General features: G+C 33.6%; 56 protein-coding genes, 1 tRNA gene and 1 pseudogene (2 of these 58 running past the window's edge). 27 read left to right on the top strand and 31 right to left on the bottom strand.

The window, feature by feature from the left end:
- Both OZP06_RS12250 and OZP06_RS12245 read left to right on the top strand, forming a co-directional pair.
- Nucleotides 1–214 carry the 3' end of a lipid-A-disaccharide synthase N-terminal domain-containing protein gene (locus OZP06_RS12250; protein ID WP_269222094.1) on the top strand. Its footprint begins 419 nt before the window's first position, so the window shows 214 of its 633 coding nt (coding positions 420–633); its start codon lies beyond the left edge, outside the window; it ends in the stop codon at nt 212–214.
- Entirely contained in the window at nt 195–1,829 is a 1,635-nt protein-coding gene (locus OZP06_RS12245) for a glycosyltransferase family 39 protein (RefSeq protein WP_281323767.1), read from the top strand. The genes OZP06_RS12250 and OZP06_RS12245 overlap by 20 nt, the downstream gene beginning before the upstream one ends.
- A 1-nt stretch (nt 1,830) precedes the next feature.
- Here OZP06_RS12245 and OZP06_RS12240 read toward each other — a convergent pair whose 3' ends face one another.
- From OZP06_RS12240 to OZP06_RS12225, 4 genes are all read right to left on the bottom strand, one after another.
- Entirely contained in the window at nt 1,831–2,061 is a 231-nt protein-coding gene (locus OZP06_RS12240; protein ID WP_116795862.1) for a hypothetical protein, read from the bottom strand.
- Between the two features lie 112 nt (nt 2,062–2,173).
- The gene (locus tag OZP06_RS12235; protein WP_269222159.1) at nt 2,174–3,079 is read right to left on the bottom strand and encodes an IS1595 family transposase; all 906 of its coding nucleotides are present in this window, start codon (nt 3,077–3,079) and stop codon (nt 2,174–2,176) included.
- Nucleotides 3,080–3,142: 63 nt separating this feature from the next.
- Nucleotides 3,143–4,051: a prohibitin family protein gene (locus tag OZP06_RS12230; RefSeq protein ID WP_269222091.1), complete on the bottom strand. Its 909-nt coding sequence runs from the start codon at nt 4,049–4,051 to the stop codon at nt 3,143–3,145.
- 70 nt (nt 4,052–4,121) lie between these two features.
- Nucleotides 4,122–5,504: an MATE family efflux transporter gene (locus OZP06_RS12225; protein ID WP_281323766.1), complete on the bottom strand. Its 1,383-nt coding sequence runs from the start codon at nt 5,502–5,504 to the stop codon at nt 4,122–4,124.
- A gap of 222 nt (nt 5,505–5,726) precedes the next feature.
- Here OZP06_RS12225 and OZP06_RS12220 point away from each other — a divergent pair, with 222 nt between their 5' ends.
- The 3 genes from OZP06_RS12220 (at nt 5,727) to OZP06_RS12210 (ending at nt 8,083) form a co-directional block, all read left to right on the top strand.
- A complete protein-coding gene (locus tag OZP06_RS12220; RefSeq protein ID WP_269222090.1) occupies nt 5,727–6,236 on the top strand; it encodes a hypothetical protein in 510 nt (169 codons plus the stop codon).
- Nucleotides 6,237–6,518: 282 nt separating this feature from the next.
- Nucleotides 6,519–7,355 carry a hypothetical protein gene (locus tag OZP06_RS12215; protein ID WP_269222089.1) on the top strand — a complete coding sequence of 279 codons (837 nt, stop codon included), beginning with the start codon at nt 6,519–6,521 and terminating at the stop codon, nt 7,353–7,355.
- A gap of 11 nt (nt 7,356–7,366) precedes the next feature.
- A complete protein-coding gene (locus tag OZP06_RS12210; protein ID WP_269222088.1) occupies nt 7,367–8,083 on the top strand; it encodes a 3-ketoacyl-ACP reductase in 717 nt (238 codons plus the stop codon).
- A gap of 141 nt (nt 8,084–8,224) precedes the next feature.
- Here OZP06_RS12210 and mtaB read toward each other — a convergent pair whose 3' ends face one another.
- Complete coding sequence (gene mtaB, locus OZP06_RS12205; protein ID WP_269222087.1) at nt 8,225–9,553, bottom strand: tRNA (N(6)-L-threonylcarbamoyladenosine(37)-C(2))-methylthiotransferase MtaB; 1,329 nt, start codon at nt 9,551–9,553, stop codon at nt 8,225–8,227.
- A 521-nt stretch (nt 9,554–10,074) separates the two neighbouring features.
- On the opposite strand from mtaB, the gene OZP06_RS12200 reads away from it, so the two are divergent.
- Entirely contained in the window at nt 10,075–10,596 is a 522-nt protein-coding gene (locus OZP06_RS12200; RefSeq protein ID WP_269222086.1) for a hypothetical protein, read from the top strand.
- Nucleotides 10,597–10,746: 150 nt separating this feature from the next.
- Here the strand turns inward: OZP06_RS12200 and OZP06_RS12195 are convergent, their stop codons facing one another.
- The 10 genes from OZP06_RS12195 to OZP06_RS12150 all read right to left on the bottom strand — a co-directional run bounded on the left by OZP06_RS12195 (nt 10,747) and on the right by OZP06_RS12150 (nt 19,649).
- Nucleotides 10,747–11,286, bottom strand: coding sequence for a GNAT family N-acetyltransferase (locus OZP06_RS12195; protein WP_269222085.1), 540 nt, complete (start codon nt 11,284–11,286; stop codon nt 10,747–10,749).
- Complete coding sequence (locus OZP06_RS12190; protein ID WP_269222084.1) at nt 11,283–12,098, bottom strand: Cof-type HAD-IIB family hydrolase; 816 nt, start codon at nt 12,096–12,098, stop codon at nt 11,283–11,285. The genes OZP06_RS12195 and OZP06_RS12190 overlap by 4 nt, the downstream gene beginning before the upstream one ends.
- 84 nt (nt 12,099–12,182) lie before the next feature.
- A complete protein-coding gene (locus OZP06_RS12185) occupies nt 12,183–12,401 on the bottom strand; it encodes a DUF2007 domain-containing protein (protein ID WP_269222083.1) in 219 nt (72 codons plus the stop codon).
- 102 nt (nt 12,402–12,503) lie between these two features.
- The gene (locus OZP06_RS12180; protein WP_269222082.1) at nt 12,504–13,220 is read right to left on the bottom strand and encodes a DEAD/DEAH box helicase; all 717 of its coding nucleotides are present in this window, start codon (nt 13,218–13,220) and stop codon (nt 12,504–12,506) included.
- Nucleotides 13,221–13,336: 116 nt separating this feature from the next.
- Nucleotides 13,337–14,500, bottom strand: a complete 1,164-nt coding sequence (locus OZP06_RS12175; RefSeq protein WP_281323765.1) for a sigma-54 dependent transcriptional regulator — start codon at nt 14,498–14,500, stop codon at nt 13,337–13,339.
- A 134-nt stretch (nt 14,501–14,634) separates the two neighbouring features.
- Nucleotides 14,635–15,951, bottom strand: coding sequence for an ABC transporter permease (locus tag OZP06_RS12170; RefSeq protein ID WP_269222081.1), 1,317 nt, complete (start codon nt 15,949–15,951; stop codon nt 14,635–14,637).
- 87 nt (nt 15,952–16,038) lie between these two features.
- A complete protein-coding gene (locus OZP06_RS12165) occupies nt 16,039–16,968 on the bottom strand; it encodes an ATP-binding cassette domain-containing protein (protein ID WP_269222080.1) in 930 nt (309 codons plus the stop codon).
- A gap of 121 nt (nt 16,969–17,089) precedes the next feature.
- Nucleotides 17,090–18,202, bottom strand: coding sequence for a molecular chaperone DnaJ (gene dnaJ / locus OZP06_RS12160; protein WP_281237692.1), 1,113 nt, complete (start codon nt 18,200–18,202; stop codon nt 17,090–17,092).
- 99 nt (nt 18,203–18,301) lie between these two features.
- On the bottom strand, nt 18,302–18,844 hold the full coding sequence (locus OZP06_RS12155; RefSeq protein WP_269222079.1) for a nucleotide exchange factor GrpE: 543 nt from the start codon (nt 18,842–18,844) through the stop codon (nt 18,302–18,304).
- Nucleotides 18,845–19,196: 352 nt separating this feature from the next.
- A complete protein-coding gene (locus OZP06_RS12150) occupies nt 19,197–19,649 on the bottom strand; it encodes a DUF4442 domain-containing protein (protein WP_269222078.1) in 453 nt (150 codons plus the stop codon).
- 463 nt (nt 19,650–20,112) lie between these two features.
- Between OZP06_RS12150 and OZP06_RS12145 the strand changes: the two genes are divergently transcribed.
- The 5 genes from OZP06_RS12145 to OZP06_RS12125 all read left to right on the top strand — a co-directional run bounded on the left by OZP06_RS12145 (nt 20,113) and on the right by OZP06_RS12125 (nt 24,532).
- The gene (locus OZP06_RS12145) at nt 20,113–20,568 is read left to right on the top strand and encodes a DUF4870 domain-containing protein (RefSeq protein WP_269222077.1); all 456 of its coding nucleotides are present in this window, start codon (nt 20,113–20,115) and stop codon (nt 20,566–20,568) included.
- Between the two features lie 251 nt (nt 20,569–20,819).
- Entirely contained in the window at nt 20,820–21,152 is a 333-nt protein-coding gene (locus tag OZP06_RS12140; RefSeq protein ID WP_269222076.1) for a PadR family transcriptional regulator, read from the top strand.
- A 2-nt stretch (nt 21,153–21,154) separates the two neighbouring features.
- Complete coding sequence (locus OZP06_RS12135; protein WP_281323764.1) at nt 21,155–22,879, top strand: PspC domain-containing protein; 1,725 nt, start codon at nt 21,155–21,157, stop codon at nt 22,877–22,879.
- A 2-nt stretch (nt 22,880–22,881) separates the two neighbouring features.
- The gene (locus OZP06_RS12130) at nt 22,882–23,613 is read left to right on the top strand and encodes a head GIN domain-containing protein (RefSeq protein ID WP_269222075.1); all 732 of its coding nucleotides are present in this window, start codon (nt 22,882–22,884) and stop codon (nt 23,611–23,613) included.
- 85 nt (nt 23,614–23,698) lie between these two features.
- A complete protein-coding gene (locus tag OZP06_RS12125; RefSeq protein ID WP_269222074.1) occupies nt 23,699–24,532 on the top strand; it encodes a DUF2807 domain-containing protein in 834 nt (277 codons plus the stop codon).
- Nucleotides 24,533–24,612: 80 nt separating this feature from the next.
- Here the strand turns inward: OZP06_RS12125 and trxB are convergent, their stop codons facing one another.
- Nucleotides 24,613–25,560 carry a thioredoxin-disulfide reductase gene (gene trxB / locus OZP06_RS12120; RefSeq protein ID WP_269222073.1) on the bottom strand — a complete coding sequence of 316 codons (948 nt, stop codon included), beginning with the start codon at nt 25,558–25,560 and terminating at the stop codon, nt 24,613–24,615.
- Between the two features lie 151 nt (nt 25,561–25,711).
- On the opposite strand from trxB, the gene OZP06_RS12115 reads away from it, so the two are divergent.
- The 5 genes from OZP06_RS12115 (at nt 25,712) to scpA (ending at nt 30,547) form a co-directional block, all read left to right on the top strand.
- Nucleotides 25,712–25,786 (top strand) — tRNA-Pro (locus OZP06_RS12115).
- A 103-nt stretch (nt 25,787–25,889) separates the two neighbouring features.
- Nucleotides 25,890–26,498 (top strand): uridine kinase, encoded by a 609-nt coding sequence (gene udk / locus OZP06_RS12110; protein ID WP_269222072.1) that lies wholly within the window; start codon nt 25,890–25,892, stop codon nt 26,496–26,498.
- A gap of 114 nt (nt 26,499–26,612) precedes the next feature.
- Entirely contained in the window at nt 26,613–26,936 is a 324-nt protein-coding gene (locus tag OZP06_RS12105) for a septum formation initiator family protein (RefSeq protein ID WP_269222071.1), read from the top strand.
- Between the two features lie 34 nt (nt 26,937–26,970).
- Complete coding sequence (locus OZP06_RS12100; RefSeq protein WP_281323763.1) at nt 26,971–28,335, top strand: methylmalonyl-CoA mutase subunit beta; 1,365 nt, start codon at nt 26,971–26,973, stop codon at nt 28,333–28,335.
- An 82-nt stretch (nt 28,336–28,417) separates the two neighbouring features.
- Complete coding sequence (gene scpA, locus OZP06_RS12095) at nt 28,418–30,547, top strand: methylmalonyl-CoA mutase (protein WP_281237700.1); 2,130 nt, start codon at nt 28,418–28,420, stop codon at nt 30,545–30,547.
- A 71-nt stretch (nt 30,548–30,618) separates the two neighbouring features.
- Here the strand turns inward: scpA and OZP06_RS12090 are convergent, their stop codons facing one another.
- The 5 genes and pseudogenes from OZP06_RS12090 to dapF form a co-directional block, all read right to left on the bottom strand.
- Nucleotides 30,619–31,254 carry a peptidoglycan-binding protein LysM gene (locus OZP06_RS12090; protein WP_269222070.1) on the bottom strand — a complete coding sequence of 212 codons (636 nt, stop codon included), beginning with the start codon at nt 31,252–31,254 and terminating at the stop codon, nt 30,619–30,621.
- 575 nt (nt 31,255–31,829) lie between these two features.
- Nucleotides 31,830–32,870 (bottom strand): endolytic transglycosylase MltG, encoded by a 1,041-nt coding sequence (gene mltG, locus OZP06_RS12085; protein ID WP_281323762.1) that lies wholly within the window; start codon nt 32,868–32,870, stop codon nt 31,830–31,832.
- 17 nt (nt 32,871–32,887) lie between these two features.
- Nucleotides 32,888–33,442, bottom strand: coding sequence for a GNAT family protein (locus OZP06_RS12080; protein ID WP_269222069.1), 555 nt, complete (start codon nt 33,440–33,442; stop codon nt 32,888–32,890).
- Between the two features lie 21 nt (nt 33,443–33,463).
- Nucleotides 33,464–33,817 (bottom strand): annotated as a pseudogene (locus OZP06_RS12075) (four helix bundle protein).
- 76 nt (nt 33,818–33,893) lie between these two features.
- Complete coding sequence (gene dapF / locus OZP06_RS12070) at nt 33,894–34,676, bottom strand: diaminopimelate epimerase (RefSeq protein ID WP_281323761.1); 783 nt, start codon at nt 34,674–34,676, stop codon at nt 33,894–33,896.
- Between the two features lie 139 nt (nt 34,677–34,815).
- On the opposite strand from dapF, the gene OZP06_RS12065 reads away from it, so the two are divergent.
- Together OZP06_RS12065 and OZP06_RS12060 are read left to right on the top strand one after the other, a co-directional pair.
- Nucleotides 34,816–36,216, top strand: a complete 1,401-nt coding sequence (locus OZP06_RS12065; protein ID WP_269222068.1) for a trypsin-like peptidase domain-containing protein — start codon at nt 34,816–34,818, stop codon at nt 36,214–36,216.
- A gap of 155 nt (nt 36,217–36,371) precedes the next feature.
- On the top strand, nt 36,372–37,820 hold the full coding sequence (locus tag OZP06_RS12060; protein ID WP_269222067.1) for a glyceraldehyde-3-phosphate dehydrogenase: 1,449 nt from the start codon (nt 36,372–36,374) through the stop codon (nt 37,818–37,820).
- A 121-nt stretch (nt 37,821–37,941) separates the two neighbouring features.
- Here the strand turns inward: OZP06_RS12060 and OZP06_RS12055 are convergent, their stop codons facing one another.
- Together OZP06_RS12055 and OZP06_RS12050 are read right to left on the bottom strand one after the other, a co-directional pair.
- Entirely contained in the window at nt 37,942–38,088 is a 147-nt protein-coding gene (locus OZP06_RS12055) for a hypothetical protein (protein ID WP_269222066.1), read from the bottom strand.
- Between the two features lie 92 nt (nt 38,089–38,180).
- Nucleotides 38,181–38,639 carry an Lrp/AsnC family transcriptional regulator gene (locus OZP06_RS12050; RefSeq protein WP_269222065.1) on the bottom strand — a complete coding sequence of 153 codons (459 nt, stop codon included), beginning with the start codon at nt 38,637–38,639 and terminating at the stop codon, nt 38,181–38,183.
- Nucleotides 38,640–38,851: 212 nt separating this feature from the next.
- Here OZP06_RS12050 and ald point away from each other — a divergent pair, with 212 nt between their 5' ends.
- On the top strand, nt 38,852–39,976 hold the full coding sequence (ald, locus tag OZP06_RS12045) for an alanine dehydrogenase (RefSeq protein ID WP_269222064.1): 1,125 nt from the start codon (nt 38,852–38,854) through the stop codon (nt 39,974–39,976).
- Nucleotides 39,977–40,131: 155 nt separating this feature from the next.
- On the opposite strand, the gene OZP06_RS12040 is transcribed toward ald, so the two are convergent.
- The 4 genes from OZP06_RS12040 to OZP06_RS12025 all read right to left on the bottom strand — a co-directional run bounded on the left by OZP06_RS12040 (nt 40,132) and on the right by OZP06_RS12025 (nt 44,750).
- On the bottom strand, nt 40,132–40,734 hold the full coding sequence (locus OZP06_RS12040; protein ID WP_269222063.1) for a Uma2 family endonuclease: 603 nt from the start codon (nt 40,732–40,734) through the stop codon (nt 40,132–40,134).
- 158 nt (nt 40,735–40,892) lie between these two features.
- Complete coding sequence (locus OZP06_RS12035; RefSeq protein WP_269222062.1) at nt 40,893–42,305, bottom strand: amino acid permease; 1,413 nt, start codon at nt 42,303–42,305, stop codon at nt 40,893–40,895.
- Nucleotides 42,306–42,483: 178 nt separating this feature from the next.
- Nucleotides 42,484–43,896, bottom strand: a complete 1,413-nt coding sequence (locus OZP06_RS12030) for a peptidoglycan endopeptidase (RefSeq protein WP_281323760.1) — start codon at nt 43,894–43,896, stop codon at nt 42,484–42,486.
- A 221-nt stretch (nt 43,897–44,117) separates the two neighbouring features.
- On the bottom strand, nt 44,118–44,750 hold the full coding sequence (locus OZP06_RS12025) for a hemolysin III family protein (RefSeq protein ID WP_269222059.1): 633 nt from the start codon (nt 44,748–44,750) through the stop codon (nt 44,118–44,120).
- A gap of 408 nt (nt 44,751–45,158) precedes the next feature.
- Here OZP06_RS12025 and OZP06_RS12020 point away from each other — a divergent pair, with 408 nt between their 5' ends.
- Together OZP06_RS12020 and OZP06_RS12015 are read left to right on the top strand one after the other, a co-directional pair.
- Nucleotides 45,159–45,656, top strand: coding sequence for a hypothetical protein (locus OZP06_RS12020; protein ID WP_269222058.1), 498 nt, complete (start codon nt 45,159–45,161; stop codon nt 45,654–45,656).
- Between the two features lie 342 nt (nt 45,657–45,998).
- The gene (locus OZP06_RS12015) at nt 45,999–46,361 is read left to right on the top strand and encodes a hypothetical protein (protein WP_269222057.1); all 363 of its coding nucleotides are present in this window, start codon (nt 45,999–46,001) and stop codon (nt 46,359–46,361) included.
- A gap of 679 nt (nt 46,362–47,040) precedes the next feature.
- Here OZP06_RS12015 and OZP06_RS12010 read toward each other — a convergent pair.
- On the bottom strand, nt 47,041–48,573 hold the full coding sequence (locus OZP06_RS12010; protein ID WP_269222054.1) for an IS1182 family transposase: 1,533 nt from the start codon (nt 48,571–48,573) through the stop codon (nt 47,041–47,043).
- A gap of 123 nt (nt 48,574–48,696) precedes the next feature.
- On the opposite strand from OZP06_RS12010, the gene OZP06_RS12005 reads away from it, so the two are divergent.
- Nucleotides 48,697–49,227: a hypothetical protein gene (locus OZP06_RS12005; protein ID WP_269222056.1), complete on the top strand. Its 531-nt coding sequence runs from the start codon at nt 48,697–48,699 to the stop codon at nt 49,225–49,227.
- 94 nt (nt 49,228–49,321) lie between these two features.
- On the opposite strand, the gene ltrA is transcribed toward OZP06_RS12005, so the two are convergent.
- Complete coding sequence (ltrA, locus tag OZP06_RS12000; RefSeq protein WP_269222055.1) at nt 49,322–50,542, bottom strand: group II intron reverse transcriptase/maturase; 1,221 nt, start codon at nt 50,540–50,542, stop codon at nt 49,322–49,324.
- A 1,409-nt stretch (nt 50,543–51,951) separates the two neighbouring features.
- Between ltrA and OZP06_RS11995 the strand changes: the two genes are divergently transcribed.
- Together OZP06_RS11995 and OZP06_RS11990 are read left to right on the top strand one after the other, a co-directional pair.
- Nucleotides 51,952–52,482 (top strand): hypothetical protein, encoded by a 531-nt coding sequence (locus OZP06_RS11995; RefSeq protein ID WP_064714013.1) that lies wholly within the window; start codon nt 51,952–51,954, stop codon nt 52,480–52,482.
- Nucleotides 52,483–52,484: 2 nt separating this feature from the next.
- The gene (locus OZP06_RS11990) at nt 52,485–52,631 is read left to right on the top strand and encodes a hypothetical protein (protein WP_157490498.1); all 147 of its coding nucleotides are present in this window, start codon (nt 52,485–52,487) and stop codon (nt 52,629–52,631) included.
- Nucleotides 52,632–52,860: 229 nt separating this feature from the next.
- Here the strand turns inward: OZP06_RS11990 and OZP06_RS11985 are convergent, their stop codons facing one another.
- Entirely contained in the window at nt 52,861–54,393 is a 1,533-nt protein-coding gene (locus OZP06_RS11985) for an IS1182 family transposase (protein ID WP_269222054.1), read from the bottom strand.
- Between the two features lie 1,084 nt (nt 54,394–55,477).
- Here OZP06_RS11985 and OZP06_RS11980 point away from each other — a divergent pair.
- From OZP06_RS11980 to OZP06_RS11970, 3 genes are all read left to right on the top strand, one after another.
- Nucleotides 55,478–55,624: a hypothetical protein gene (locus tag OZP06_RS11980; protein WP_269222053.1), complete on the top strand. Its 147-nt coding sequence runs from the start codon at nt 55,478–55,480 to the stop codon at nt 55,622–55,624.
- A gap of 183 nt (nt 55,625–55,807) precedes the next feature.
- Nucleotides 55,808–56,371 (top strand): Crp/Fnr family transcriptional regulator, encoded by a 564-nt coding sequence (locus OZP06_RS11975; RefSeq protein WP_269222052.1) that lies wholly within the window; start codon nt 55,808–55,810, stop codon nt 56,369–56,371.
- A gap of 77 nt (nt 56,372–56,448) precedes the next feature.
- Nucleotides 56,449–56,955 carry a hypothetical protein gene (locus OZP06_RS11970; protein WP_281237715.1) on the top strand — a complete coding sequence of 169 codons (507 nt, stop codon included), beginning with the start codon at nt 56,449–56,451 and terminating at the stop codon, nt 56,953–56,955.
- 363 nt (nt 56,956–57,318) lie between these two features.
- Here the strand turns inward: OZP06_RS11970 and OZP06_RS11965 are convergent, their stop codons facing one another.
- Nucleotides 57,319–57,671 carry the 3' portion of an NAD(P)-binding domain-containing protein gene (locus OZP06_RS11965; RefSeq protein WP_269222050.1) on the bottom strand. Its footprint extends 259 nt past the window's final position, so 353 of the gene's 612 nt are visible here — the last part of the coding sequence; its start codon lies off the right edge, out of view; it ends in the stop codon at nt 57,319–57,321.

The following is a 57,671-nucleotide window of genomic DNA, read 5'->3' as shown; positions in this document are numbered from 1 at the left end:
GCGTTTTGTATACCAATGGATTTATTCTGAAAAAAAGAAAGATTCTGTTTTGCCTTTAGGATTCTGGATTATTAGTTTGAGTGGATCACTTATCATATTTATTTATGCCATAATCAGAAAAGATCCCGTATTATTAGCTGGTCATGCTTTGGGCTTAGTCATTTATACTAGAAATATAATAATTATAAAAAAAGATGTCAAAATTAATTCATAATTATACTTTTTGGCTTTTCATAGTGGCCTGTCTAATGCTTTTTTCACATTTAGATGTTATAGAAGTTAATATCATGGAAGCCAGAAATTTCATTACTGCAAGAGAAATGGCAACCAATCATCATTGGATACTGACGACAATTAATGATATGCCACGATATGAAAAACCACCATTACCAACATGGTTAACAGCCATTTCTGGAATTATTTTTGGTTTTGATTGTCTTTTCGGCATGCGTTTACCTGTTGTATTCATTACCTTATTATTGGTTTTTGGCACTTTTAAACTTTCCGAAAAATTAGGTTTATCAAAAAAACAAAGCTTTCATAACGGACTTATCCTTATAACCTCTTTTTATATTTATTTTGCTGGAAGAGACAACCAATGGGATATGTACACTCATAGTTTTATGATGATTTGTATTTTGTTTTTATGGGAAGTATTGAATGAACAAAAGAAACTACTTTTCAATGCAATCATGGCCGGATTATTTTTCGGTTTATCTTTTTTAAGCAAAGGACCTATTTCAGTTTATGCTTTATTATTGCCTTTCTTAATTGCTTATGGATTTACATATAAATTTCAATTAAAGAACAAAAAACTATATTTAATACTTGTAGTGGTTTTAGGTATAATTATCGGTTTATCATGGCCACTATACGTAAAATGGGCTGATCCAGCAACCTATTTAAAAGTCACCAAAATAGAAAGCAGCCGATGGGGAAATTACAATACTAGACCATTTTATTACTATTGGAGCTTTTTTACTCAAAGTGGTATTTGGACAGTACCAGCATTTATTGCCTTACTCTATCCGTACTTAAAAAACAAAGTAAGTAATTTAAAAGCCTATCAATTTACGTTGATTTGGACATTAGCTTCTGTAGTATTATTGTCAATAGTACCCGAAAAAAAATCAAGATACTTGTTGCCAGTTTTAATTCCGATGGCTTTAAACACTGGATTCTATATTGAATACTTGATAAATAATTTTAAAAATATTAGTTTAAAAAAAGAAAAAGGAATTATTTATTTTGCTTTTGGCCTTATTGGAATCATTTGTATTGTTATTCCAGTTGGTATTTTTATTAAAGTAAAAAATGATATCGCAGGATTCGAAATTTGGTTCCTTGGATTAACTCTATCATTGTTTGGTATTGGATATGTTCTTTTTACAAACCTTAGAAACAAAAACTTTGCAAAAGTGTTTTATGCCGTAATTGCGGTTCAAGTTACAGTAGTGGTATTCGGAATACCTTTTACAAAACTCATTTTAAAGAATCCTGATTATGCTAGTGCAAAAGCAATTAGAGATTCGGAAAAAAGTTTGGCTGTTAAAACGTATGAATTAAATTCATTTACTCCTGAAATAATTTGGGATTATGGATACAGCATGCCCATTCTTTTAAATAATGAAACCAACAAACTAAATTTACCTTTAGAAAATAAATTTGGCTTATTGGTTACAGATATTGACAGTATCAATTCAATTAAAGAATTGAAAAACTATACTTTGAATAAAGTTTCAAATATTGATTTGAATCATATTCCAAAAGATTCTAAAAAACACAACATTCGATTGACTAGAACTTATTATATCGTTTCAAAGAAATAAATTATTCTTTCTCGTATCGTTCCATTTCACGATCATAAAATTCATTGGCTAAAACGATAAGACCTTCCATTTCAGCATTCAATTCGGCTTCGTCTAGGTCTTCTGCTTCTTCCATAAATTCAACTTCATCATCTTTTAGGTTGATGATAAATCTTGGATAATCCAAGTGAATGATGAAGATGTCATCTGGAAAATCGGTATTGTCCCCCAGTAAAAATTTTGGTAATTCCATGTTTAAAAATTTAGATATTAGAAAATAGAGAATAGAATTAAGAAAAACAGAATACTTTTAAAAGTCTATTCTCTATAAGTCATTTTAATTTATTTTGATTGTCCGTTTTTAGTCATAACCCTGTAATACTTGCTATTACTAGCCTATCGAATAATTGTTCCTCAAAATATCTTCTATTAAGCTTGTAGACGAACTCATTTAGGTACAGTTGAAGATATTTGCCTTTAATTTTATGATAATTTCCTAGAAAATTCCTTTTAGCATTACTAATTGCAATATGCACCCACTTTAAAGTTTCCGTAGTTGTTTCTTTATTCGATTTTTCAGTAATATGAATTTCCACGTAATCTGCAATATCTATATATGATGTGCTTTTGTCTGTAAAAAGAATACTTTTTTCCGAAATGGATTCCTGAATTGTTTGATTTATCAGTTCTGATGTGTGATCAGTCAAAACTTTTGCTTTAAAATACCTGCATTGATTTGATTTTTTACCAGTTTCAATATCTTCTAAAACAGTCGACTCAGCCATAATTGCAACGTTAGATTTACCAACAGCACCACGTCCACGAATTCCTTTTTCTTGTTCTATTTCGGTAGATTCAATTGTAAAATATCCTTCATCAAATTCAATCATCCCTTCCAAAGTATAACGCGCATCTCTATTGCCCATTGCTTTTCGCAACTTATGAACCATAGACCAAACCGGTTCGTATCGCTTCAATCCCAATTGTTTTTGAATTTCTTTACTTGAAAAACCTTTTTTAGTTGCCGTTAATAAGAACATGGTTTTGTACCAAATCAAAAATGACAAATTAGAGCTTTGCATTATCGTACCACTTCGTAATGATATTCTACTTCTACATTTTTTACACTCATAACTCCATCTGCTTTTTATCCAAAAATGTTCTTTGCATCCGCATTTACATTGAACTCCGATTTTATCTCTTTCCTCTTTAAAATGAAGTCTACAAGATTCTTCACTCCCGAAATTTGCTGTAAAACTGAATAAATTCATCGCTTTTTTTTATCAAATATAACACTTTTTATTAATTATGAGTGATTACGGACAATCAATAATTTATTTATCCGACAAAATAACCGGTGCGCTTCCTTTTCCATTCATAAAAATAATTTTAGTGTTTGGAGACGCAGCCAATTCTTTTTGGGCTTTAATTTGTTCGTATTGCAATTGTTTGTCTGTTAATCCCAAAGAGATTATTCGTTGATAATCGGCAATACCTTGTGCTTCCACACGTTTACGTTCGGCTTCTTGTTTCTCTTTTTGAAGTACGAAGGTCATTTTTTGAGCATCTTGTTCGGCATTGATTTTACTTTCTATCGATTTTTTAACCGAAATAGGAAGATCAATATTTCGAATTAATAATTGTTCCAAAACCAAACCTCTCGTTTTAAAATCTGCTTCAATATTTTTGAAAATACGATCTTGAAATTCGTTTCTTTTTGTCGAATACAAAGCTACTGCATCATAAAAAACTGCGTTGTCTCTAATACGGGTTCTCGTAATTGGTCGCACAATTTTATCTGTGTAATCAACTCCAATATTTTTATAAATCTTTGGAGCATCTATTGGTACTACACGATACAAAACGGTCAAATCAATAACTACTTCCAGTCCATCATTAGACAAAACCCGAATAGCATCATCGCCTTCTTGCGCACCCTCACCATGAACGGCAGACATAGTATAGTTTTGTGTTTGAATATCAAACTCTGTGATATCCAAAAGTGGATTTATAACATGCAAACCACTTTCTAATACTCCTGATTCAACACTTCCGTAAAGCGACTTTACCCCTACTTTACCAGCGTCAATTTGTTTAAACATAGAAGAAAAAACACCCAAGGCGATAAGAATAAAACCTACAACTCTTAATATGCCAGCGAATTTAGAAAACGGATTTGCATTATGGCTTAAAGTAAATCCAAGAATTAATAAAATTATTCCAAGAATAATAAATAGTATCATTTTTTAGTTTTTTAATTGGTACAGTGATTATACGTTAAAACCAATTATAAGTTACATTCTTACAAGTACTTTATTTTTCAGAATTTTCCAAGACCAACTTTTTAGTCAATCGAGCAAACCGAATGTACAAAAACAAAGCAGCCGCTGTTAAACCAGCCAAAAGTCCAATCCAAACTCCAACAGCTTTTAATTCTGTATATTTTCCTAAATAAAAAGAAATTGGAAAACCAATAACCCAATAAGCAACAAAAGTAATGTACATTGGAATTTTAACATCTTGAAGACCTCTCAAAGCTCCCAAAACCACAACTTGAATTCCATCTGAAATTTGAAAAATAGCAGCAATTAGTAATAATTTTGAGGTAATTAAAATTATTTCATGATTATCTATCGCTTGTGTTGAATCAGACATATTTAAAAAGAAGTGTGGCAAATAATTATGAAAAACAACAAAAATAAAAGCAAAAAACGATTCCAATATTATAGCCAATAAAAAAATAGAACGCGCTACAATAATTAAATTTTTAAAATCACCGGCACCTTTAGAATGACTCACACGAATCATTGCTGTAACACTCAATCCCATTGCTACCATAAAGGTTGAAGAAGCAAGTATTAACGCTATTTGATTGGCCGCTTGACTATTTTTTCCTAATGTTCCAGAAAGCCAAATAGCTGCTGTAAACAATGTCACCTCAAACAACATTTGCATAGCTGAAGGAAAACCAAGTCCAATAATCTTTTTTACAATTGACTTTTTTATTTCTTTAAAAGTAAAATTTTTAAAAAACTTTTTCATCACTGTATTGTGCTTCATTAGATAATGCATAAAAACCACCATCATAATTCTTGAGATAACAGTTCCAAGGGCAGCACCCGTAACTCCTAATTTTGGGAAAATCCAGAAACCATAAATCAATACATAATTAAAAAAAACATGTACAACGTTAGCCAGAATAATAGAATACATCGAGTATTTTGTCAAAGATAAACCATCGGCAAATTGTTTATACCCTTGATACATCACCACAGGAATTAAAGAAAAAGCAACCCAATCAATATATGGTGCTGCAAGTGCAACAACTGCGGGAGGTTGATCCATAAAATACATTAATTGTTTGGACAAAACCGTTACTATAAACAAAGAAATACCAAGAATTGTGCATAATAATAAACCATGATGAAAAGTAGTTCTAATTTTTTTTTCGTTTTGCTCAGCATCAGCCTCAGCTGTCAATGGTGTTATAGCAGTAGAAAAACCAATTCCTATTGACATCGCCAAAAAAATAAAACTATTCCCTAATGAAACGGCAGCCAACTCGGTTGAACCCAAATTCCCAACCATATAATTATCTACAATTCCTATCATTGTATGGCCTAGCATACCTAGAATTACAGGATAAGCTAATTTAATATTATAGGAGAATTCTTGAGTATATCGGGAAAGGTTCATTTTGTATTTATTAAGTCGGCAAAGATAAATAGAAGCTTTTAATTGTATCGATACTATTAAAAATATAACGCCCTTTTTTTAGATTTTTTTTACGTAAAAGAAGTAATTCTATAAATGTCCTTTATAATTCTATAACATATCAATCATACCCGAACGGTACATTTGCACTGTTGCTCTGATACAAATAAACAGAACAATGAAAAATTAAACAAAATTTCAATTATGAAAACTACAATGAAAATTAAAGTGTTATTTGTATTCGCAATAGCATTATTATTTGCAAACAATTCTCAAGCCCAAGAAACAAACAACTTCGATAAAGGATTCCGATTAGGAATTGGTCTTAACGGAGGTCTTCCAACAAACAACGATTTTTATAACTGGTCATTGGGTGGTGATGTTCGCCTACAATATGACTTAACTCCAAAAGCATCTCTAACGCTTACAACGGGTTTTACGAACTTATTTATTGATCAAAATGTCAAAGATTTAGGCTTCATTCCTGCCAAAATTGGATTCAAAGCTTTCATTTGGGAAGACCAATTTTACGTTTTAGGTGAAGTAGGTGGAGGTTTTGCCGTAACCAACGGTTATGATCAAAACACTTATATTTGGTCACCTGGAATTGGATATGCCAATAAAAATATTGACGTAAGTTTACGTTATGAAGGCTATACTGACTATGATACCAATCAAATAGCATTGCGTGTGGCCTATGGCTTCAAATTATAAAAATAAAATAACATCGAAAAAATGTCCTGAATTTCAGGGCATTTTTTTTGTTTTAATGTTTCAAAATAGAGCTTCCCCTTTTCCTTTCCCAACAAAATAGATTACTTTTGAAGGAGCTTAATCCAGCTGTTCGTTACAACCTTTTTCAAGAACTGCTTTTTTCTATGTCCTAGAAGTAGCTTCCTCTGGTCGCTCTGCTAGAACAAGAAAAAATAGCTGTTCTTTTCAAAAGGATTTCCACTACCATCTGGGCTAGGGCTGTCATTTTCAAAACAACTTTTCATGGAAAAATTTACAATAGAAATTCTATTTCACATCATCGGAATTGGTTCTGCTTCCGGGCTCATCTACAAAGACAATACGCTTTTTATCATTGGCGACAACAGCGGATTTTTATACGAATACAGTATCAAATCCAAAAACTTACAACGTCATGAGATTATAGAAAATGCTACAGAAAATATCACAAAAAGTGAAAAACCCGATTTCGAGGCCATCACTCATTTTGGTGACAACCTCTATGTTTTTGGTTCTGGATCTACCGAAAAAAGAAATAAAATGGTTCAAATCAATACGCTGGAGAAAGAAATTTCGACCAATGATCTCACCGATTTATATGGCGTGATGCAAAGTTTTGGCGAAATAAAACCTGAGGATTTCAATATTGAAGGTGCTATTTACACTGGAGAAGAATGGTTTTTATTCAATCGTGGCAACGGAAAATCAGCCAAAAATGTACTATTTACTGTCGAAGGCAAAAACTTGGTCAACGAGTTCAATATGCTTTCCAACAATTACAAACTACCCAAAATAAAAGGAGTCCGAAGCAGTTTCACCGATGCAGTAGTACTAGACAATAAAATTTACTTTTTATCAACTGCCGAAAACACAAATTCTACTTACAACGATGGAGAAATTCTGGGGAGTTTTATTGGCTGTATTGACACCAAAACCATGAAAATCGATTTTACTAAAAAAATTAGTGACACCCACAAATTTGAAGGGCTAACCGTTTATCAAAATTCCGCCGATACAATCGAATTTTTACTTTGTGAAGATAACGATACAGAAGCATTAGAAACTACTATTTATAAATTGACATTAGACAAAAAACATTAAAACATACTATAATGAACGACTTAAAAAACAAAAATGCATTAATTACAGGAGCTGGAAAAGGAATTGGTAGAGCAATAGCCGTTGCTTTGGCACAAGAAGGTGTAAATGTAATTTTATTGGCACGAACACAATCAGACATTGATGAAGTAGCCAAAGAAGTAAAGGCGCTAGGAGTAAAATCACTTGCTCTTACCGCTGATGTTGCCGATATCAACTCTGTAAATTCTGCCGTAGAAAAAGCCTTAGCCGAATTCAAATCGATTGATATTTTAATCAACAACGCCGGAATTGCCGCTTTTGGTAATTTTTTGGAATTGGAACCAGCAGCTTGGGAACGCATCATTCAAGTAAACTTAATGGGAACCTATTATGTGACTCGTGCCGTTTTACCAAATATGATTGAAAAACAAACAGGTGACATTATCAATATTTCTTCAACTGCGGGATTAAACGGAAATGCACTTACTAGTGCTTATAGTGCTTCTAAGTTTGCCGTTTTAGGATTGACAGACTCGCTAATGCAGGAAGTTCGCAAACACAACATACGAGTTACAGCATTAACTCCAAGTACCGTAGCAACTGATTTAGCAAAAGAATTAAACCTCACAGATGGTAATCCGGAAAAAGTAATGCAACCCGAAGACATAGCGGAGTTAATCATTGCCCAGCTCAAATTAAACCGACGCGTGTTTATTAAAAACAGCAGTATTTGGTCAACAAATCCTTAAATAATTTCAGACCTATAAGCCATCTTAGTTTTTTAACCATTAAGAGATTAAGAAAAATAAGCATAGAGCTTACTAAATCTTAATCTCTTAATGGTTTTATTTTAGCATTTTATTAAATGCCTTTATGTTTAATAATTGATTTTAAACCTCTACATTCAAAAATTCCATTCGAACGCTTCCGTCTTCATCAATTTTTGTCAAATAAATATCGTGCAAAGTGTTTACTAATTCAGGATTCCAAGGTGTTTTTACTTTCACATAATTCTCTGTAAAACCGTGAATGTATCCTTCTTTATTTTCACTTTCAAAAAGCACGGTTCTATTGGTTCCCAACTGACTTTCATAAAATGCACGACGCTTTTTAACCGATAATCCGCGTAACATTTTACTGCGTTTGGCCCTAACATTGCCAGGAACAACACCTTCCATGGTTACTGCTTCGGTGTTATCACGCTCGGAATACGTAAAAACGTGCAAATACGAAATATCCATTTCATTCAGAAAATGGTAGGTTTCCAAGAAATGCTCGTCGGTTTCACCCGGAAATCCCACAATTACATCTACACCTATACAAGCGTGTGGCATGACTTCCCGAATTTTGTTCACTCTTTCGGTATAGACTTCGCGCAAATAGCGACGTTTCATCAATTTCAAAATGTCATTACTTCCGGATTGCAGCGGAATATGAAAATGTGGTACAAAAGTTCTGCTTTTCGATACAAACTCTATTGTTTCATTCTTCAATAAATTTGGCTCAATCGATGAAATACGCAATCTTTCGATCCCTTCCACTTGATCCAAAGCCTGAACCAATTCCAGAAAAGTATGTTCGTGTTTTTTATTCCCGAATTCCCCTTTTCCATAATCACCGATATTTACTCCGGTAAGAACAATCTCTTTAATATTTTGTTTCGAAATTTCGGAAGCGTTTTTCAATACATTTTCCAATTCATCGCTTCTGGAAATTCCACGAGCCAAAGGAATCGTACAATAAGTACATTTATAATCACAACCATCCTGAACTTTCAAGAAGGCACGTGTTCTATCTCCAATGGAATAACTGCCTACATAAAAATCGGCTTCGGCAATCTCGCAGGAATGCACTTCTCCAAAATCATTCTTCGATAAATCATTGATATAATCGGCTAGTTTAAATTTTTCGGTAGCTCCAAGAACTAGATCTACTCCATCAACATCTGCCAATTCTTCTGGTTTTAACTGAGCATAACACCCTACTGCTGCAACAAATGCCTTATCATTCAATTTCATCGCTTTGCGTACGACTTGCTTGAATTGTTTATCTGCATTTTCTGTAACCGAACAGGTATTAATCACGTACATATCGGCCACTTCCTCAAAATCAACACGATCAAAACCTTCATCTTGCAAATTACGAGCTATCGTTGATGTTTCCGAAAAATTCAGTTTGCAACCAAGCGTGTAAAAAGCAACTTTTTTTCTATTTTCCATATTTTAACTTAAACTAATGAAATCGTTGTCAAAAAATTTAAGGTTGCAAATTTACGAACAAAAATCTATACTATAAAGCCGATGATTATTTATATTTAACGCATTTTCAGCAACTGAGTAAAATTGAGTGCATTTTTATTTTCTTTACATAAAAAACGATTAACTCTAATTGAAAAAATTTTTTTTAGAGGGTTTTGTTCTTATTTAATTAAGTATTAATTTCACAACTCCAAAAACAATTAACGATACTTAGCTTTAGTATATACCAAATAAAACTACCCTTTATCATTATGAAAAATTAAAAGATAATTATTCCAAAAATATTTCAATAAGAACGAAATATTAAATGATTTTATCTGTTTAATAAAATAGCGTTAATTCCGTCACAACAGAATTCGCTATGGGTTTCTTATTTACAAGAGATCAAACTTTTAAAAAAACTATTTTAAAAACTATAAATGGGATTACCGAAAACCATAAAGAGTAGGTCAATTAAATAATATAATAACAAATAAAAAAAAATGAAAACATTCTGCCTCACAATCTCCCTACTATTTATTACACTTTGCTCACAAGCACAAAATGCACCAACAATACCAACTAAAAATCCTTTCCCAACGATTGTTACATTAACTAATTGGGCTAGCTATAATTCTCAAGAAAAATTCAATCTAGACATCAGAAGTCTTGGTTTTAAATTTGAAGAAAAATCAGTTGAGGCTGCTTCTACTTCATTCACTTATATCAGAAAAGTTTCGGTAGACAACATCAATTATACGGATAGAATTGTATATCGAATTGCAAATGATAATTCTGCAAGCATTATTTCATTGGTAACTGCTTCTACCGATTTGGTTTCTCTTTACACGCCACAATTAGCAGGATATAAAACTGGTAAATGTGACAATGAAATGTCAAAAGACAAAAAAACGACTTGTACTTGTTATGATAATGGCAAATTTACCATTGATGTATGTGACGAAAGAGTAAAATTGACCATGGGTGACGGAAATAATTATTTCATTTCGGTGGCAATAAAATAATATTTAAAATTTTCATTAAAAAAATGCGTCTCTTTCCAAATAAAGAGACGCATTTTTTTTAGGAAACAAAAGTAGAAACTACGAATTCGGATTTCGCATTTCATATTAAGTTACTATTTGTTTTTTATTGGAATATGGTATCGCCATTCTTCATTCAAATTTACGGTTTGGAATCATGGCGATTTCATACCAAACTTCTTCTTCTCCATCATATTCAAAGGAATTCACATAATGCATTCCAAGTTTTTCGAGAATATGTCTAGAATTTACATTTCCAGCATCTGCATAAGCATACAGCTTTTCTACTTTCATTTCATTAAATGCAAAATCAACAAATGCCAATCCTGCTTCAGTAGCATATCCTTTTCCCCAATGCTTTTGAATAAAACGATACCCAATCTCATAAAAGTTTTGATGCTTATTTATGGTCTGTTTTATTAATTTAATTCCGGACCAACCTAAAAACTCATCCGTATCTTTTAGAATAACTGCCCAACGTCCTATTCCGTTGTCTGCATATTGCTGTCTAATATTCTCAATATAAGCACGACTTTCATCTATATGTTTAACTGGTTTATTCCCAAGAAAACGATGTACTTCGGGATTTGAATCCAATTCGAACATTCCTACCTCATCGGTTAGTTGCAGTTCTCTTAAAATAAGCCTTTTGGTTTCTATAAAGGTTTTCATTGCTTCAAAATATATCGCTTAATCACCTCGGCAACACCATGATTATTATTAGATGCCACTATAACATCTGCTTTGTGCCTCAATTCTGGAGTTACATTATCAACCCAAACCCCCAAACCTGCATATTCAATCATAGTTAAATCGTTACCAGCATTTCCAACAGCAATAATTTCAGTTTGATGAATGTTTAATTTTTCAGCTAATTTTTTCAAACTATACGCTTTGTCAATTCCGTGTTGTGCTACTTCTAGAAAAAATGGTTTTGACATGGATACACTCAAATGTGGCATAGCCAGTTTCAAATCGGCTTCAACCGTTTTGAGATACGATGGCTCTTCTAATAAAATACATTTAACTGCATTAGTTTGTACTGTTTCCTTAAAACTAACCACTTTATTATGTGGCAAACCTGTAATGTGTTTTTCAACATCAATGTATTCCGAATCGGTTTCACTTACAATGGCATCATTAATATAAGTGATGATATGTGTTTTACTTTTCAAACTGTAATCATACAATTCGTGAATTTGTTCTTTCGTCAAGGTTTGTTCAAAAAGAATTTTATCTTCCTTCAGATCGGTAATTACGGCACCATTATAAGAAAGCATAAATGAATTATAGAAATCCATTTTTAATTCTTTGGCATAAGAAGTCATCGCCGAAGTTGGTCGGCCAGAAGCCAAAACCACATAAACCCCCATCTCTTGGGCTTTAAAAATCATTGCTGCATTTTCTTCGGATATAGTGTGGTCGTCTGTCAACAACGTGTCATCCATATCCAAAACGATCATTTTGTATTGTGCTTCTTTCATTATAAAAATATTACATTATAAAAAAACCTTGACACTAAACAAGCGGCAAGGTTTTTCAAAAAAATTAAAATCAATTTACTTTAACTAGATACTTAACCTAAATTCCTCTATAACTGGATTAGCTTTTGCAAAATCAGTTTCTTGAATAAACACTTCAACTGCTGAGTCTAAGTTTGGAAAACCAGACATTCTAGCCGATTGAATGTTATTTTTAATTTCAGTTTCCACTCCCGCAGCCTCAATTTTCTCTTGTAAAGCCAGAGCCAAAATTTCACTTCCCGAAAATACTTTCATTAATCCCATGATTCTTTTATTTTTTAAATTATTTTTATCTCAAACCATTAAACTAAAAAGCGTTTAAATCTTGTCTGTTTTCTGAATTCTGCTTCTCAATTTCCCTCAACTCTATTCTTCCTCATCACCATCAATTTCTTCCTCTTCTTCTTCAAAATCATCAATATCATCGTTGTCTATTTCTTCATCAAGGTCTTCCTCATCTTCGTCATATTCTTCATCAAAATCAAACACATACGGTTCTAATAGCATTTTGTCAGCCAAAATTTCAATTCTTTCGGTCATTTGATCCGTAAAAATAATGCGCTGTGTTTTGGCAATACTGTTTGAAATTCGCATGATTTTTGTTTCGTGACGTAATTTCAAAATAGGATCTGCGTCATCAAGAATAAACATTCTCAATCGGTTTACATTATACCCTGCTGTGGTAAACATATCGCTTAATTTATTGGGAGTCCCAATGAGGACATCTATTCCGGTTGAAATATAATTTTTATCATATTCCATATCTCCTTTATCGTGAACACCGTAAACTCTAAGATTGGTAAATCTTCCGAATTTTTCAAAAAGTTCTTCCATTTCAAGTACTTTGGCTTTGTCTTCAACAATAATCAAAGCTCTAGGTGATTCTTCCCCTTCACAAACCAGTTGCTGGATCACATTTATTACAATAGTTGTAGATTTCCCAGAACCAGGAGCAGAAATAATAATTGCATCAGAACCACTTTTAATAGTCGAAAAAGTTTCTTTTTGCATGGCATTAGCCTCTGTTAATCCACAATCTATAAGGGCTTCTTGTAATACTTGATTTATTTTTTTTAGTTTCATCTTATTTAAATTGAAAAAATAAAAAGGAATAAAGTAATTTACAAACCAATTCACTTTTAAAAATTCCTGCTCTTTTTATTCTTTATATTTTTATTTTTTTTAGCTTTTTCTCTTTATTATTTACTGGCAAAGACTCGTACATCATTTTCAGAAATTTCATTTCCACCAAGTATTATCAATCGTTCAATCACATTTCTTAATTCTCGAATATTTCCAGTCCAATCATATTCTTGTAATAAAACGATAGCTTTTTTAGAAAAATTTTTGACAGTATTCCCGTGTTCCTCAGCAATTTTGCTAGCAAAGTGTTCAATCAATGCAGGAATATCAGTTCGTCTATCATTCAACGATGGCACATTAATCAAAATAACCGCTAATCTATGATATAAATCTTCACGGAAACGACCTTCGGCTATTTCTATTTTTAAATTTTTGTTGGTTGCTGCAATAACACGAACATCTATTTTAATATCGGAATCAGCACCAACTCTGGTAATTACATTTTCTTGTAACGCTCGCAATACTTTGGCTTGTGCAGACAAACTCATATCGCCAATTTCATCTAAAAAAATAGTCCCTTTATTCGCTATTTCGAATTTCCCGGCACGATCTTTAACTGCTGATGTAAAAGCACCTTTGACATGTCCAAAAAGTTCACTCTCAATTAATTCACTTGGAATAGCAGCACAATTCACTTCGATCATAGGAGCACCAGATCGATCACTTTTTTCATGTAATTGATGAGCAACTAATTCTTTACCCGTACCATTAGGCCCAGTAATTAAAACTCTTGCATCCGTTTTTGCTACTTTATCAATCATCACTTTTACTAGATTGATAGCATCGCTTTCGCCAATTATTTGATATTTTTTATTTACTTTTTTCTTTAAAATTTTATTCTCAACTACTAATTTTTTTCTGTCTAATGCATTCCGAACCGTGTTTAATAATCTATTCAAATCAGGTGGTTTCGAAATATAATCGAATGCACCCATTCTCATTGTGTTGATAGCGGTCTCCATATCTCCATGTCCTGAAATCATTACAATAGGAATTTCGGTATCAAACTTTTTTACAGCTTCAAGTAATTCAACACCATCCATTCTTGGCATTTTTATATCGCATAACACTAAATCATAGTCGTTTTCTTTGATTTTTTCAAGTCCTATAACGCCATCCACAGCTTCGTCAACTTCATACGATTCATTTTCTTCTCTAAGTATTTTAATCAATACTCTTCTTATTGAATCTTCATCCTCGATAATTAGAATTTTACTCATATTTTAATATTAATAATCTGAGAATCTAAGTTAGTAAGATTCTATGATTTTTTTAAGTATTTTAGAAATTAAGTTATTAATTATCATTTATTTACAAAACCCAACAACCCATTTTCCAATAATCTAAGAAGCTACTAATATTTGAGCCACTTATATAACTCTTTCCAACTAGGTTTTTTTCCGTACATCAAAATTCCAACTCTGTAAATTTTAGCAGCAAACCAAACTACACCAAAAAAGCTGGCAAACAACAAAGATACGGAAATTGCAATTTGCCACCACGGCACTCCAAAAGGAATACGCATAAGCATTACAATAGGAGAAGTAAGTGGAATCATTGAGAATACTACTGCAATTGTTCCATGAGGATCGTTAATTACAGTAAAAAATCCAATATAAACACTCAACATCAAAGGCATTATAATTGGCAAAAGAAATTGTTGCGAATCTGTTTGATTGTCTACTGCTGCACCAATAGCTGCATAAAAAGAACTATAAAGGAAATATCCTCCTATAAAATAAACCACAAAACCAAATAAAATACTGGCTATAGGCAAATTCCATAATTCTTTGATATACATTTGAGCAGTCCCCGAAAATTCTTGTTGAGCAACTTGCATCATCTCTGGAGACACTCTGGAAGTAGGTCCAATATTTACACCAAAAAAGGCAGAGGCTGCAAACATTAAAGACAAACCAATAACAGTCCAAATCAAAAATTGCAATAAACCAGCCAAAGACGTGCCAATAATTTTGCCCATCATTAATTGAAATGGTTTTACAGAGGATATGATAATCTCAACGATACGATTTGTTTTTTCTTCTATTACAGAACGCATGACCATATTACCATAAATAATAATAAACATCATGATCAGGTAACCAAAAGCTCCTCCTATTGCAATTTTTATTTCGTTAAGTCCCCTGATACTTTCTTCTCCAGAAGCTTTAGAAAGATGTAAAACTACTTCAGCTTTAGCATTTTTTATAGCCAAAGTATCTAAGTGTGCCAATTCTAGATTATCTTTCGTTAACTTATCGGCAATAATCCCTTGTGTTTTTTCGATAAAAATAATACTGGGACTATCATTAGATATCAATTCAATTTTATTTTCTAAACTTTTATTGGTTGCCGCTTTTGGGACATATAGTAAAGCTTCAAAATTTTCTTTAACAATACTATCTTTTAGAAACTGAAGATCAATTTTAGACAAGTCCAAGTATTTGTATTCACTACCTTTATTATTCTGAGTCAAAAATTCATTGACAAACAAACCAGACTCATCATGAATGGCAATACGTTTCGTTTCGGCTTTCATCGAACTTAAATAAGCAACAAAACCCGCAATAGCAACAAATAGCAACGGACTTAAGAAAGTCATGACAATAAATGACTTGTTTCGAACTTTGGCAATAAATTCTCTTTTTATGATTAATGAAATAATACTCATTTATATAGATAATTGGATTTTAAATTATTCGATTGTTAAATTGTTAGAAAAGTGGATTATTTAGATTTAATCCAAAATTTTAATTCTCTAAGCATTTTCTTTTGTTACTGTTTGAATAAAAATATCGTTCACGCTTGGAATTTTCTCTACAAAATGCATCACCTGACCACGTTGCGACAAAACATTCAGCAATTCATTTGGCGTGGCATTTCCTAATTGGATTTCTAGTTTTATTTCGTCATTTAAAGATTTAAAATTAGCCTGTCCTACCTTAAATTTTTGAGTAAGATCAAACATCAAACCTTCTACATTATCCGATAAAATACCAACTTCAAAACTATTGGTCTTAAATTGTCTTTTAACATCAATCAGCTTCCCTTCAATTAACTTATTCGATTTGTGAATTAATGCAATATGATCACATAATTCTTCAACACTTTCCATTCTATGCGTGGAAAAAATAATAGTTGCTCCCTCCTCTTTTAATGCCAAAATTTCATCTTTAATAACATTGGCATTAACAGGATCAAAACCAGAAAAAGGTTCATCAAAAATCAATAATTTAGGTTTATGCAACACACAAACCACAAATTGAATTTTTTGCGCCATTCCTTTAGACAATTCTTGGATTCTCTTATTCCACCAACCTTGAATTCCTAAACGATCAAACCAATATTCGAGTTGTTTTTTGGCTTCAGCTTTAGACAAACCTTTCATTTGTGCCAAATACAAACATTGTTCCCCCACTTTCATTGTACTATATAAGCCTCTTTCTTCTGGAAGGTAGCCAATATATTGTATGTGTTTGGGTTGAAGTTTTTCACCATCTAGAATGATTTCGCCTTTATCTGGCATTGTAATCTGATTGATGATTCGAATTAGTGAAGTTTTTCCTGCTCCATTTGGACCAAGAAGCCCATAAATACTCCCTTTTGGAACGGTCAATGACACTTCGTTAAGCGCTACATAGTCACCATATTGCTTTACGACTTTATTTACTTCAAGTATGTTACTCATGCTGATTTTTTAATTGGCGTAAAAGTAAATAATTTCAAAACGAAATTCTCTTAATTAACCAATAAAAAACCCATCCTTATCGAATAAAGGATGGGTTTGTATTTTTTGTTTTTAAAAAAGGTTAAGAAAACATATCTTTTACTTTTTCAAAAAATGATTTGTCTGATTTTTCAGGATTTGGAGTAAAATTATCATCCGTTAATGCTTTTTCAAAAAACTGTTTTTGTTCTTTGTTTAAGGTTTTTGGAGTCCATACATTTACATGAACTAATAAATCTCCACTACCATAACCATTGATACTTGGAATCCCTTTTCCTTTTAATCGAAGAATTTTACCCGATTGAATGCCTTCTTCCAGTTTGATTCTGACTTTTCCATTTACGGCATCAATATCTTTTGAAATTCCAAGAACGGCTTCTGCAAAACTGATGTAAAGATCATAATGAAGATTTTCGCCTTCGCGTTTCAAGTTTTCGTGTTCGATCTCCTCGATAACAACTATTAAATCACCTGGAACACTATTTCCTGGAGCGTCATTTCCTTTACCGGAAACTTTCAATTGCATACCATCAACCACACCTGCAGGGATTTTTATAGAAACAGTTTCGTCTTCTACAACCATTCCTTGAGAGTCTGCGTTGTTTGGTTTTCTGTCCAAAATTTGACCAGAACCTCCACAAGTAGGACAAGTTGAGGCAGATTGCATTCTACCCAAAATCGTATTGGTAACACGCATTACTTGACCTTGACCATTACAAGTCGAACAAGTTTTATAAGAAACTCCTTGAGCTTGAACTTTGCGTTTTACTTTTACTTTTTTCTCAACACCATTGGCAATTTCTTCCAAAGTCAATTTTACTTTGATACGTAAATTACTTCCTTTCACGCGACGAGGACCTCCGCCTCCGCCTCCGCCAAAGCCTCCGAAACCACCACCAAAAATATCTCCAAATTGACTAAAGATATCGTCCATATTCATTCCGCCATGACCGCCACCAAATCCTCCAGAACCATCAAATGCCTGATGACCGTATTGATCGTATTTTGCTTTTTTGGCAGGATCACTTAATATTTCATAAGCTTCAGCAGCCAACTTGAATTTTTCTTCTGCCTCTTTGTCGCCAGGATTCTTGTCAGGATGATATTTTAATGCATTTTTTCGGTATGCCTTTTTAATTTCGGCAGCATCTGCACTTTTTGAAATGCCTAATATTTCGTAAAAATCTTTTTTCATAATAATTTAAAGTAAATTCCAAATTTTAATCCCAAAATAGTCTGGGAGTCAAACCCAATTGTCACACCAATACGGATTTATGATTTGTAATTTGATTTTTTAGTTGCCAATTACCACTTTTGGAAAACGAATAATTTTATCCCCAAGTTTATATCCTTTTTCAAGAACATCCACAATTTTACCTTTTAAGGCATCAGACGCCGCAGGAATTTGAGTGATCGCTTCAGCAAAATCAGCATCAAATGCATCACCAGCCTTAACATCAACTACTTCTAAACCTTTACCTACCAAAGTACTTTTGAGTTTTTCATGAATTAACTCTACTCCTTTTGTCAACAACTCATCGTCTGACTTATTGATTTCTACAATAGCTCTGTCAAAATCGTCTAGCACAGGAAGCATCGCTAATAACACTTCTTGATTGGCTGTTTTAAACAATTCAATTCTTTCTTTTGTAGTACGTCTTTTGTAGTTTTCAAATTCTGCAAATAATCTCAAAAATTTATCTTTTTCTTTTGCTAAATCTTGTGTTAACTGCTCTTCAACACTTAATTCTTCAATAATAATTTGCTCTCCATTTGCATTATTTTCTAATGTCACATCATCTATTTCTTGATCGAATTCTGTATTTTCTGTAGTCATATTGCTTTTATTTTTAAAAAAATTCTTAAACATAGTTTTATTCATTAAATTCGATTGCAAAAGTACTGCCAAAACTTATAAATTGTCAAATTGTCATCTTTTTTTAGGAATAAAAGTTTATAAAAAATTACAAACTGTTATTTTGACTAAAAAATTTAATATAATTTTAAGACTATTACGTTGTAGTTTGTTTATTTTTGACTCAGATTTATATTAAATCCCCTAACGATACAACTCTACAGAATTTGAAATTAAGGTTGTCTTCTATATAATTATTAATTCAGCAATGCCTTATATTAAAAAAAGCTTCGTTTTTCTATCGAAGCTTTTTTTTTGTTTTTATTTTATCCAATTATTTTAATCGCACACTCCATTCAAAATCCATTTCAGAAACTTGGATTCCTTCTTCATTAGTTCCGATTGATTTCATCCAAAACGTTTGGCCTTCGCCATTGGCAATTGTTTTTTGAATTGCTTCTTCTATCAAATGCCCGTCTTGGCAGATAAACGTAATTCTACCCGTTGCTTTTTTAGAAAAATTAGATTTATTATTGGCAACCAACATGGATATTTTCTTGCCACTTTTCTGGATTTTATCAATCACCATTGCTCCTGTTGACAACTCTGCCGCCATAGCTTGAACGGCAAAATACATAGAATTAAAAGGATTCTGATTGATCCAACGGTGTTTTACAGAAACGACACATTTATTATTGTCAATGTGTTTCACTCGAACTCCACATATAAAAGCCGAAGGCAATTTGAAAAGCACAAATCGATTCAATTTAGATACCGTTAATTCCATATTTTATTATTTTTTTTGCTAAAATACAAAAAATACTATGCGTACATATAAAAATTCAATAATTAAAGCAAATATCCATTTCTGATTCTTAAAAGCCTACTAATAAAAGTAATCAAACTAAACCCAAACAATTTCATTTATACAATAGAACCAGTATAACCGATAAATAACAAAAGGAAAAGGCTGAGTTCAAAATTCCTGGACTTTGCCATTATAAACGCGATAAAAAACACTATAAACCATTCAATACGTTTGATATAAAAATTTCAGTATAATAACCAATTGCTATAAACGCATTGCTTTTAGAGGTATTTTCATTCAAACATAGTTGTTTTTGTTAATATTTTGTTAATATATACTACTATGCGATACAAGATACCCTCCTTAAGACATATATTTGCATAAGAAATTACTAGGTAAGTCATTTATTCAATCATCAATCAAAAAATCAAAAAAATCAAAAATGGAAACTTCAACCGAAAGAAACGCAGCAGCACTTACACACTTAAGTACTTTTAGCCAATATTTAATTCCGTTTGGAAACTATATTTTTCCAATCATTATTTGGACTTCAAAAAAAGACCAATCACAATTTATCGATCACAATGGCAAGCAAGCATTAAATTTTCAATTAAGTCTATTAATTTACTCGTTGATTTTGGCAATGATTGCTATTCCAATCTTTTTATATACTGTTTTAAAAAATGTGTCTTTCAATGATTTAGTAAACAACAATGACATTATTTTTGAAAATTTTGATTATGGCAATAGCATCGGAATTTTGACAGTTGGAGTTTTGGCTCTTTTTGGATTTGCCTGCATAAAAATAGCCGAATTCTTTTTGGTGATTTATGCTGCTGTCAAAGCATCAAATGGAGAAGAATACAATTATCCATTGACCATTCCTTTTATAAAGTAAATTACAATTCATAAAAGTTCTTATACATTCTAAATATCTCGTTTTATTGGAATCGCGTGAGGGATAGCAATAAGCTACCGAAGTAGCATGGATAGCCCGACCCTGTTGAGAAAAGGGGCTGAATGAGCGGCGCAATAAGCAAGCCCCTTTTCTCGACGGGGTCACGCCCAAATCATCATTATATTAATCAATCATCAATCAAAAAATGAACAGTTTCATCAACAAATCAACTCAACTCAAATTAAGAAATTATGAACATTGAAAACACAAAAGCCCAGATGCGTAAAGGTGTTCTTGAGTTTTGTATCTTATCGGTTTTAAAAGAAAAAGATGCTTATACCTCAGAAATATTAGATACTTTAAAAAACGCAAAACTATTGGTCGTAGAGGGAACCATTTACCCGCTTTTGACACGACTAAAAAACGACGGATTACTCAATTATCGTTGGGAAGAATCCACATCGGGACCACCTAGAAAATACTACGGACTAACCGAAATAGGACAAACATTTTTAAAAGAACTAGATGGCACTTGGACAGAATTGTCGGATGCTGTAAACTTAATAACCAACCAAAAACTATAGTCATGAACAAAACTGTAAATATAAATCTAGGTGGAATGTTCTTCCATATTGACGAAGATGCATACCAAAAATTAACTCGATATTTTGACGCTATAAAACGTTCACTATCAAAATCATCTGGACAAGAAGAGATTATCAAGGATATTGAAATGAGAGTTTCAGAATTATTGACTGAGAAACAAAAAACAGAAAAACACGTAGTTACACTTAGAGAAGTTGACGAAGTGATCACTGTAATGGGACAACCTGAAGATTACATCATAGAAGAAGAAGCGGGAACAAATTCTAGTTTTAACAATTATGCTACTCCAAGCGGAACCAAAAAATTATACCGTGACAAAGAAAACGGAATGGTTGGTGGTGTATTGGCTGGATTAGGACATTATTTTGGAATTGATAAAGTTTGGTTGCGCATATTCCTTTTAATACTAATTTTTGCATGGGGAACTGGAGTATTAGCCTATATCATTCTTTGGATTGTAATGCCAGAAGCGGTTACTACATCAGAAAAATTGGAGATGACTGGTGAACCTGTTACAATTTCGAATATCGAAAAAAAAGTTCGTGAAGAATTTGAAAACGTTTCAGAAAAGATAAAAAATGCTGATTATGACAAATTTGGTAATCAAGTAAAAACAGGTGCCGAGAAATTGGGAAATAGCTTTAGTGATTTTATCATGACCGTTTTTAAAATTTTTGCTAAATTTTTGGGAGTGATTTTAATAATGTCGGGGTTAGCTGTACTTGTAATGTTACTTGTAGGAGTATTTACATTGGGAACTAGTGTTTCTATGAATTTTCCTTGGCAAAGTTTTATAGAAGCGGGGAACTTTACGGATTATCCTGTTTGGGTTTTTGGTTTAATTATGTTCTTTGCAGTTGGAATTCCGTTCTTTTTCATGACATTATTAGGTTTCAAATTGTTGGCTCCCAATATGAAATCCGTTGGAAATATTGTTAAATACACCCTATTAGCACTTTGGTTAATTGCAGTTTCATTAGCAATATCTATTGGAATCAAACAAGCAACGGCATTTGCGGTAAATGGAAGATCGGTTCAAAAAGAAACCATTAATTTAAAACCAGCTGATACGCTTTTGATCAAATTCAAGCACAATGATTATTTTGCGAAAGATGTAGATGATAGAGATGAATTTTTAATTACTCAAGATTCCTTGAAAAATGACATCATTTATTCGAATGATGTAAGCATTAAAATCGAGAAGTCGGATGAAAAATATGCTTATATAAAAATTGAGAAAGAAGCTAAAGGAAAATCATTGTCTGAAGCTAAAAACAGAGCCAGCGCCATTAAGTATGGTTATAAAATCGTAGGTAATCAATTGATCTTAGACAATTATTTGATTACCGATTTGAAAAACAAATTTAGAGATCAGGAAGTTGAAATTACTTTGTATTTACCAGAAGGAGTACTTTTTAAAACCGACTCAAGCGTTGAAAATTACGATAGATCGGATGATGAGTTTTTTAACTTACATTATAGCTCAGATGATTATGTTTATAAAGTTGGAAACATAAAAGCAAAATGTTTGAATTGTCCAGCCGATGAAAATGAATACAATGATGTTGACACTAATGACAATGAAACTAATGTCACTATTAATGAAGATGGTGTAACGGTCGAAAGTGATTCGACTGTAAAAACTAATAAAAAATTCAAAGAATTGAAAATCAACAAAGATGGTATAATTATTAAAACAGAATAGTCATGATAAAAGTCATCACATTAATCACTCAGTTTCTAATTGTAACGTTAGTGGCTTTATTTTTCGGATCTTGTACTAATTTGAATTCTATTACAGGAAGTGGAAACATAACCAAGGAAAAAAGAACTGTTGAAGGTAATTTTAAAAGCGTTGAAGTAAACAATGCTATAGATCTTGTTATTGAACAATCGGACAAAACAGAGATAATTGTTGAAGCAGATGATAATTTACATAACGAAATTATCACAAAAGTAGAGAATGGTGTTTTGATCATTACGTGTAAATACAGTAACTTTATTAATATTAAATCAAAAAAAGTAATTGTAAAAATGCCCGTAATAGAAGGCCTAGAAGCCACATCTGCAGCGACAATAAACAGCAATAACACTTTGAAAGGTGACAATTTAAGCATTTCTTCTTCAAGCGCTTCCTCTATTAATGTAAGTGCCGAATATGAAGCGATTCAAATTGAAGCTAGTAGTGGAAGTTCTCAAACTATCAATGGAAAAGCAATCCGTTTAGAAAGTCATGCATCAAGTGGAGGGACTATAGATGCCAGTAAACTACTTGCTAATGAAGTGGTAGCTGACGTATCGAGTGGTGGTTCAATTCAAACGCACCCAATAATCAGTTTGAAAGCAGAGGCTTCTAGTGGAGGAAGCATTAACTATGAAGGTACTCCAAAATCGATTCAAAAAGAAGAACATTCTGGAGGAAGTATTCATCAAGATTAAACCATTTAAATACTAAATATTTCAAAAATCATCCATCAAAAGTGGGTGATTTTTTTATATTTGCATCCAACCCAAATTTAACATAATGAAATTTCAACACTTACTTGTATTTTTACTACTGGCAACAAATATTACTTTTGGTCAAAACAAGGAACGCATAAAAGGCTCTAAAATAGTTGTCGAAAAACCGAAAGAAATTGGTGAATTTACAGCACTTGAAATTGAAGATAACTTGACTGTATTCTTGGAAAAAGGTTCTAAAAATGAAATAAAAATAGAAGCTGACGATAATTTGCATGAAAATATTTCTTTTGATTTAAAAGAAAAAACACTTCGAATTTATACTCCTAAAGAATCCAGTAGTTTCAAAAAATTGATAGTACGCATAAAATATACAAATGATTTAAAGTCTGTTGTTGCCAAAAACATTGCTATTGTAAATGCTATTGAAGCCATACAACTGGAAAACATTACCTTTACTTCATTGGATTTTGCCAAACTGTATTTGAATGTGAATTCAAAAAATTTCGGATTAATTGCAGATGACAAATCAAAAATTGAATTGAATTTAAAATCTGAAAAAGCAAAAGTGCAACTAAGCAAAAACGCTCAAATAAAAGCATTAATTTCTACTGTAGATTTAGCGTTTGATATGTATCAAAAAGCAACTTCAATTATAGAAGGAGATGCAGTAAATACCATTATAAGACTAGACAACAACAGCATATTCAATGGTTTTAATTTTACTATAAAAAATGCAGATACCACTACCGAAAGCAATTCCATTTGCAACATTATGACAGACACTACATTAGTTGTAGATGCAAATGATAATTCTAAAATTAACTTATTGGGAACTCCAAAAATCGAAATACGTAAATTTCTAGGTGAAGCGCAATTAACTAAAAAATTAAAATAAAATCATATCTGTTATTTTTTTCCAACAAAAAAAGTCCCAAATTAAAAATTGGGACTTTTTTTATATATAAAATACAGAATTTATTCTTTAGAAGCCAAATATCTTTCGGCATCGAGTGCTGCCATACAGCCTGTACCCGCAGCTGTAATCGCCTGACGATAAACATGATCTGCAGCGTCGCCCGCAACAAATACTCCACCTACAGTTGTTTTGGAAGTTCCTGGAGTATTCACAATATAGCCCGTTTCGTCTAACGTTATAAATTCTTTGAAAATTTCAGTATTGGGTTGATGACCAATTGCTACAAAGAATCCAGTTGCTGGAATATCAAAGACTTCACCTGTAGTTTTGTTTTTGGCTTTTACACCTGTTACCACTTGCTCATCACCTAAAACATCAACGGTATCATGATTCATTAAAATGGTAATGTTTTCGGTTTTACGAACACGTTCTTCCATAATTTTAGAAGCTCTAAATTTTTCGCTTCTTACCAACATGGTAACTTTTTTGCAGAGTTTAGACAAATAATGTGCTTCTTCGCAAGCAGAGTCTCCTGCTCCAACTATAACTACTTCTTGATTTCTATAAAAGAATCCGTCACAAACTGCACAAGCTGAAACACCACCACCCATTTTTAAATAATGTTGTTCCGATGGAATATTTAAATATTTTGCTGAAGCTCCTGTAGAAATAATAACTGTTTCACAATGCAATTCAATTTTATCATTGATCCAAACTTTGTGAATATCTCCTGAGAAATCAACCTTTGTAGCCCAACCATCACGGATGTCTGCACCAAAACGTTGGGCTTGACTTTGTAACTGAATCATCATTTCTGGGCCAGTAACTCCATCAACATAACCTGGGAAATTTTCGACTTCATTTGTAGTTGTCAACTGACCACCTGGTTGCATTCCTTGATATAAAACTGGATTCATATTGGCTCTCGCTGCATATATAGCCGCAGTATAACCAGCTGGGCCAGAACCTATAATAAGACATTTTATTTTTTCAATTGTATCTGACATGATATTTTATTTTTTGTTGTACAAATGTACTCTTTATTATAAAAATTTCACACTCTAATAAATCCTAAAAAGTGATATCGAAATAAATTTTATTTATTTTACAAAATCGCTTTGAAAAGCAGAAATAAACACTATATTTGCACTCGAATTACGGGGTGTAGCGTAGCTCGGTTATCGCGCCTGCTTTGGGAGCAGGAGGCCGCAGGTTCGAATCCTGCCACCCCGACAAAAAGCCGAACAGCAATGTTCGGCTTTTTTTGTGGAATAAACCGTTTAATACCATCATAAAAAAAACTATTTTTACAACTTCAACAAAACACTTATATTTTATGCTTATCATAGGAATTGCAGGAGGAACAGGATGCGGAAAAACAACCGTGGTACATCAAATCATGAACGAATTACCCGAAGCAGAAGTTGGTATTATTGCTCAAGACTCCTATTATAAAGAAACTCACGATCTGAGTTACGAAGATCGTTCCAACATCAATTTTGACCATCCAAGAGCCATTGATTTTGAATTATTAGTAGAACATCTTAAAGAATTAAAGGCAGGCAATACTGTAAATCAACCCGTCTATTCTTTTGTACAACACAACAGAACCGATGATGTTGTCATCACGCATCCCAGAAAAGTAATGATTGTAGAAGGCATCTTAATCCTAACAAATCCAGAATTAAGAAAACTTTTCGACATCAAAATATACGTTCATGCCGATTCAGATGAACGTTTAATTCGCCGTTTAAAAAGAGACATTGCTGAACGTGGCAGAGATATGAATGAAGTTTTAAACCGTTATCAACATACGTTGAAACCAATGCATGAACAATTCATAGAACCCACTAAAGCTTTTGCAGATATTATAATCCCAAACGACAAATTCAATACAGTTGCTATAGATGTAGTTCGTGCCGTAATTAACCAACGTATTTTATAATTTTGTTGTAATTTTATATCCTGTTAACAAGCGCTTTTTTTTCAATAACATAGAATAGAAGAGATGCTCCATAAATTGACTTCTCCCATTTAATTGGATTAAAAAATATTCCCAATGAAGAACCCATTCAAAGACAAAACATGGTTTAAATTTTTAAGTAACAAATACGTATGGGTTTCTTTGTCGTTTTTTACATGGATGGTATTTTTAGATAATTATTCTTATTTTGAACATCGTTTTTTAAACAAACAGATAGATGAACTAGAGGATAATGCTACCTATTACCAAGGTGAAATAAAAAAAGACGAAGAACACATCAAACAACTTAAAAATCCCATGCAAGTTGAAAAATATGCCCGTGAAAAATACTATATGAAAAAAGATAGTGAAGATATTTATATCGTTGAATTTAACAGTGATTCTCTTAAAAAGAAATAATACAACCACATTTTAAATTTAATTAAAAATAAAGATGGCCAAGAATTTATTCGATGATTTCAGCCCTGTTTCAGCCAAACTCTGGAAGCAAAAAATTCAATTTGAACTCAAAGGAGCCGATTATAATGAAACCCTAATTTGGAATTCACCAGAAGATATCAAAGTAAAACCTTTTTATGATAAAGAAGATTTTACTAAAAAAAATAACGTTTCAACAAAAGCGAGTCAATTCAAAATTTGTCAAAATATTTTTGTTTATGATTTGGAGAAATCTATCGAAAAAGGGTTAGATTCAATCCATCGTGGTGCCGAAAGTTTACGTTTTACTATTCCAGAAGAAAATGTGAACATTACAAAACTATTGGACAAACTTCCTTTAGAAAATATTTCAATATACTTTCATTTTACTTTTATCTCAATCGATTTCGTAAAAAAGATAGACGCTATTGCTAAAGAAAAAAAAGCAACCATATATTGCCTTTTAGACCCAATAGGACAATTGGCCAAAGATGGAAATTGGTATAAAACCCAAGAAAAAAACAATTTCGAGACAATTGAAAAACTTTTAATAGAAACCAATTCACTTTCTATAATCAGCATAAATAGCAGTTTGTATCAAAATGCAGGCGCTAATATGGTACAACAAATTGCCTATAGTATGGCGCATGCCAATGAATATTTCAACAGAGTTTCTACTATAAATCACCCAATTGTTTTCCAAATTTCCGTAGGCGGGAATTACTTTTTTGAAATTGCAAAATTAAGAGCTTTCCGAATCCTTTTCACCCATATAGCTAAAGAATACAATCATAATTTTGATTGTCATCTATTAGTGACTCCAACAAAACGCAACAAAACTATTTACGATTATAATGTAAATATGTTGCGTACCACAACCGAATGTATGAGTGCCATCCTTGGCGGAGCTGATGCAATTGCCAATTTACCTTATGATGCGTTGTATCATAAAGACAATGAATTTGGAGATCGAATAGCTCGAAATCAATTACTGATTCTAAAAGAAGAAAGTTATTTTGACAAAGTTGACAATCCTGCTGATGGCAGTTATTACATTGAAAACCTTACCAATCAATTAGCCGAAAAAGCATTATTATTATTCAAAGACATAGAGGCTAATGGTGGTTTTTTAAATCAATTGAACGATGGTTTAATTAAGAGAAAAATCCAAGAAAGTGCTGATTCCGAACAGGCATTATTTGATTCTGGAAAAGAAACATTGTTGGGAACCAATAAATACCCCAACAAGAATGACAAAATGAAGGATGAATTAGAATTATTCCCTTTTGTAAAAATAAAACCCCGAAAAACATTGATTACTCCAATAATCGAAAAGCGATTGGCAGAAAAACTAGAAAAAGAACGACTTTTGGAAGAGTAATCAGATTGTAGAATTCAGTCTTCACTAAACAATAAAAATCAATTTGGTAATAAGACAACGAAATTGATTAAAGGCTAAAAAAATGAAAAGAAAAGATTTACAACATATAAAGCTTAAAGTAGATTTACAGTCTGCAGACTACAGTTTGCAAACTAAGAACTTCCTAACTGCTGAGGGAATTGAATTACACCAAAACTACACTGAGAAAGATATTGAAGCGATCGAGCATCTTGAATTTGGAGCGGGTTTTGCGCCTAATTTACGTGGTCCATATGCCACTATGTATGTGCGCAGGCCCTGGACAATTCGACAGTATGCCGGTTTCTCTACTGCCGAAGAAAGCAATGCTTTTTACAGACGAAACCTTGCTGCAGGCCAAAAAGGACTTTCCATCGCTTTTGATTTACCCACGCACAGAGGCTACGATTCTGATCATGAACGTGTAGTTGGCGATGTTGGAAAAGCGGGAGTAGCAATCGATTCTGTTGAAGATATGAAAGTCTTATTTGATCAAATTCCGCTTGACGAAATGTCGGTTTCAATGACCATGAACGGCGCTGTTTTACCGATTATGGCTTTTTATATAGTGGCTGCCGAAGAACAAGGTGTAAAACCAGAACAACTTTCGGGAACGATACAAAATGACATCTTGAAAGAGTTTATGGTGCGTAATACCTATATATACCCTCCAACGCCGTCGATGAAAATAATCGCCGATATATTTGAATTTACCAGCAATAAAATGCCGAAATTCAACTCCATATCTATCTCAGGCTACCACATGCAAGAAGCAGGTGCAACCGCCGATATCGAATTGGCTTACACACTGGCCGATGGACTAGAATACATTCGAACAGGACTGGCAACCGGTATGAAAATAGATGATTTTGCTCCTCGCCTATCTTTTTTCTGGGCTATCGGAATGAATCATTTTATGGAAATTGCCAAAATGAGGGCCGCAAGAATGATTTGGGCAAAATTGGTAAAACAATTTGATCCAAAAGACGATAAATCATTGGCCCTGAGAACGCATTGCCAAACTTCGGGTTGGAGCTTAACAGAACAAGATCCTTTCAACAATGTGGCGCGCACTTGTATCGAAGCAACTGCCGCCGCCTTTGGAGGAACACAATCCTTACATACTAATGCTCTTGACGAAGCAATTGCTTTACCTACCGATTTTTCTGCCCGAATTGCACGAAATACCCAAATCTATTTACAAGAAGAGACCAAAATCACCAAAACAGTAGACCCTTGGGCTGGTAGTTATTATGTAGAATCTTTAACCAAAGAAATTGCCGAAAAAGCATGGAAACTCATTGAAGAAGTAGAAGAATTAGGTGGAATGACAAAAGCCATTGAAACCGGAATTCCAAAAATTAGGATTGAGGAAGCAGCTGCCCGCAAACAAGCCCGAATTGATAGTAGCCAAGATATAATTGTTGGAGTCAACAAATACCGTCTTGAAAAAGAAGACCCACTGCAAATTCTAGATGTAGACAACCAAATGGTTCGCCAACAACAACTCGAACAACTTGAACGTATTAAAGCAACTAGAAATACAGACAAAGTAAAAGAATCACTTCAAAAATTAACACTTTGTGCTCAAACAGGCGAAGGAAATTTACTGGAATTTGCCGTTGAAGCTGCAAGAAATCGCTGTACGTTGGGTGAAATTAGTGATGCTTTGGAAACAGTTTTTGGTAGGTATAAAGCACAAATTAAATCTTTTAGCGGCGTGTACAGTAAAGAAATAAAAGACGACAAGAGTTTTGAAAAAGCAAAACAACTGGCTGACACCTTTGCCAAACAAGAAGGTCGTCGTCCAAGAATCATGATTGCCAAGATGGGACAAGATGGTCACGATCGCGGAGCCAAAGTGGTAGCAACAGGATATGCAGATGTAGGTTTTGATGTGGATATTGGCCCACTTTTTCAAACACCTGCGGAAGCTGCCAAACAAGCAGTAGAAAATGATGTCCACATACTTGGTGTTTCTTCTCTCGCTGCAGGCCATAAAACATTGGTTCCACAAGTAATTGAAGAACTAAAAAAATACGGAAGAGAAGATATTATGGTTATCGTAGGTGGTGTTATTCCTACGCAGGACTACCAGTTTTTATTTGACGCTGGAGCGGTAGCCGTTTTTGGTCCCGGAACCAAAATAAGCGAAGCTGCCATAAAAATACTGGAAATTTTAATAGAAGACTAAACAAACAAAAGCGTCCAATTGAAGGAATCAAATGGACGCTTTTTCATTTACCTTTTTAGAATATACAAAGACTATAATACTCTAGCACTACTATCAGGAACGATAAAAGAAGTATCATAACCTCCAAAACGTTTCAAATAACTCCTCAAAGAAGTACCATAAGCATCTTTAAAATAACGCTTGCCTTCATAGCGGAAGTACTTTTTAACAGATCCAACACCAGCAAGGTGTGCAGCTGCCAAAATACCTGATTCAGTAATATGAGTACCGTTTAACACAGTCCCTTCATACTTCTCAATTACTTTTCTCAATTCCCATTTGTTTTTGGATAAAAGAGCAATAAAAGCTTTTTCTTGCATTTTTGGACTATTTAGGAAAGCATTACTATTGTGAACACCAATAGATTTTAAAGTTTCAATACCAAATTGGTATTTTCCTAAATAACCAAGAGAATTAATTTTTTTGTATTTTCCTTGTGACTCTTTGAAGCCGATTGCTTCTTTATAACCAATAAAAAAGTTTCCAGTATAGGGAATCTCAGAATTGGTATAATCGTTCACATTTAATGATGGTAGTAAGTAGGATGTATCATCTGTTTCATCTATTAAAAACCATGGGGTAGTTTCTAATTTGGAGGGTTTAAAACCAGAGCTTAAAAAAGCTACTACAACAATCAAACTTGTGTAAAAATACCATTTTTTTATCATAATTTAGTTTTCTTCAAAACGCTGTCCCGTTAAGAAATTTCTATGCGCAAAGATACGACTTAAAAAATAAAGCTGAAAATCAAGACTTTAAACTTATCAACTTTTCAAAATTAACATTCGTAAGTAACTAGTATTACGGGGTTTCTAGTTTTTTAAAAAAATACCAGAAAATAAAAAAACGACAAAAATCAGTCCATATTTCATAATCTTTATCTTACTTAAAAAATGCAAAAACGTCTTGAAAAAGCAAAATAACACTGCAATGATTACAAAATCTCTGAAAATACGATATCGTTTGATATAAAATTCAATGAATAAATAAGTGAGTAGTTTTTTTAGAGAGCATATCCCTTAGTCCCGATAGCTATCGGGAGGGCTGTCCATTATATTCCCGATTAACAAAAACTACGGCAAAAAATCCTTGTTTTTCTAAATCGGTAGATGCCATTTCCATCCCTTATGCAAACACATTTTCAGAACAATCTTTTTGTATAAATTCAATAAAAAAAGGCTTCAAAATTGTCCTTAAAACAATTTCGAAGCCTTTTTTAAATACTTTTTATGGCTATAAAAACCTAACGTTGTACCCCTTGACTATTAATCCAATCGGAATATTTTTTGGCATTTACATTATGTTCTGGCAAAGTAGCAGCAAATTCATGGTATCCAAAACGATCAACACTAGCGCAAAAATAAATGTAATTGTTTTTTTCTGGATTTAAAACTGCTTCTAGGGCCGTGATATCAGGCATTGCTATTGGCCCTGGCGGTAAACCAATATTCACATAGGTATTATAAGGATGCTTCATAATTAAATCATTATAAAAAACCCTCTTAATCACTTGATTAAAATCATTCGATTTCTTTTTCATCGCAAAAATAACGGTTGGATCAGCTTGCAAAGGCATTTCAAGTCTCATTCGATTCAGATAAACTCCTGCAATTCTAGGCCTTTCATCTTTTTTTACGGATTCTTTATGCACTATAGAAGCCAAAATTGTTGCTTGTATTGGCGTTAGACCTTGTGCAGCAGCTTTAGCCGTTCTTTCTTTATTCCAAAACTTATGATATTCTTTAATCATTTTATCTCTAAACTTCTCTGCCGAAGTATTCCAATAAATATCATAGGTATTTGGGATAAACATTACCAGAACATTCTCTTCGGTAAATCCATTTTCTTTCAAAAAGACAGTATCCTTAAACGTATTCAATAACGCTAAACTATCAGGCTCAATTTGAGAACCCACACGACCAGCAAAATTTTCTAAACGCTCTTGATTGTTAAAAGCCAAACTTACTGCATCATTAATCCGCATCGTTTTAACCAAATCATAGCTATTCATTCCTTTTTTGAACAAAAAACGTCCTGGTTTTACGTTTTCTGGATAACTTGTTTTTCCGGCTACCATTTCAAAACGTCCCATATCTTCAACATAAGGAGCAATTATTTTTTTTACATCCTCATAATTGGATCCTGTTGGTACATAAACGTACAACTCTTTCTCTGCAAATTTTGTGTTACCACTAAAAATTTGATACATCAAAACAAATCCGTAAATAATTAATACTGAAATTAATGCTACAGATACTAATGATACTATTTTTTTTAGATTCAAAATATAAAAATTTAAAATTACTGCGCCAGTTCGCTGTCGCTCGCATGATTATTAATTAATTGAAAAATAGCTTCGTCTTTGTAAACTCCATTGACAAAAGTCCAATCTTTTTTTACACCTATTTTTTGGAAACCAAATTTAGTAAAAAGAGCGATACTAGCGGTGTTTTCGGTTCCGATATTTGCATATAATTGATGTAAATTAAGATTGTAAAAAGCATACTGAATCAATAAGTCCAATGCTTCGGATCCAATGTTCTTATTTCTGTTCTCTTTTCCTTGAATTACAATCCCCACACCAGCTCTATTGTTCTTTGGATCAAAATCAAATAAATCAATTAATCCTATAGCTGGAAAATCTTCATCTTGACAAATAGCCAATCGCAATTGCTTGGCTTCATAAATATCCTGATGGGCATTTTCTAAATATTGCTTCACCAAAAAACGACTGTAGGGTGTATGCGTATTACTCACTTCCCAAATACTTTGGTCATTTTCGATGGCATAAATAAACTCCAAATCATTGGGTTCAAGTGCTCTTATGTATATGTTATCACCTTTTAATGTCCTCATATTAGAATTACGAATTTGAAATTATGAATTACGAATTGATTTTTGAATAGAACCTATTATTTTTAAAATCTCTTCTACATCCTTTAATAAATCATCTGACTGTTCTATTGTTAAATAATCCGAATCTCTCAAAAGTCTTATCCAATATTTTGACTCTCTAGCCTCTTTATAAGCAATTGTTAATTTCGCAAAAAAATCAGCTTTTGATTGACCTCCTATTGCTTCTTCAATATTAGCTCCAACAGAAGTTCCACTTCTTAACAACTGTTTCGACTAAACAAATTCTTTTTTCTCTTGACTTAAGTATCTATAAACTTTAACAATCCTCAAAGCGAAATCATAACTTTTATTTTGAACTACATTGTCTGACTTCATTAATATAAATAATTTTGGATTTGAAATGACAAATTATGAATTACAAATTTCGTAATTCATAATTGATAATTCGTAATTAGATCTCTATAGTTCCTTTAAACACAAATTCAGCAGGACCTTTCAAGAAAACATTTGCAAAACCATTTGGAGTTTTATCAAAAGAAACAACCAATTTTCCGCCTTCAACATTTACATTAATAGCTGTAGCGTTGGTTTGTCCAGTTGCATTCATTGCGATAGCGACTGCTGTAGCTCCTGTTCCGCAAGCCAAAGTTTCGTCCTCCACTCCTCTTTCATAGGTCCGAAGTCTAAAAGTGGTATTGTCTATTTTTTTTACAAAATTGATATTACTTCCCGCTGTTCCATACAATTCACCATAGCGGATAGCCGAACCATTTTCTTTTACATTGTAGTGTTCCAAATCTTCCACCATTTGCACATGATGTGGAGAACCCGTATTCAAAAAAGAATAATCCTTCTTAATATCGATTTCCGGAACATCAATCATTTGCAAAGAAACCAATCCATTTTCTTCAAAAGATGCGTGATGCAAACCATCCGTTGCAATGAAAGTAGTCTCATTTTCAATCACATTCAAGTCTTTAGCAAAAGCTACCAAACAACGACCTCCATTACCACACATTGAACTTTGATTCCCATCAGAGTTATAATACACCATTTTAAAATCAGTATTTGTATCATTTTCTAGTAAAATAAGTCCGTCTCCACCAATACCGAAACGTCTGTCACAAAGATGTTCAATCAATTGTGTATTTTCTTTAGGAAAAAAACCAGAACGATTGTCAACCATAACAAAATCATTTCCAGCCCCTTGATATTTATAAAATTCTAATTGCATTTTTATTTTCATTTTAGTGATACAAAAATACAAACTATTAATGAATTGTTAATCATTGTTAAAGAGCGTTAAAGCATATTGCGCGAAAAAAAAAATCCTCTAAATTCGTAATCAAATAACTAATAAAAACTTTATTGCTATGAAACAAATTTCAAATTTATTCTTGGTTTCCTTGTTGAGTGGCGCAACTACACTTGGTGCCTACAAATTATTATTTGACAACAATGGCTATTTTTCGTCCAACAAAAACGGAATTACAACACTTGCCCCTGAATCTTATGCAAGACAAACTAGTTTGGGTGCAGAAAATATCGATTTTACGGTTGCAGCAGACAAAACCATTCATACTGTAGTACACGTAAAAAACGTATCGGTACGAACCATTTCCAATCCTATAATGGAATATTTTTATGGATACGGAGGACAGCAACAACAAGAACAAGTAGGAACTGGATCTGGTGTTATAATATCAGAAGATGGTTATATTGTTACCAATAATCATGTCGTAAAAGACGCTACTGATATCGAAATAACATTAAACAACAAAAAATCATATAAAGCAAAACTCATAGGAACCGATTCTAAAATGGATATTGCTTTGTTAAAAATCGATGCCGATGAAAAATTACCGTATTCCACATTTGCTAATTCCGATTCGGTTAAAGTAGGCGAATGGGTACTCGCTGTAGGGAATCCATACAACTTGACATCGACTGTTACAGCTGGAATTGTGTCGGCCAAAGCTAGAAATCTGGATACTAAAGGAATTCAATCCTTTATACAAACTGACGCTGCCGTAAACCCTGGAAACAGTGGAGGAGCTCTTGTAAATATTCGAGGCGAATTAATTGGAATCAATACGATGATTTCGTCAATGACAGGTTCTTATGTTGGATATTCTTTTGCTGTTCCTTCTAATAATGCCCGCAAAATAATTGAAGACATTATGGAGTTTGGAAATGTACAAAGGGGTATTCTAGGTGTTGAAGGAGGTGAATTAAATGGTACTGCATCCAAAGAATTGGGTGTTTCTCAAACACAAGGCTTTTACATTAATAAAGTAAGTAAAAACTCTGGGGCTGAGAAAGCCAAATTACAAAAAGGAGATATTATCATCAAATTAGACAATCAAGATATTGCCACATTTGCGGACCTTTCGGGTTATGTAAATACCAAAAGACCAAACGATAAAGTTCAAGTAACTATAATTCGAGACGGAAAAAATTTAGTTGTTCCAGTCGTTTTAAGCAAAACTGAAAATTTCAATAGTGAATTCAAAGGAATCGAAATAGAAAACATTGATGTTGCGGACAAAAAGAAATTCAAAATAGATTATGGTGTAAAAATCAAATCAATAAACAATGAAAATTTGGCACAATACAGCGATGAATTAACTGGAAATATCATCTTAAGCATTGATAACGTCAAAGCAACAAACGTGGAAGCAGTTTCTAAACTTTTGAATAATAAAGACGAAAAACAAAGTACCCGTATCGAAATGATAAACAAAAATGGTGAAGTCATTCGAATCATTATCTAAAATGTTAAATCTATAAATCCAAAGTCGGCTTGCAATTGTGAGCCGACTTTTTTTATTCTAAAAAAAACGTAAAAAAAGTTACGAAATCGATTGAAATAAGTACTTTTGCACCAAATTTAAAAAAATTGCACTAATTCACATTTCAAATTTTCAAGATGAATAACATGGATTTATACGAAAAAGAGGTTTCGTTTCAAGCCGAAAGAAGACGTTCAGGAGTAGAGTTAATCAAAACAATTAGTGATTTATGGTATGATAAATCAATCGAATTGGTTTTGTTTCGCAACCAATTAATTGATCGAAACGTAAGCGAAATCATCAACTTGCATGAATATGCAGGTAAATTTGTAGGCAAACCCATTTCAGTTTCAGACTCAGTCGAAATTGCCAATGTTATTCTTTCATTAGACTTACCTCCTTCAAAATTAGACATCGGTAAACTTACCTATGAATACCGTTTAGAAGACGAAAAATATCCAGATGCCAGACATTTTGTCTTAGACAAATTGAAAGAAGCTAAATTTTCAGAAGAAATACAACCCAAAGATGTAGTATTATATGGCTTTGGTCGTATCGGACGTTTATTAGCTAGAGAATTAATGTCAAAAATGGGCAAAGGGGAACAAATGCGTTTAAGAGCCATAGTTACCAGAGACAAGAATGACGCTACTAGTTTAGAGAAAAGAGCTTCTTTGTTACGATACGATTCCATTCACGGCGACTTTCAAGGATCTGTTATTGCAGATGCAAAAAACAATGCTCTAATTATAAATGGAACAACCGTTCATATCATTACAGCCAACACTCCCGAAGAAATTGACTATACCAAATACGGAATTGACAATGCACTAGTGATCGACAACACAGGCGCTTTCACTACCAAAGAAGCTTTGAGTCGCCATTTAATCTCAAAAGGTGTAGACAAAGTTTTGCTAACCGCACCTGGTAAAGGTGTACCAAATATTGTTCATGGTGTCAATCAGAATGACTATAATCCAGACGAAATCGACATTTTCTCCGCCGCTTCTTGCACAACCAACGCGATTACTCCAATCCTAAAAGCGATTGAAGATACTTTGGGAGTAGTAAAAGGTCACTTAGAAACGATTCATGCCTACACAAACGATCAAAATTTGGTCGATAACATGCACAATAAATACCGCCGTGGCAGAGCGGCAGCTCTCAATATGGTTATTACAGAGACTGGTGCGGGTACTGCAGTTGCCAAAGCATTACCATCATTAGAAGGAAAATTAACTTCAAATGCCATCCGTGTTCCAGTACCAAATGGTTCTTTGGTGGTATTAAATCTTGAAGTTAAAAAAGAAACATCAGTAGAAGCCATCAATAGCATTATGAAAAAATATGCCCTTGAAGGTGAACTGGTAGAACAAATCAAATATTCTTTGAATAACGAATTGGTTTCCTCTGACATCGTAGGAACTTCGGCACCATCGATTTATGACAGCAATGCCACCATCGTTTCCAAAGACGGCAAAAACATAGTCCTTTATATATGGTATGATAACGAATACGGCTACAGTCATCAAGTTATTCGCTTAGCCAAATACATTGCCAAAGTAAGACGCTTTACGTATTACTAGCCAATAATTTACAGGTTGGAATAACTTTTTAAGTTTACTATTAGTTTTTCAGATGACGAATTCATCCAACCTGAATTGAATAAAAATCCGCCAAGTTCTAAAACAAGGCGGATTTTTTATTTTAAATAATCTGAACATGATTACTATTATCTGGAGCAGACACATTAGGCATATTAGGTAATATCGTCCCGCTATCCGTTACAATCTTTGTGTGCTGAACCCCAGCCCACAAAGGATTTTCACTTCTATCGGGGCTAAAAGAAACCATTTTATTTTTTTGTCAACATTCAAAAAAAAAAAATCATTCTAAAGTTCAAATACAGCCAATGGTTTCAACTTAATTAAAAAATAAAAATTGTTTTAAATTGGCAAAACCGTCGTACTCTTTACTTCAGAGATAATAAAAAAACTGTTTATCAAAGACACTTCAGGCAAAATAGACAATTTCATTTGATGAAAATGATGATAACTTTCCATATCCGGTAATACAATTTTTAGCATATAATCAAAACTTCCCGATACAAAATTACATTCCACCACTTCCGGCAAATTCAATATCGCCTGATTGAAACTATCCGAAATATCAAAAGTTTGTTTCACCAAGGTCACTTGACAATAAACCGTCAAATTTTTTCCGAGTTTTTTCTTATTCAAAATAGAAACATATCTTTCGATAATCCCCTCTTTTTCAAGACGTTTTACACGATCATGAACAGGAGTTAACGACAGATTAATTCGATTCGAAATATCTTTTAATGTCAAGTGAGCATCCTCCTGCAGGAGACGCAATATTTTTCTGTCGGTTTCGTCTAAAATCATAACAAAAAGAGTGATATGGAAATTAATTTATAACAAAACAATCCGATAAATTTTCTTTTTACAATTAATAAAAGGAAGAAAAAAAGAATTATTTCATGCAAAATTACTAAATAAAAATAATATTTTCTTATTTTAAATTACAATGAATAAAATTTTTCTTTATCCACTAAATTTGTATTTCAATTTTGAATCAACCACTTAATACAACTGTTATGATAATCGGTGTACCAAAAGAAATTAAGAATAACGAAAATCGTGTTGCTCTAACTCCAGCAGGTGTTGCTGAGATGAAAAATAACGGCCATAGTGTTTATGTTCAAGCAACTGCAGGTGAAGGAAGCGGTTTTGCTGATGAAGAATATGCTGCAGCTGGTGCTGTAATCTTACCAACTATTGAAGAGGTATACAGCATTGCAGAAATGATCATTAAAGTAAAAGAGCCAATCGCTTCAGAATATCCTCTTATCAAAAAAGATCAATTACTTTTCACCTACTTTCACTTTGCCTCATCAGAGCCTTTAACACATGCTATGATTGAGCGTCAAGCAATTTGTTTGGCATATGAAACTGTTGAAAAAACAGACCGTAGCTTACCATTATTAGTTCCAATGTCTGAGGTAGCAGGTCGTATGTCTATTCAAGAAGGTGCAAAATACTTAGAAAAACCATTAAAAGGAAGAGGAATTCTTCTAGGTGGTGTTCCAGGTGTTCCTCCTGCCAAAGTATTAGTACTTGGTGGTGGAATCGTAGGAACTCAGGCAGCAAAAATGGCTGCTGGTTTAGGTGCTCAAGTTACTATCATGGATGTAAGTTTGCCACGTTTACGTCAGTTAGATGATATTATGCCTGCCAATGTTATGACTCAAATGTCTAACAACTACAACATTAGAAAAGCAATTTTAGATACTGATTTAATTATTGGTGCTGTATTAATCCCAGGAGCAAAAGCACCTCACTTGATTACTCGTGATATGCTAAAATTAATGCGTCCAGGAACTGTCCTTGTTGACGTTGCAGTAGACCAAGGAGGTTGTATCGAAACTTGTACGCCTACAACTCACGAAGACCCAACTTTTATCATTGATGATATAGTGCATTATTGCGTGGCTAACATGCCAGGTGCAGTTCCATATACTTCTACATTGGCACTTACAAACGCTACCCTACCTTATGCTGTGCAATTGGCAAACAAAGGATGGCAAAAAGCGTGTGCTGAAAACGAAGAATTAAAAAAAGGTTTAAACATAGCCAACGGAAAAATCCTTTACAAAGGAGTTGCCGATGCTTGGAACCTTCCTTTAAATGAAGAGTTAGTATTAGAAAACACCGTTTGCTAATATTAAATAAGTGCTTACTACACTAGAAAAACCCGACTTGTTTTTACTTGTCGGGTTTTCTGTTTTTATAAAAAAAAGAAAACCGTCTCGATTCATGAGACGGTTTTCTTTGTTAAACCTTAAAAAACTAAAACTAGTTATTCATTAAAAAAAAATTATAAAACTTCAAACACTTTTTTTACTGGAAATTTCAAATTAGGAAAAGTAGGGCTTTCTAATTTACTTCCCTCAATAAGTGGTTTTAAACCAATGTATTTATCACCTTGCAAGACATAAATAGCTACGCTTTTAGAAACTGGATTTACAATCCAATATTCCTTAACTCCATTTTCTTCATACAAGTCAAATTTTATATCTATTTCCTTTTTAGAATTCCCAGGAGACAAAACCTCAATCATTAAATCCGGAGAGCCTAAACATCCCTTTTCATCTACTTTTGATTTGTCGCAAATAACACATAAATCCGGTTGAACTACAGTAATTACTTGATTATCGTCAGTACTCTTTTTAAAATCCACAAGACGAACATCAAAAGGCGCAAAAAACATTTTACAATCAGTTTTGTAGAAAACTTTATCTAAGGCTCTAGTCAAATTCATCAAAATATTTTGATGCGAAGTACTTGGAGCTGGGCTCATTTTGAAAACTTTTCCTTTTATAAGCTCAACTCTTTCTTTAAATTCCCAAAGTAAATAATCGGCATAAGTGTACCTCCTTTTTAAATCAAGACTTCCGATATTAGTAATAACAGTTCCCATTGGTATTATTTTATAAACTATTACAAATTTACATTTAATTCTCAAATAATCAATAATGGAAAACTTCGTTACATCCTCAAGAAAACGTATATTATTTATAAAAGCAACACCATTCTATTCAGAAATCTAAACAAAATCAGATAACCAATAACCGACAATTACTCTTCCTTAGGTTTTGATAAATAATAAACAGGAATACCCGTTAACATAATCAATACACCCCAACCGCAAGTAGAGAACTTAGTTAGCAATAATCCAACACAAATGGCAATGGCTACAATAATATAAACAAGAGGTAAAAAGGGATAACCAAAAGCTTTATAAGGTCTTTCTACATCCGGCATTTTCTTTCTAAGAATAAAAATTCCATAAATAGTAAGGATGTAAAAAATTAAAACGATGATGATCACAAAATCTAACAAATCACCGTACTTTCCTGTCAAACACAAAGCCGAAGCCCAAACACATTGAACCCACAAAGCCCAAGCTGGCACACCTGCCTTATTAATATTGGCTGCTTTTTTCAAAAACAATCCGTCTTTTGCCATCGTATAATATACCCTTGCCCCTGCCATAATTAAACCATTATTACAGGCAAAAGTCGAAATCATGATCATCAATGCAATGATAATCGTCCCCATATCTCCAAAAGTATATTGCGAAGCCACTACCGCAACACGATCTGATTTTGCGGTTGCAATTTCTTGAAAAGGAATCACTGCCAAATACATCAGATTGGTCAGTAAATAAATAATTGTTACAATCAAGGTTCCTAAAAACAAACTCAACCCAACATTACGTTTTGGATTTTTAATTTCTCCAGCTATAAAAGTTACTCCAACCCAAGCATCGCTTGAAAATAAAGAACCCACCATTGCTGCAGAAATCCCTGTTAATAAAGCAGTTCCGCCTATTGGCATCCAAGAACCACTTTCAGTATCAAAAGCTCTTGAACTCCAGGCATTAGACCAGTTAGCATTCCAAATATCAGCTTTCGCTGCCAAAACAAACCCAAAAACGATCAATCCAAAAAGTGATAAAATTTTAATTATTGTCAAAACTGTTTGCATAATTTTACTATTCTTCACCCCGCGACTATTGATGTAGGTCAACAACACTATTGTTATTATAGAAACAATTTGGGCGGCATTCAATTTAAACGAACCCAATTCATATAATATATTTTCATCACTCAAAGGGGAATACAAATAGGCGGCAAACTTAGAAAATCCAACACCAACAGCTGCAATTGTCCCAGTTTGAATTACGGCAAAGAAACTCCAACCGTATAAAAAGGCAATTAGTTTATTATAGGCTTCTTTTAAATAAACATATTGTCCACCTGCATTTGGAAACATAGCACTCAATTCCCCATAACTTACTGCGGCAATCATAGTTATCAATCCTGAAATCAACCATATTAAAATAAGCCAACCTGCTGACCCAACCTGTCGAGCAATATCAGCACTTACAATAAATATTCCTGAACCAATCATTGATCCTACAACAAGCATAGTACCGTCTAGTAATCCGAGTTCTCTTTTAAATTCTCCTGGTTTGTTTTCTTCCATTTTTATAGGTTTATTTTTTTGGTTGGCTAAAGATATACTTTTTTTTGAAAATGACTAATCACAAACATTTTTTAAGAAACTAAACAAAATGTCATTTAAAAAATAGATTCCGAATAGCACATAAAAAAAACCCTTAAGGATTCTTAAGAGTTCTTTTATAATTATTTTTATAGGTTTTTTACTTTAAAACCCGATTCACCTGCGCAAAATTTCGGTGGTAATAAGGTTCTTTTGTTGATGAAATGATCACTCCAGCATGTGTAGAAGAGTGAATGAATTTTATTTCATCATCAGCAACTTCTATTACCATTCCTACATGGTTAATATGTCTTCTTCCATTGGTTTTAAAGAAAATCAAATCTCCTTTTTGAACCTTCTCCGTTTCTATTTTTTCACCAAAACTCGATTGCTCAATAGACGATCTGGGTAATTTAATATCAAAACCTCCAAATGTAGAACACATAAATCCTGAACAATCGAAACCGGCAGTTGTGGTACCTCCACTTCTATATCTTGTTCCTATTTTACCTGATGCGGATTCTATCAATTGATTAATCAAATCTTCATTGGCTATATTAATTGTTGAAGCAACAGTGGAAGAAGTTGTATCATTTTTTATTGTTATTTCTTCTTTACTTGGTGCAAGTAAAGTATCATTTGGAACTTGAATACTCAACTTTGATCCAACCAATAATTTTGATTTTATATCGGGATTTTGATTTTCCAATACAGCTACTGAGATACCGTATTTCTTAGCAATTCCGTATTTGGTTTCTTTAGGTAAAACCTCATGAACTATTTCAGAAGTCTGAATTGCAGAATCTATATTAATTTCTTTTCCTTTATTCGCGCTTTCAGCAATGGCAGGAACAATTTCTTTGTTTTCAATACTAGTTGCTTCTTTTGTTTCCAGATTATTTTCATTAGTAACAACCTCATTTTCTATAACTTTCCCATTACTTGGAATCATTATTTCTTGTCCAATACTTATGCCTTTCTTTCCAATTTTAGGATTGGCCTTTTGCAATTCTTTTAATGAAACGCCGTATGCTCTTGCAATTACATACAAAGATTCTTTTGGTTTGACCTGATGCACTAAAGGTACATTAACATCAATGGAACTTTGCGTGGCGCTTTCAGACTTTATATTAGACAAACTTTCTATTTCTTTTTTGGACAAAGTTGACGGAATAACAATCGTCTGACCAATTTTCAAGCCTTCCGCCTCCAACTTTGGATTGGCTTTGTAAAGCAATTCTGGAGTTGTTTTGAATTGTTTTGTAATTCCGTACAATGTTTCTTTTGGCAAAACTTCGTGATTAATTTCAGTAGATTTATCTGAAACAGTACTCACAAGTTCATTGTTTTTTGAAGATTCAGTATTTGGAATCAATAAAACATGATTGAGATGTAAGGTTTTTTTAGCTTTAGGATTTAATTTGTAAATAGCAGCAATTGAAACATTGTATTTCTTTGCAATACTCGAAATGGTTTCTCCTTTTATTATGGTGTGTTTTAAACTATTATCTTGAGAAAAAACACTAATACTGGTTAAAAAAAATGTTAAAACAATTACTCTAAAATACTTCATGCTTGGTTGATTTCCACCCCATTTTTAAGAATACATGCAATTTTAAGACAGGGGATTATTAATTTTGCTGTACTTTTCTTCTCAAAATTTATTATTTTTTCGAGATTTACAAATATAAGTTTTTAAGTAGATTGGGAAGTTAAATGATTGCTAAAATTTTAAAAAATGTTATAATTATTTTCATTTCAAGCATAAATGTTATTTTACAAAATCAGCAACTCTCATAAGCTTTCAAGAATAGCCACATAATGAAATACTGTACCTAAAAGCACGAATAAATGCCAAATGACGTGAAAATAATTTTTATGCCCTTTTACGTAAAAATAAACACCAAGGGTATAACTTAGACCACCAGCGAGAATCCATAAAAACACAGACATAGGAATCACTCCCCACAATGGTTTTATGACAAAAACAATCATCCAACCCATCAACAAATACAATAAAACAGAAACAAACTTAAATCGGTCAACATAAAAAACCTTAAAAAAAGTCCCCAACAATACAATAGACCACATTATTCCTAAAAAAAGCAGAGCATTTTCTCTATTCAAATAAATAACCATCAAAGGCGAATAAGTTCCAGCAATTAGATAGTAAATACTGATGTGATCTGCAATTTTAAGCAACTGTTTCGTTTTCTCTTTTTGTGTCAAGTGATACAAAGACGAAAAGGAATACACCAATAACATTCCTATTCCAAAAGCAAAAACAGATAAAACAGTAACCAGATTATGTTCCTTGAATGCTATTACAATTAAAAATGGCATAGCAAATAAACAAAAAAACACGCCTAGAATATGCGAGATTCCATTGGCTAGTTCTTCGTTGCGGGTTTGTATTCTTACTTCCATTACAGTCTGATTTAATAGTTTTTATTTCATTAAAGATACGATTTCATCATTTAATTTCAACCATTCCGAGGCATAAGCTTTTAAAATTCTGTTCCGTTTACCCCATACCTTTTTTTGATCGTAAAATGCATTGTCGCGATACTTGCGAAAATGGCTTTGCCAATCTACTTCCATAATCTTGTCGTTCCAACAGTCAAGCAATCTTTGAAAACCCAATTAAGCCTAAGTTGACCATTTACACTTATTACAGTGATAAAAAACCCACAACTTAAAATAAACACAATAGCACTTTACCTATATATTTAACAAAATACATAAATAATGAAAGAAAAACACTATTCGAAAAAGTAAGAATAGTTTAGTTTTGATTTTGTAATCTATTATTACAATAACCAATAAAAACTATTTATGTCAAATTTGCTTAACAATCGCGTAAACGCTACTGCTACGGCAGCACAGGTAACGGCAGTCAAAGCCGCTTTCCAAACTATTCTAACCAATCTTCCTTTTTTGGTGGGTTTAACTGCCGATGAGAGAAAATCATTAATCACTGTTGATGTCAGCAACAAGGCATTTACCGAAGATGCCATTAATGCAGCGGTAAACAATCCAACGCTTGTTCCTTCCTATCTTTCGGTGGCGAATATGCAAAGTGATTTAACACTTTTTACGCAACTGGATGAAATCTCGGGATTGGCCAACCAGCTTTGTGAGCGCATTGAAGACACCAAAATGCTCACAGGAAGCGAGGCCTACAGTGTGGCGCTGGCGCTGTACAAATCCTTTGGGTCGGCAGCCGATGCCGGAGTTCAGGGTGCCGACAGCATAGTCGAGCAACTCAAAAAACGTTTCCCAAGCAATAGCGGTTCAGGAACTAATACAGCACCTCCTGTACCCGTGCAATAACAACCGTTGCGATACTAAACTGGCCCCATTATGCTATGGGGCTTTTTTCACCGAAATAGTGAATCAAAAAACGACCTATGGGGATTGTTTTATAGTATTAATAGGGGTGCAATTGGTTACTAATACACCCACAAAAATACCCTTTGCCCTCTACAAATAAGAGCTAAACCTCCCTTCTTTAGGGAGTATAGCCCCTCTTTTAAGGGAGCAACACCCCATCTTTATAATACCCCTACTCCCTATAAATGGCAGTATAGGTACTAATTTTAGGTAGTATAGGGGTGCATAATGGGGTGGTTTGATCTCTATTATCGGGTATAAACTATTTAAAAAAAGACTATTATGACAGACAACAATAAAAAACACAGCCTCGACAGGGGCGATCAGTACCCGCTAGTGGGGAATTTTATCAATTACCATATTTCGCAGCAGCTTGTAACCAAAGCAGATGTAGCCAGAGCACTGAACATACGCCCCAAAGGACTGACAGCCTATTGCAAAAGAGATACGCTGCAGTTTGCCGTTTTATGGAAACTAAGCTTGGCATTGAAACACAATTTTATCGCTCAATTGGGCGAATACCTGCCGTATCGTTTTGAAACCATTCGCGAAAAAGCCCTAAAAGAAGAACTTGCCCAGAAAGAGGCGATCATACAAAAATTGGAAATCCAGATGGAGACGATGCGGGAAATGATTAAAAAATAAAACGAATTGGAATTGTGAGGAAATCAACTATATTTGGGAGAATAAAAAGTGTGTATTATATCACATTTATACACCCGTTTTTGGGTGGATATGTGTGATTGAGTTACACATATATACTAGTTAGCAGTCATAGCTCCTTGGAATCTAGAAATTTACGTTATAAAAAACAATGAAACAGAAACTAATCTTGCGTTTAAACTGCTGACAAACTAAACGCAATTGAAACGGATTTTTGAAGTCGAGTTTCTGAATGGATTTTGAAAATCGAGTTTCTTGTGGCTTAACTTTGAAGATTTTTTTCGTCGATTTTATTTCGTATTTCAACAACTTATGCTGTAGCCGAAGATTTAGCCCTTTTCTTGTGTTTAGAAAACGGATTTTGAAAATGTCAATTCATTCGCAATTGGAATGGATTATTATAATCGATAATTGGAAGTTCTCATATTGCGTGTCACTACGCCTGCTAACACACGCTACAAGCAATTTGGGTATTTGGCTCAATTTGAAGTTGGTTTTGTATCAGAAAGATTTGGCTAATCCGAAAATAGGGTTTAATTTAGTCCCAAACTGCTTTTAGCGCGGGAACGTCAGGCTGTGAAAAAACCTCTTTTTCACACAAAAATCTTCAAAATTCACGATGCTACCAGTCAAATAAAGCCTTTTTAGAAGGCTCTTTTTTTTAGGCAACTAAGTTGAAATCTCTAAAAATGAAAGCGGATTTAAGCGCTATATATTCCTTTTTTAGCCAAAACAAGACTTTTGCCTTGTAGGGTGAGTTCCATTTTTGGAGTTTGGTAATGAGTTCTGGAACGCCAAGAATATTGATGCTGCGCTTGATGTTGTACACAAGCATAATTAGGCTGTGTTCGCCATTTACTTTTTCGAGTCCCGTTAAATTGGTGTGATTGTAACCCCATTGCCGCTTAATGGTGCCAAAAATGTGTTCGTTGATCTCTTGGCGTTTGCGGTACAACTGAGCATTTGCATGATAGCGTTGGTTATTTTCTTCTACCGCTTCGGCGTATTGGCTGCGGTCTATATTACGTCCCTCCTTTCGGCTTGTGCATAAGTGCTGTACTGGACAAGTTCTGCATTTAGAAGTTCTGTATCTTTTAAAGGTATAACTCTCTTTGTCGGTTTTCTTATGCCAGTGTCCTGTGGTGGTAAGGGTTTGGCCTTGTGGACAAGTGTAGGTATCGTTGATTGCGTTGTATTGAAACTTAGAAATCAAATAGTCTTCTGCTATTTTTTCTTGGTTTTTACCTTGTTCGGGTTGGGCTACGATGGTAGTAATATTGGCTTGTTTGCAGATGTCTATTTGCTTACCGTTATGATAGCCTTTATCTACAAGGGCGGTATAAGTTTCTAGTTCTAGATTCTCCTTGGCTTCGATAGCAATGGCGGATAAGGCACTGCGGTCATTCTTGTTGATAGTGTGCGTGGCAACCACTAGATTGTGTTTGGCATCTACAGCCGCCTGTATATTGAATGAAATTTCAACCACTTGTCCTTGAACCAATAAGGCTCTGGCATCACTATCGGTAGTGCTTATTTGAGGCTCGCCGCTTACTTTTAGCTTTTCTTCCAGCAATTCATAACGGACTGTATTCTGTTGCAAACGCTCTATCTTTTGTTGAATGTTTTTGATTTCTGTAGAATTCTCTTTGGTATCATTTTCCTCCAAAGCATTTAAATATTCTTGAGTTTTGGTGTCAATATATTCCAGATGTTTGTCTATTTTCTTTTGATTAAAATTGGCTTTCTTGCTATTATGTGCCCGGCTTTTGGTACCGTCAATAGCAATGGTTTCTCCCCCTATCAAATCAGCGTCTTTCAAAAAGACAACATAGAGTTTGAATAAGTTCTTTAATGCTACTGGATTGTTCTTTCTAAAATCGGATATACTGTGATAATTAGGAACAATAGATTCTAAGAGCCACTGCATTTCAATGTTTCTAAAGCATTCTTTTTCAAGTTTACGACTACTTCTTAATCCATTAAGGTAGCCGTATAAATAGATTTTTAGAAACATTTTACTGTCATAACTCGGACGGCCTTCACCTTTTATGGTTTGTATGGCAAAACCAAGTTTGGCAAGGTCTACAAAGGTCACAAATGCATCTATAAAACGTACTTGATTATCGGGTGCGATAGCGTCTTCTAAACTTGAAATACGCATCTGATGACGGGAAATTCCTGAGATATGTTGCATTCTTAAAAATACGAAAATTCCTGTTTTGACACAACTTTTTTGCTATATTTGTTCGTAAGCAAACGGAGGTTTTTTCACAGACTGACGTTAGTGGCAATTTTGCCGCAGAAACAACAAACATAAATGATATATAGAATTGATTCTCATAATACCAGTATTTTAACAAGGGAAGAACTAACTGTCGCTCAATGGGTAGAAAAATTTGACCAATTTATCTGTTTTAGTGCATTCATTGATGACAGTAAACTTGTCGACTCATTAAAATTTGAATTTAATTTAATTGACAAACAAGTCACTGAAATAGAAACTTTTTTAAAAAACGAAAAAGCTAGAACTTTAAGAATTCGTTGTTCAAAATATGAACACTTTAAAATTGAAAAGGTTTATCTTGACATTAAAAACAATCAAGGCAAGTTAATTTATTGGAAGGATTGGGACTATATTTTTCAAAAAATAGACAATGACTATTTTTTGTGGTGTTTTTTAGGAGGCATTGCTGATATACAACGAGAAATCAAATTAAGTGATGAACATATCAAAAAATATAACGAAATTGGAATAGCCCAAATAGACTATTTGATAGACAATATTAAAAAGTTAAATGATTCAATTGAATATAAAAATGCAATTAATGAAAATCGGCGAATAATATAAAGTCGAGTAGGTAAAGGGGAATCTCACCCCTAAACCTCTCACAGAACCGTACGTGAACCTCTCGATTCATACGGCTCTTCTTAATTCAAGTCTTTTAAGGTCTGAAGCCTTCGTATTGCCAATGTTCAAACAGGTTTGGAAAGTCTCTTGATAACTTTTGAAGATATTTATACCCTACGTACCAAGGTTTCCTTCTGAAACGACGGTATTTGTTTCGTATCCATTTGGTCAGGCGAAGATGCAGAACCTTGAAAAGTTTCCGCATTTCGCTCATTCGGAACTTGCCATAGTAATTTATCCAGCCTCGGAGTTTGAGCCTTAGTAGTTCCGCAATTTTACTTATCGGAAATTGAACCCATCGATGAAAATTCATTTCTTGGAGTTCTTTGACTATTCTGCTCCTACTCTTTTGGCTCATTGCAGGCGAAAATCCTAATCTGATTTTCCCCCGTTCTTTCACTACTCGTGGCCTAAAGGTGTAACCTAAGAAGTCGAACTTTTGATACCTTACCTTAAATGGTGGTTGGCGTTTTTGATTGCTTCGGCAATAGACGATTTTCGACTTTTCTTGGTTTAATTCCAATTTGCAATCTCGCAATCGCTCTTTTATTGCCTGCATCAATCCCAACGCTTGCTTGATGCTTTTGCAATGTAGCACAATATCATCTGCATACCTTTGGAAAGGTGTAGTGGGACTTGTTTGGGTTATCCATTTATCAAACACTATATCCATAAAGATATTGGCAAGTACAGGACTGATTACTCCGCCTTGTGGCGTGCCTTTTCCCTCTGGGTGTTTGATGGTTCCGTCTCCTAGCTGAACTGGTGCATTGAGCCAGCGTTTTACATACATCAAAATACGTTTCTCTTGCGTGTAAAACTGTACTGCTTTTAGCAATAATTCGTGGTCAATGTTATCGAAAAACCCTTTGATGTCCAAATCAATTACCCAACTGTATTTCATACTGTTGATACGGCATTGCTCTAGGGCATCGTGTGCCGATTTATTTGGTCTATAACCAAAACTGCTCGGATGGAAGTGTTTCTCTACTATTTGCTCCAATTCGGTAGCAATTACCTGTTGGGCAACTCTATCGACTATGGTAGGAATACCCAATGGACGCATTTTTCCATCGCTTTTGGGTATCAAAACTTGTCTGACGGCTTTGGGATAGTAACTCCCACTTGCCATTCTATTCCACATTGGGTACAGATATTTGCGAGTGTTTTTGGTTACTGCTTCGATGGTTACTCCATCTACTCCACTAGCCCCTTTGTTGGCTTTTACTCTCTTAAAAGCTTCTTGTACCTGCAACTTACTTATCGGTTGCGACTTGGGTTGTTCATTAAAAATCATCCTTAAATTGCTTTAAGTTGTTATACAATAAATCAACTAATTAAGTGAAGTCCTTCGCTCGCAGGGTCATTACTCCTACTCTCTTGGATATTTTCGCTACTACGACTTCATCCGTCCCAAGAACTAAACATTGCTACTTTCTGCCTTTTCCGCTCTGGGATTTTTGACATTTTTGCTTGTCATTTTAGTCTTGGTTCTCCTGTTCCCTACTAGAGCCTGGTTATAGTTCTTGCCCTCTTTATGCCGTGTGCCATGTAGCCAGTAATCAGGTTTTCCGCTACACTCTGTCTCGCTGGGTCGCTGACCCCATAGATTTTGACACAGTAAAAGTTATTTTCGACACCTCAATAAGGGTTTGCTTGCGCTCAACTCCTATAACCGCACCATACAGCTACTCAACATACAAACGTTGGCACTGCTTTGACCTTGACGCTCAATACCAAATTCTCTTTAAATCAGCACCTCAAGGCGGTTTGAAAACAACTCCTGAAAGTCCTATCCGATAGTCCAATTCTTTACTTGTAATCCTTTGTGAGACCTCCACGCTTCTTGGCGTGGCTCGTTTCTGAACACTCATAAAGCCTATCATCTCTAATAAAGTTATGTTGCCTTTTCAAAGAACTTTTATATCTTCGTATCCTAAGGCAACGCAGGACACACAGCAGCCTATAACACACGCTACAAGCAAGCTGGGCAATTGGTTTAATTTGAAAATAGTTTGTATTTGGGATGATTTGGCAAATCCGAAAATAGGGCTTAATTTAGTCCCAAACCCCCTGTAGTGCCAGAACGTCAGCGATTATTATTCCGTTGAAATCGAGTAATTTACGTTAATAAGAATGAAAAAATGGAAACTAATCTGCTCCTACTCTGCCGACAAAAATCGAACGGAATTGATTGCGGATTTTCGAAGTCGAATTTCAAAGCGGATTTTCGAAGTCGAGTTTCAAAATGGAATTTGAAAGTCTATTTTTTTTGCGGAATTTTTTTGTCGATTTTTTTTGTCGATTTTTTTTGAGGTTTAAGAGGAATTTTATGCTCCTGATTTTTGGATTGCTTGAAAGTGTTTTCGGGACGGATTTTGAAAGTGGATAAACTTCCGCAATTGGAATGGATTATTGGAATCGATAATCAGAGGTGCTTAACTAGTGTGTCACAACAATCGCTAACACACGCTACAAGCAATTTGGGTATTTGGCTTACTTTGAAGTTGGTTTTGTATCAGAAAGATTTGGCTAATCCGAAAATAGGGCTTAATTTAGTCCCAAACTGCTTTTAGCGCGGGGACGTTGTAGGATATACGTCCAAAAAACCGCAAAAACCATCGAATCTTTTTAGAATTAGATTATATTGATTAATTTAGCTGAATGGATAAAGATGCAGAAATAGGTTTAGATTTTATAATTGATAAACTAACAAACTCAATTGAAAACGTGATTACTGGAGACAGTTTTCAGACTGAAATTTCCATTCTTCAAAACTCTGATTTAAAATCTGTAACAAAGAAAAATGGTTGGCTTTTTAATTGGAGCGAAGAATATAAAAATCCCGTTAGAGATATTTATAAACTTACAATTTCGGGAAACTCTAAAATCATTCAAGGTCTTGTCAGTTTAGAAGTCAAATCTGACCACGTTTATATGCATCTTGTTGAAAATGCTCCATTCAATAAAGGACAAACAAAAGTTTACGCTGGTGTAGCTGGAAATTTAGTTGCATATGCTTGTAAGTTATCATTTCAGCGTGGACACGATGGAAATGTTTCTTTTCTTTCTAAATCACAATTAGTTGAACATTACGAAAAAACATTAGGAGCATTTCATTTTGGTGGTAGAATTATGATAATTGAAACAAAATCAGCACTGAAATTAATCAATAAATATTTTCAAAATAAATAATTATGAAAACTAAAAAATTAGATTTAGAAATTGATACTATTGGAGGATTAAGTTCTTTAACATTGTCCGAAGAAAAAGCTTTGAGTGACTTCTTTAAAAAGAAAAAATCAACAAAAAAGGCAACGGATAAAAAGAAACTTAATACCTAAAAATGTACATCCTACAACACACGCTACAAGCAATTTAGGGATTTGGCTTAATGGAAAAATTGGTTTGTATTTGAAAGATTTGGCAAATCCGAAAGATAATGCTGATTTAACCCCAAACTGCTTGTAGCGCGGGGACGTCAGGCTGTGAAAAAACCTCTTTTTCACACAAAAATCTTCAAAATTCACGATGCTACCAGTCAAATAAAGCCTTTTTAGAAGGCTCTTTTTTTTAGGCAACTAAGTTGAAATCTCTAAAAATGAAAGCGGATTTAAGCGCTATATATTCCTTTTTTAGCCAAAACAAGACTTTTGCCTTGTAGGGTGAGTTCCATTTTTGGAGTTTGGTAATGAGTTCTGGAACGCCAAGAATATTGATGCTGCGCTTGATGTTGTACACAAGCATAATTAGGCTGTGTTCGCCATTTACTTTTTCGAGTCCCGTTAAATTGGTGTGATTGTAACCCCATTGCCGCTTAATGGTGCCAAAAATGTGTTCGTTGATCTCTTGGCGTTTGCGGTACAACTGAGCATTTGCATGATAGCGTTGGTTATTTTCTTCTACCGCTTCGGCATATTGGCTGCGGTCTATATTACGTCCCTCCTTTCGGCTTGTGCATAAGTGCTGTACTGGACAAGTTCTGCATTTAGAAGTTCTGTATCTTTTAAAGGTATAACTCTCTTTGTCGGTTTTCTTATGCCAGTGTCCTGTGGTGGTAAGGGTTTGGCCTTGTGGACAAGTGTAGGTATCGTTGATTGCGTTGTATTGAAACTTAGAAATTAAATAGTCTTCTGCTATTTTTTCTTGGTTTTTACCTTGTTCGGGTTGGGCTACGATGGTAGTAATATTGGCTTGTTTGCAGATGTCTATTTGCTTACCGTTATGATAGCCTTTATCTACAAGGGCGGTATAAGTTTCTAGTTCTAGATTCTCCTTGGCTTCGATAGCAATGGCGGATAAGGCACTGCGGTCATTCTTGTTGATAGTGTGCGTGGCAACCACTAGATTGTGTTTGGCATCTACAGCCGCCTGTATATTGAATGAAATTTCAACCACTTGTCCTTGAACCAATAAGGCTCTGGCATCACTATCGGTAGTGCTTATTTGAGGCTCGCCGCTTACTTTTAGCTTTTCTTCCAGCAATTCATAACGGACTGTATTCTGTTGCAAACGCTCTATCTTTTGTTGAATGTTTTTGATTTCTGTAGAATTCTCTTTGGTATCATTTTCCTCCAAAGCATTTAAATATTCTTGAGTTTTGGTGTCAATATATTCCAGATGTTTGTCTATTTTCTTTTGATTAAAATTGGCTTTCTTGCTATTATGTGCCCGGCTTTTGGTACCGTCAATAGCAATGGTTTCTCCCCCTATCAAATCAGCGTCTTTCAAAAAGACAACATAGAGTTTGAATAAGTTCTTTAATGCTACTGGATTGTTCTTTCTAAAATCGGATATACTGTGATAATTAGGAACAATAGATTCTAAGAGCCACTGCATTTCAATGTTTCTAAAGCATTCTTTTTCAAGTTTACGACTACTTCTTAATCCATTAAGGTAGCCGTATAAATAGATTTTTAGAAACATTTTACTGTCATAACTCGGACGGCCTTCACCTTTTATGGTTTGTATGGCAAAACCAAGTTTGGCAAGGTCTACAAAGGTCACAAATGCATCTATAAAACGTACTTGATTATCGGGTGCGATAGCGTCTTCTAAACTTGAAATACGCATCTGATGACGGGAAATTCCTGAGATATGTTGCATTCTTAAAAATACGAAAATTCCTGTTTTGACACAACTTTTTTGCTATATTTGTTCGTAAGCAAACGGAGGTTTTTTCACAGACTGACGTTGGCGGTAATACAAACTTTTGAAACGTATAAAAAATTTACAAATAAAATTATAAATGTATCAATTTGGACAATTTACTGGTAAAATAGTTTTAATCCTTTTTTTAATTCTTGTAATTTCTGCATTAGGCATTAGGAATAAAAAAAGTCTACCTCTAATTTTATTATTCATTTTTGGGTGGACTTTATATGTTTTACCTATGGAATTAAGGCCTTTTTTTAAGGGGAATTCTACTGTATTATTTTGGTTTGGTATAATACCTAGTTTTGGGTGCGCATTTGCTTTACCTATATTTTGTCTGAGAAATAAGAGCCTTAATTATATTGAGTCAAAACGTAAACTATTGATTTATAGTTTCTATACCTTTGGACTACTTTTGGCATATGAATTATTAGAACTTATTAAGGGTTTAGGAACATTTGACTGGCTTGATTTAATGATGACTATACTCGGTATTGTTACTTTGAATATAATATTCCAGAATTTAAAATCCCCAGCTCTACGAAGTCTCCCGACTTCGTACATTTTTTAAAAGTTCTTGAAAGCCTTAAACATGTCAAAAGTCTCCCGACTTTTAACGAATAGACCTTTGCAACAGCATATTTTTTTTTAAAATCATCATAAAGAGAACAAAACCATTATTATGTAGTTATATCTTAATTTCGAAATACAAAATCTAAAGCATTTTTAATAATAAAGGTATTCACGGTAAAAGTCAGGAGACTTTTAGTAGATTTACATTTTACAAGAACATTTAAAAAAGTTCGAAGTCGGGAGACTTCGAAGAGCTGAGGTCATAATATTAAAAATGACGTTATTCGCAGAAGATACAAGAATGGGATAAAAAACTTATTTGAAATTTATCTTTCAATTGTTGACGAAGTTATGATTTTTGACAATTCAGCGGGAAAACCTGAATTAATAGCGGAAAAAACATTGGAATCAGAAGTGAATATTTTGAATGAAATTAAATTCAATAAACTAAAAAATTACTATAATGAAAACTCATAAAAGAACACAAAACCAAACTAAAATATTGGAAGGAATGGACAAAGTTTATGAAAAATTAATTGAGTTCAAAAAGAAAATGAATAGTGATTTGATTATATTGAAAGATAATCAAATCATACGAATTAAACCATAAAGAAAGCACTATTGCCAACACACGCTACAAGCAATTTGGGTATTAGGTTTAATTTGAAAATGGTTTGTATTTGGAAGATTTGGCAAGTCCGAAAATAGGGCTTAATTTAGTCCCAAACCGCTTGTAGCGCGGGAACGTTAGGCGTAAGCAAAAGACACACTAAGAACATACGACAAATAAGAGATGTCAGAATTTACAAAATATGTGAACAAAGTTTCTCAGCTTTCAAAAGAAGCCGAAGAAGACCTTTTGCCCAGACTGAAATCAAAGTCTTTTAGAAAAGGACAAGTCATAAACACAGAAGGACAAATTTGTAAAAATCTATTCTTTATTGACAAAGGTTTGGTAAAGCATTACTATCATCATAAAGACAGAGTTTTTATTCTACGGTTTTTTTTAGAGACTAATTTCTTTACGGTTCTAGACAGTTTTGCTAATCAAACACCATCGCAATTCAATACAATTGCTTTGGAGGACACTGAAACCAGCACTATTGATTATGCTGATTTTGACGAATTGTGTAGAAAACATCATTCATTTGAAACCTTTTCGAGAAAACTATTTACAATGGCAGCCGTTGTAAATTTAAAGCGTATTAAAGAAATGTTTGACGCAGATGCAACAGAACTTTATAAAGAGTTTATAAATGAAAACCATCATTTATTGCAGAGGATAAGTTTGGGAGAGACCGCAAGTTATTTAGGGATTTCACAAGTAACTTTAAGCAGAATAAGATCTAAGAAATGATTTTTTAACTTAGGTAAAAAAGTATTCAGTTTTATAGTTGCAATTTTGTACCATTGATTAATTAAAATTTAATAAAAATGGACAATAGCAAAATAGAAAATCAAAAAAGACTTAACAATGCAATTAAAATCGGGTCAATAGCATATGTTATTTGGGGTGTTCTACACATTTATGTAGGTTTCATAGGTGTTAGCCAATACATTACCGACCCAAATAAAGGTTTATGGAGTGCATTACTTGGTGGAGACAAAATGCCAGCTGACAAATTCCAATTTGCCACAGACCCGATGACACTTAAAGTAACTGCAAACTTTATTTTGAATTTTTGTTTAGACGTTGCTGGTTATGGAATGCTAGGTATTTTATTAGGTGTAATGTTATGGAAAAACAGCAAACCTTGGCTAGCATATTTTATAGGATTTTTCATTATAGGATTAGCCGATTTGTCATTTTTGTTTCTACAGGTAACACCAGGACATATTAAGGGTGACTGGGGTACTTATGGCGGACCAATCTTATGGTTTATTGCAATTGTTGCTTTACCTTTTGGTTTACCAAAGTTTAAATTGAAAGAACTTTTTTAATTAAGCAGGCGACTGAATAGAATTGCCTACGCCTAACAGCTAGGGTTTCGTTGCGTGCGCAGCTCTACGAAGTCTCCCGACTTCGTACATTTTTTAAAAGTTCTTGAAAGCCTTAAACATGTCAAAAGTCTCCCGACTTTTAACGAATAGACCTTTGCAACAGCATATTTTTTTTAAAATCATCATAAAAAGAACAAAACCATTATTATGTAATTATATCTTAATTTCGAAATACAAACTCTAAAGCATTTTTAATAACAAAGGTATTCACGGTAAAAGTCAGGAGACTTTTAGTAGATTTACATTTTACAAGAACATTTAAAAAAGTTCGAAATCGGGAGACTTCGAATCTGGGTAATCTGGTTATCTACGGACAACTTTAAAAGCCAAATTACGACCGTGACCTTGCATTATTGCTAAATTTATCCACGACAATGCGAATTTTTCTAAAAGTTCTACTTTGTCGGACTTGCCAAAATCTATGCAAGAACCAAATCCTGCATCAGTTGATAATTGTAAAGCAACAGATTTTGCACTTTCTCTTTCACCTGCCATAAACATATCAATGGCTTCGCCATTGTAAATGGGATTTAACATATTTTCAAAACCTGTGGTATTGAAACATTTTACTATTTCTGCATTGGTTTTGTCTGCCAAAGCGTGATAAACAGTTTTATAAGGTTCAGGACTTTTCACAACTGAATTTGTAGCATCAA

It is taken from the genome of Flavobacterium sp. IMCC34518, from assembly GCF_027111095.2.
Lineage (GTDB): Bacteria > Bacteroidota > Bacteroidia > Flavobacteriales > Flavobacteriaceae > Flavobacterium > Flavobacterium praedii.
This window is presented reverse-complemented; position numbering and strand designations above follow the sequence as displayed.

Excerpts from the sequence above, each read along its gene's own strand:
- OZP06_RS12210 (WP_269222088.1), top strand. The coding sequence starts at position 7,367 with ATGAACGACTTAAAAAACAAAAATGCATTAATTACAGGAGCTGGAAAA.
- OZP06_RS12040 (WP_269222063.1), bottom strand. The coding sequence starts at position 40,734 with ATGGGAACTGTTATTACTAATATCGGAAGTCTTGATTTAAAAAGGAGG.
- OZP06_RS12060 (WP_269222067.1), top strand. The coding sequence starts at position 36,372 with ATGAATAACATGGATTTATACGAAAAAGAGGTTTCGTTTCAAGCCGAA.
- OZP06_RS12055 (WP_269222066.1), bottom strand. The coding sequence starts at position 38,088 with ATGGTTTCTTTTAGCCCCGATAGAAGTGAAAATCCTTTGTGGGCTGGG.
- OZP06_RS12025 (WP_269222059.1), bottom strand. The coding sequence starts at position 44,750 with ATGGAAGTAAGAATACAAACCCGCAACGAAGAACTAGCCAATGGAATC.
- OZP06_RS12130 (WP_269222075.1), top strand. The coding sequence starts at position 22,882 with ATGATAAAAGTCATCACATTAATCACTCAGTTTCTAATTGTAACGTTA.
- OZP06_RS11970 (WP_281237715.1), top strand. The coding sequence starts at position 56,449 with ATGGACAATAGCAAAATAGAAAATCAAAAAAGACTTAACAATGCAATT.
- trxB (WP_269222073.1), bottom strand. The coding sequence starts at position 25,560 with ATGTCAGATACAATTGAAAAAATAAAATGTCTTATTATAGGTTCTGGC.
- OZP06_RS12015 (WP_269222057.1), top strand. The coding sequence starts at position 45,999 with ATGACAGACAACAATAAAAAACACAGCCTCGACAGGGGCGATCAGTAC.
- OZP06_RS11980 (WP_269222053.1), top strand. The coding sequence starts at position 55,478 with ATGAAAACTCATAAAAGAACACAAAACCAAACTAAAATATTGGAAGGA.
- OZP06_RS12005 (WP_269222056.1), top strand. The coding sequence starts at position 48,697 with ATGATATATAGAATTGATTCTCATAATACCAGTATTTTAACAAGGGAA.
- dnaJ (WP_281237692.1), bottom strand. The coding sequence starts at position 18,202 with ATGAAAAAAGATTTTTACGAAATATTAGGCATTTCAAAAAGTGCAGAT.
- OZP06_RS12180 (WP_269222082.1), bottom strand. The coding sequence starts at position 13,220 with ATGAAACTAAAAAAAATAAATCAAGTATTACAAGAAGCCCTTATAGAT.
- OZP06_RS12225 (WP_281323766.1), bottom strand. The coding sequence starts at position 5,504 with ATGAACCTTTCCCGATATACTCAAGAATTCTCCTATAATATTAAATTA.
- OZP06_RS12240 (WP_116795862.1), bottom strand. The coding sequence starts at position 2,061 with ATGGAATTACCAAAATTTTTACTGGGGGACAATACCGATTTTCCAGAT.
- OZP06_RS12010 (WP_269222054.1), bottom strand. The coding sequence starts at position 48,573 with ATGCAACATATCTCAGGAATTTCCCGTCATCAGATGCGTATTTCAAGT.
- OZP06_RS12080 (WP_269222069.1), bottom strand. The coding sequence starts at position 33,442 with ATGAGGACATTAAAAGGTGATAACATATACATAAGAGCACTTGAACCC.
- OZP06_RS12230 (WP_269222091.1), bottom strand. The coding sequence starts at position 4,051 with ATGATACTATTTATTATTCTTGGAATAATTTTATTAATTCTTGGATTT.
- OZP06_RS12100 (WP_281323763.1), top strand. The coding sequence starts at position 26,971 with ATGGCCAAGAATTTATTCGATGATTTCAGCCCTGTTTCAGCCAAACTC.
- OZP06_RS11985 (WP_269222054.1), bottom strand. The coding sequence starts at position 54,393 with ATGCAACATATCTCAGGAATTTCCCGTCATCAGATGCGTATTTCAAGT.
- OZP06_RS12150 (WP_269222078.1), bottom strand. The coding sequence starts at position 19,649 with ATGGAATTAACGGTATCTAAATTGAATCGATTTGTGCTTTTCAAATTG.
- OZP06_RS11975 (WP_269222052.1), top strand. The coding sequence starts at position 55,808 with ATGTCAGAATTTACAAAATATGTGAACAAAGTTTCTCAGCTTTCAAAA.
- OZP06_RS12020 (WP_269222058.1), top strand. The coding sequence starts at position 45,159 with ATGTCAAATTTGCTTAACAATCGCGTAAACGCTACTGCTACGGCAGCA.
- OZP06_RS12215 (WP_269222089.1), top strand. The coding sequence starts at position 6,519 with ATGGAAAAATTTACAATAGAAATTCTATTTCACATCATCGGAATTGGT.
- OZP06_RS12235 (WP_269222159.1), bottom strand. The coding sequence starts at position 3,079 with ATGAATTTATTCAGTTTTACAGCAAATTTCGGGAGTGAAGAATCTTGT.
- OZP06_RS12140 (WP_269222076.1), top strand. The coding sequence starts at position 20,820 with ATGAACATTGAAAACACAAAAGCCCAGATGCGTAAAGGTGTTCTTGAG.
- OZP06_RS11995 (WP_064714013.1), top strand. The coding sequence starts at position 51,952 with ATGGATAAAGATGCAGAAATAGGTTTAGATTTTATAATTGATAAACTA.
- OZP06_RS12050 (WP_269222065.1), bottom strand. The coding sequence starts at position 38,639 with ATGATTTTAGACGAAACCGACAGAAAAATATTGCGTCTCCTGCAGGAG.
- OZP06_RS12165 (WP_269222080.1), bottom strand. The coding sequence starts at position 16,968 with ATGAGTAACATACTTGAAGTAAATAAAGTCGTAAAGCAATATGGTGAC.
- OZP06_RS11990 (WP_157490498.1), top strand. The coding sequence starts at position 52,485 with ATGAAAACTAAAAAATTAGATTTAGAAATTGATACTATTGGAGGATTA.
- OZP06_RS12190 (WP_269222084.1), bottom strand. The coding sequence starts at position 12,098 with ATGAAAGAAGCACAATACAAAATGATCGTTTTGGATATGGATGACACG.
- OZP06_RS12035 (WP_269222062.1), bottom strand. The coding sequence starts at position 42,305 with ATGGAAGAAAACAAACCAGGAGAATTTAAAAGAGAACTCGGATTACTA.
- dapF (WP_281323761.1), bottom strand. The coding sequence starts at position 34,676 with ATGCAATTAGAATTTTATAAATATCAAGGGGCTGGAAATGATTTTGTT.
- OZP06_RS12195 (WP_269222085.1), bottom strand. The coding sequence starts at position 11,286 with ATGAAAACCTTTATAGAAACCAAAAGGCTTATTTTAAGAGAACTGCAA.
- udk (WP_269222072.1), top strand. The coding sequence starts at position 25,890 with ATGCTTATCATAGGAATTGCAGGAGGAACAGGATGCGGAAAAACAACC.
- scpA (WP_281237700.1), top strand. The coding sequence starts at position 28,418 with ATGAAAAGAAAAGATTTACAACATATAAAGCTTAAAGTAGATTTACAG.
- OZP06_RS12145 (WP_269222077.1), top strand. The coding sequence starts at position 20,113 with ATGGAAACTTCAACCGAAAGAAACGCAGCAGCACTTACACACTTAAGT.
- ald (WP_269222064.1), top strand. The coding sequence starts at position 38,852 with ATGATAATCGGTGTACCAAAAGAAATTAAGAATAACGAAAATCGTGTT.
- OZP06_RS12065 (WP_269222068.1), top strand. The coding sequence starts at position 34,816 with ATGAAACAAATTTCAAATTTATTCTTGGTTTCCTTGTTGAGTGGCGCA.
- mtaB (WP_269222087.1), bottom strand. The coding sequence starts at position 9,553 with ATGGAAAATAGAAAAAAAGTTGCTTTTTACACGCTTGGTTGCAAACTG.
- OZP06_RS12030 (WP_281323760.1), bottom strand. The coding sequence starts at position 43,896 with ATGAAGTATTTTAGAGTAATTGTTTTAACATTTTTTTTAACCAGTATT.
- OZP06_RS12155 (WP_269222079.1), bottom strand. The coding sequence starts at position 18,844 with ATGACTACAGAAAATACAGAATTCGATCAAGAAATAGATGATGTGACA.
- OZP06_RS12220 (WP_269222090.1), top strand. The coding sequence starts at position 5,727 with ATGAAAACTACAATGAAAATTAAAGTGTTATTTGTATTCGCAATAGCA.
- OZP06_RS12090 (WP_269222070.1), bottom strand. The coding sequence starts at position 31,254 with ATGATAAAAAAATGGTATTTTTACACAAGTTTGATTGTTGTAGTAGCT.
- OZP06_RS12175 (WP_281323765.1), bottom strand. The coding sequence starts at position 14,500 with ATGAGTAAAATTCTAATTATCGAGGATGAAGATTCAATAAGAAGAGTA.
- OZP06_RS12185 (WP_269222083.1), bottom strand. The coding sequence starts at position 12,401 with ATGGGATTAATGAAAGTATTTTCGGGAAGTGAAATTTTGGCTCTGGCT.
- OZP06_RS12135 (WP_281323764.1), top strand. The coding sequence starts at position 21,155 with ATGAACAAAACTGTAAATATAAATCTAGGTGGAATGTTCTTCCATATT.
- OZP06_RS12200 (WP_269222086.1), top strand. The coding sequence starts at position 10,075 with ATGAAAACATTCTGCCTCACAATCTCCCTACTATTTATTACACTTTGC.
- OZP06_RS12125 (WP_269222074.1), top strand. The coding sequence starts at position 23,699 with ATGAAATTTCAACACTTACTTGTATTTTTACTACTGGCAACAAATATT.
- OZP06_RS12245 (WP_281323767.1), top strand. The coding sequence starts at position 195 with ATGTCAAAATTAATTCATAATTATACTTTTTGGCTTTTCATAGTGGCC.
- OZP06_RS12170 (WP_269222081.1), bottom strand. The coding sequence starts at position 15,951 with ATGAGTATTATTTCATTAATCATAAAAAGAGAATTTATTGCCAAAGTT.
- OZP06_RS12105 (WP_269222071.1), top strand. The coding sequence starts at position 26,613 with ATGAAGAACCCATTCAAAGACAAAACATGGTTTAAATTTTTAAGTAAC.